This is a genomic window from Reichenbachiella sp. (assembly GCF_039944555.1).
Lineage (GTDB): Bacteria > Bacteroidota > Bacteroidia > Cytophagales > Cyclobacteriaceae > Reichenbachiella.
In genome coordinates this window covers 749,728-807,398 of sequence record NZ_JBDUYN010000006.1, presented here as the reverse complement: position 1 = coordinate 807,398, position 57,671 = coordinate 749,728, and the positions used below count along the sequence as shown (strand labels likewise).

52 protein-coding genes (2 of these 52 only partly in view) are annotated in these 57,671 nt (G+C 41.4%); 33 read left to right on the top strand and 19 right to left on the bottom strand.

Features of this window, described 5'->3' with window-relative positions:
- From ABJD64_RS08000 to pdxA, 5 genes are all read right to left on the bottom strand, one after another.
- Positions 1-858 carry the 5' portion of a hypothetical protein gene (locus tag ABJD64_RS08000; RefSeq protein WP_348180250.1) on the bottom strand. The gene continues 141 nt to the left of window position 1, outside the view, so 858 of the gene's 999 nt are visible here — the first part of the coding sequence; it begins with the start codon at positions 856-858; the stop codon falls past the left edge of the window.
- A 31-nt stretch (positions 859-889) separates the two neighbouring features.
- Positions 890-1,327 (bottom strand): hypothetical protein, encoded by a 438-nt coding sequence (locus ABJD64_RS07995; RefSeq protein WP_348180249.1) that lies wholly within the window; start codon positions 1,325-1,327, stop codon positions 890-892.
- A gap of 67 nt (positions 1,328-1,394) precedes the next feature.
- A complete protein-coding gene (locus ABJD64_RS07990) occupies positions 1,395-1,979 on the bottom strand; it encodes a redoxin family protein (RefSeq protein WP_348180248.1) in 585 nt (194 codons plus the stop codon).
- 76 nt (positions 1,980-2,055) lie between these two features.
- Positions 2,056-2,661, bottom strand: coding sequence for a 4'-phosphopantetheinyl transferase superfamily protein (locus ABJD64_RS07985; RefSeq protein WP_348180247.1), 606 nt, complete (start codon positions 2,659-2,661; stop codon positions 2,056-2,058).
- Positions 2,662-2,665: 4 nt separating this feature from the next.
- Positions 2,666-3,697, bottom strand: coding sequence for a 4-hydroxythreonine-4-phosphate dehydrogenase PdxA (gene pdxA, locus ABJD64_RS07980; RefSeq protein ID WP_348180246.1), 1,032 nt, complete (start codon positions 3,695-3,697; stop codon positions 2,666-2,668).
- 207 nt (positions 3,698-3,904) lie between these two features.
- Here pdxA and rsmA point away from each other — a divergent pair, with 207 nt between their 5' ends.
- Genes rsmA through ABJD64_RS07960 form a run of 4 tightly spaced genes read left to right on the top strand, consistent with a single transcriptional unit; the run spans position 3,905 to position 7,611 of the window.
- Positions 3,905-4,690: a 16S rRNA (adenine(1518)-N(6)/adenine(1519)-N(6))-dimethyltransferase RsmA gene (gene rsmA / locus ABJD64_RS07975; protein ID WP_348180245.1), complete on the top strand. Its 786-nt coding sequence runs from the start codon at positions 3,905-3,907 to the stop codon at positions 4,688-4,690.
- Positions 4,683-6,047, top strand: coding sequence for a magnesium transporter (gene mgtE, locus ABJD64_RS07970; protein ID WP_348180243.1), 1,365 nt, complete (start codon positions 4,683-4,685; stop codon positions 6,045-6,047). The genes rsmA and mgtE overlap by 8 nt, the downstream gene beginning before the upstream one ends.
- A gap of 3 nt (positions 6,048-6,050) precedes the next feature.
- Positions 6,051-6,998: an NAD(P)-dependent oxidoreductase gene (locus ABJD64_RS07965; RefSeq protein ID WP_348180242.1), complete on the top strand. Its 948-nt coding sequence runs from the start codon at positions 6,051-6,053 to the stop codon at positions 6,996-6,998.
- Complete coding sequence (locus ABJD64_RS07960; RefSeq protein WP_348180241.1) at positions 6,991-7,611, top strand: hypothetical protein; 621 nt, start codon at positions 6,991-6,993, stop codon at positions 7,609-7,611. Before ABJD64_RS07965 ends, ABJD64_RS07960 begins: the two co-directional genes overlap by 8 nt.
- Before the next feature lie 11 nt (positions 7,612-7,622).
- Here the strand turns inward: ABJD64_RS07960 and ABJD64_RS07955 are convergent, their stop codons facing one another.
- Entirely contained in the window at positions 7,623-7,985 is a 363-nt protein-coding gene (locus tag ABJD64_RS07955; RefSeq protein WP_348180240.1) for a cupin domain-containing protein, read from the bottom strand.
- 64 nt (positions 7,986-8,049) lie between these two features.
- Between ABJD64_RS07955 and ABJD64_RS07950 the strand changes: the two genes are divergently transcribed.
- From ABJD64_RS07950 to ABJD64_RS07885, 14 genes are all read left to right on the top strand, one after another.
- Positions 8,050-9,957, top strand: coding sequence for an ATP-dependent DNA helicase RecQ (locus ABJD64_RS07950; protein WP_348180239.1), 1,908 nt, complete (start codon positions 8,050-8,052; stop codon positions 9,955-9,957).
- Between the two features lie 177 nt (positions 9,958-10,134).
- Positions 10,135-11,919: an HAD-IIIC family phosphatase gene (locus tag ABJD64_RS07945; RefSeq protein ID WP_348180237.1), complete on the top strand. Its 1,785-nt coding sequence runs from the start codon at positions 10,135-10,137 to the stop codon at positions 11,917-11,919.
- A gap of 333 nt (positions 11,920-12,252) precedes the next feature.
- Positions 12,253-12,870 carry a TylF/MycF/NovP-related O-methyltransferase gene (locus tag ABJD64_RS07940; protein ID WP_348180235.1) on the top strand — a complete coding sequence of 206 codons (618 nt, stop codon included), beginning with the start codon at positions 12,253-12,255 and terminating at the stop codon, positions 12,868-12,870.
- The gene (locus ABJD64_RS07935; protein WP_348180233.1) at positions 12,867-13,619 is read left to right on the top strand and encodes a polysaccharide deacetylase family protein; all 753 of its coding nucleotides are present in this window, start codon (positions 12,867-12,869) and stop codon (positions 13,617-13,619) included. The genes ABJD64_RS07940 and ABJD64_RS07935 overlap by 4 nt, the downstream gene beginning before the upstream one ends.
- A gap of 185 nt (positions 13,620-13,804) precedes the next feature.
- Positions 13,805-14,356, top strand: a complete 552-nt coding sequence (locus tag ABJD64_RS07930; protein WP_348180231.1) for a hypothetical protein — start codon at positions 13,805-13,807, stop codon at positions 14,354-14,356.
- Positions 14,357-14,397: 41 nt separating this feature from the next.
- A complete protein-coding gene (locus ABJD64_RS07925) occupies positions 14,398-15,570 on the top strand; it encodes a DUF4249 family protein (RefSeq protein ID WP_348180229.1) in 1,173 nt (390 codons plus the stop codon).
- A gap of 464 nt (positions 15,571-16,034) precedes the next feature.
- Positions 16,035-17,153: a DUF4249 family protein gene (locus ABJD64_RS07920; RefSeq protein ID WP_348180227.1), complete on the top strand. Its 1,119-nt coding sequence runs from the start codon at positions 16,035-16,037 to the stop codon at positions 17,151-17,153.
- A gap of 193 nt (positions 17,154-17,346) precedes the next feature.
- On the top strand, positions 17,347-19,014 hold the full coding sequence (locus ABJD64_RS07915; protein WP_348180225.1) for a hypothetical protein: 1,668 nt from the start codon (positions 17,347-17,349) through the stop codon (positions 19,012-19,014).
- Positions 19,014-19,586 carry a GNAT family N-acetyltransferase gene (locus ABJD64_RS07910; RefSeq protein ID WP_348180223.1) on the top strand — a complete coding sequence of 191 codons (573 nt, stop codon included), beginning with the start codon at positions 19,014-19,016 and terminating at the stop codon, positions 19,584-19,586. The genes ABJD64_RS07915 and ABJD64_RS07910 overlap by 1 nt, the downstream gene beginning before the upstream one ends.
- Positions 19,564-20,205, top strand: a complete 642-nt coding sequence (locus tag ABJD64_RS07905; protein ID WP_348180221.1) for a DinB family protein — start codon at positions 19,564-19,566, stop codon at positions 20,203-20,205. Before ABJD64_RS07910 ends, ABJD64_RS07905 begins: the two co-directional genes overlap by 23 nt.
- A 182-nt stretch (positions 20,206-20,387) precedes the next feature.
- Positions 20,388-21,491, top strand: coding sequence for a hypothetical protein (locus ABJD64_RS07900; RefSeq protein WP_348180219.1), 1,104 nt, complete (start codon positions 20,388-20,390; stop codon positions 21,489-21,491).
- Between the two features lie 4 nt (positions 21,492-21,495).
- Positions 21,496-22,587 (top strand): DUF2911 domain-containing protein, encoded by a 1,092-nt coding sequence (locus ABJD64_RS07895; protein WP_348180218.1) that lies wholly within the window; start codon positions 21,496-21,498, stop codon positions 22,585-22,587.
- A 99-nt stretch (positions 22,588-22,686) separates the two neighbouring features.
- Complete coding sequence (locus ABJD64_RS07890; RefSeq protein WP_348180216.1) at positions 22,687-23,436, top strand: MerR family transcriptional regulator; 750 nt, start codon at positions 22,687-22,689, stop codon at positions 23,434-23,436.
- A 9-nt stretch (positions 23,437-23,445) separates the two neighbouring features.
- A complete protein-coding gene (locus ABJD64_RS07885; protein WP_348180214.1) occupies positions 23,446-23,784 on the top strand; it encodes a hypothetical protein in 339 nt (112 codons plus the stop codon).
- A 56-nt stretch (positions 23,785-23,840) separates the two neighbouring features.
- On the opposite strand, the gene ABJD64_RS07880 is transcribed toward ABJD64_RS07885, so the two are convergent.
- The gene (locus ABJD64_RS07880) at positions 23,841-24,815 is read right to left on the bottom strand and encodes a polyprenyl synthetase family protein (protein WP_348180212.1); all 975 of its coding nucleotides are present in this window, start codon (positions 24,813-24,815) and stop codon (positions 23,841-23,843) included.
- Between the two features lie 119 nt (positions 24,816-24,934).
- On the opposite strand from ABJD64_RS07880, the gene ABJD64_RS07875 reads away from it, so the two are divergent.
- The 3 genes from ABJD64_RS07875 to ABJD64_RS07865 are packed head-to-tail and all read left to right on the top strand — an operon-like array spanning position 24,935 to position 26,892.
- Entirely contained in the window at positions 24,935-25,783 is an 849-nt protein-coding gene (locus ABJD64_RS07875; RefSeq protein ID WP_348180211.1) for an alpha/beta hydrolase, read from the top strand.
- 53 nt (positions 25,784-25,836) lie between these two features.
- Complete coding sequence (locus ABJD64_RS07870) at positions 25,837-26,538, top strand: DUF952 domain-containing protein (protein ID WP_348180209.1); 702 nt, start codon at positions 25,837-25,839, stop codon at positions 26,536-26,538.
- Between the two features lie 21 nt (positions 26,539-26,559).
- Positions 26,560-26,892, top strand: a complete 333-nt coding sequence (locus ABJD64_RS07865) for a metalloregulator ArsR/SmtB family transcription factor (protein ID WP_348180208.1) — start codon at positions 26,560-26,562, stop codon at positions 26,890-26,892.
- 1 nt (position 26,893) lies between these two features.
- Here ABJD64_RS07865 and ABJD64_RS07860 read toward each other — a convergent pair whose 3' ends face one another.
- The 3 genes from ABJD64_RS07860 to ABJD64_RS07850 are packed head-to-tail and all read right to left on the bottom strand — an operon-like array spanning position 26,894 to position 30,307.
- A complete protein-coding gene (locus ABJD64_RS07860; RefSeq protein ID WP_348180206.1) occupies positions 26,894-28,396 on the bottom strand; it encodes a hypothetical protein in 1,503 nt (500 codons plus the stop codon).
- Between the two features lie 31 nt (positions 28,397-28,427).
- Positions 28,428-29,207 (bottom strand): C4-type zinc ribbon domain-containing protein, encoded by a 780-nt coding sequence (locus ABJD64_RS07855; RefSeq protein ID WP_348180205.1) that lies wholly within the window; start codon positions 29,205-29,207, stop codon positions 28,428-28,430.
- Between the two features lie 5 nt (positions 29,208-29,212).
- On the bottom strand, positions 29,213-30,307 hold the full coding sequence (locus ABJD64_RS07850) for a Nif3-like dinuclear metal center hexameric protein (RefSeq protein WP_348180204.1): 1,095 nt from the start codon (positions 30,305-30,307) through the stop codon (positions 29,213-29,215).
- Positions 30,308-30,483: 176 nt separating this feature from the next.
- On the opposite strand from ABJD64_RS07850, the gene ABJD64_RS07845 reads away from it, so the two are divergent.
- The 7 genes from ABJD64_RS07845 (at position 30,484) to ABJD64_RS07815 (ending at position 38,762) form a co-directional block, all read left to right on the top strand.
- Entirely contained in the window at positions 30,484-31,212 is a 729-nt protein-coding gene (locus ABJD64_RS07845; RefSeq protein WP_348180202.1) for a hypothetical protein, read from the top strand.
- Positions 31,205-33,031, top strand: a complete 1,827-nt coding sequence (locus tag ABJD64_RS07840; protein WP_348180201.1) for a putative porin — start codon at positions 31,205-31,207, stop codon at positions 33,029-33,031. The genes ABJD64_RS07845 and ABJD64_RS07840 overlap by 8 nt, the downstream gene beginning before the upstream one ends.
- A 5-nt stretch (positions 33,032-33,036) precedes the next feature.
- A complete protein-coding gene (locus ABJD64_RS07835; protein ID WP_348180200.1) occupies positions 33,037-33,636 on the top strand; it encodes a tRNA-(ms[2]io[6]A)-hydroxylase in 600 nt (199 codons plus the stop codon).
- Between the two features lie 123 nt (positions 33,637-33,759).
- The gene (locus tag ABJD64_RS07830; RefSeq protein ID WP_348180199.1) at positions 33,760-34,899 is read left to right on the top strand and encodes a hypothetical protein; all 1,140 of its coding nucleotides are present in this window, start codon (positions 33,760-33,762) and stop codon (positions 34,897-34,899) included.
- 295 nt (positions 34,900-35,194) lie between these two features.
- Positions 35,195-36,481 (top strand): DUF4270 family protein, encoded by a 1,287-nt coding sequence (locus tag ABJD64_RS07825; protein WP_348180197.1) that lies wholly within the window; start codon positions 35,195-35,197, stop codon positions 36,479-36,481.
- Positions 36,482-36,483: 2 nt separating this feature from the next.
- Positions 36,484-37,473, top strand: a complete 990-nt coding sequence (locus ABJD64_RS07820; protein WP_348180195.1) for a kelch repeat-containing protein — start codon at positions 36,484-36,486, stop codon at positions 37,471-37,473.
- An 11-nt stretch (positions 37,474-37,484) separates the two neighbouring features.
- Positions 37,485-38,762: a hypothetical protein gene (locus ABJD64_RS07815; RefSeq protein WP_348180193.1), complete on the top strand. Its 1,278-nt coding sequence runs from the start codon at positions 37,485-37,487 to the stop codon at positions 38,760-38,762.
- A 62-nt stretch (positions 38,763-38,824) separates the two neighbouring features.
- On the opposite strand, the gene bglX is transcribed toward ABJD64_RS07815, so the two are convergent.
- Positions 38,825-41,116, bottom strand: a complete 2,292-nt coding sequence (bglX, locus tag ABJD64_RS07810) for a beta-glucosidase BglX (RefSeq protein ID WP_348180192.1) — start codon at positions 41,114-41,116, stop codon at positions 38,825-38,827.
- Between the two features lie 156 nt (positions 41,117-41,272).
- Between bglX and ABJD64_RS07805 the strand changes: the two genes are divergently transcribed.
- Positions 41,273-41,857, top strand: coding sequence for a YdeI/OmpD-associated family protein (locus ABJD64_RS07805; protein WP_348180190.1), 585 nt, complete (start codon positions 41,273-41,275; stop codon positions 41,855-41,857).
- A gap of 16 nt (positions 41,858-41,873) precedes the next feature.
- The gene (locus tag ABJD64_RS07800; RefSeq protein WP_348180188.1) at positions 41,874-42,494 is read left to right on the top strand and encodes a copper homeostasis protein CutC; all 621 of its coding nucleotides are present in this window, start codon (positions 41,874-41,876) and stop codon (positions 42,492-42,494) included.
- Positions 42,495-42,563: 69 nt separating this feature from the next.
- Here ABJD64_RS07800 and ABJD64_RS07795 read toward each other — a convergent pair whose 3' ends face one another.
- Positions 42,564-44,360 (bottom strand): acyl-CoA dehydrogenase family protein, encoded by a 1,797-nt coding sequence (locus tag ABJD64_RS07795; protein ID WP_348180401.1) that lies wholly within the window; start codon positions 44,358-44,360, stop codon positions 42,564-42,566.
- Between the two features lie 263 nt (positions 44,361-44,623).
- On the opposite strand from ABJD64_RS07795, the gene ABJD64_RS07790 reads away from it, so the two are divergent.
- Positions 44,624-47,065, top strand: coding sequence for an ABC transporter permease (locus ABJD64_RS07790; protein WP_348180186.1), 2,442 nt, complete (start codon positions 44,624-44,626; stop codon positions 47,063-47,065).
- Between the two features lie 136 nt (positions 47,066-47,201).
- A complete protein-coding gene (locus ABJD64_RS07785) occupies positions 47,202-47,918 on the top strand; it encodes a hypothetical protein (RefSeq protein ID WP_348180184.1) in 717 nt (238 codons plus the stop codon).
- A gap of 81 nt (positions 47,919-47,999) precedes the next feature.
- Here ABJD64_RS07785 and msrA read toward each other — a convergent pair whose 3' ends face one another.
- From msrA to ABJD64_RS07750, 7 genes are all read right to left on the bottom strand, one after another.
- Positions 48,000-48,530 (bottom strand): peptide-methionine (S)-S-oxide reductase MsrA, encoded by a 531-nt coding sequence (gene msrA / locus ABJD64_RS07780; protein ID WP_348180182.1) that lies wholly within the window; start codon positions 48,528-48,530, stop codon positions 48,000-48,002.
- A 320-nt stretch (positions 48,531-48,850) separates the two neighbouring features.
- Positions 48,851-49,606 (bottom strand): LytTR family DNA-binding domain-containing protein, encoded by a 756-nt coding sequence (locus ABJD64_RS07775; RefSeq protein WP_348180180.1) that lies wholly within the window; start codon positions 49,604-49,606, stop codon positions 48,851-48,853.
- Positions 49,603-50,676, bottom strand: coding sequence for a histidine kinase (locus ABJD64_RS07770; RefSeq protein ID WP_348180178.1), 1,074 nt, complete (start codon positions 50,674-50,676; stop codon positions 49,603-49,605). Before ABJD64_RS07770 ends, ABJD64_RS07775 begins: the two co-directional genes overlap by 4 nt.
- Positions 50,677-50,737: 61 nt before the next feature.
- The gene (locus ABJD64_RS07765; protein WP_348180177.1) at positions 50,738-51,406 is read right to left on the bottom strand and encodes a hypothetical protein; all 669 of its coding nucleotides are present in this window, start codon (positions 51,404-51,406) and stop codon (positions 50,738-50,740) included.
- A 23-nt stretch (positions 51,407-51,429) separates the two neighbouring features.
- Positions 51,430-51,852, bottom strand: coding sequence for a DUF2141 domain-containing protein (locus ABJD64_RS07760; protein WP_348180175.1), 423 nt, complete (start codon positions 51,850-51,852; stop codon positions 51,430-51,432).
- A gap of 25 nt (positions 51,853-51,877) precedes the next feature.
- Complete coding sequence (locus tag ABJD64_RS07755; protein ID WP_348180173.1) at positions 51,878-54,031, bottom strand: TonB-dependent receptor; 2,154 nt, start codon at positions 54,029-54,031, stop codon at positions 51,878-51,880.
- Positions 54,032-54,343: 312 nt separating this feature from the next.
- Positions 54,344-55,708 carry an MFS transporter gene (locus ABJD64_RS07750; RefSeq protein WP_348180172.1) on the bottom strand — a complete coding sequence of 455 codons (1,365 nt, stop codon included), beginning with the start codon at positions 55,706-55,708 and terminating at the stop codon, positions 54,344-54,346.
- A 421-nt stretch (positions 55,709-56,129) separates the two neighbouring features.
- Here ABJD64_RS07750 and ABJD64_RS07745 point away from each other — a divergent pair, with 421 nt between their 5' ends.
- Positions 56,130-57,671, top strand: partial view of a tetratricopeptide repeat protein gene (locus ABJD64_RS07745; protein WP_348180170.1) — the 5' portion only. Its footprint extends 1,035 nt past the window's final position; 1,542 of the gene's 2,577 nt are visible here — the first part of the coding sequence; the start codon lies at positions 56,130-56,132; its stop codon lies beyond the right edge, outside the window.

Below are 57,671 nucleotides of genomic sequence, written 5' to 3'. Positions count from 1 at the left end.
GGTGACTGGGTAATCTATACCCTCGGCATTTAATAGGTTTTTTGCAATCTGTCCGGTGAAGTAAAATAAATAGGCATGCCAGAGTTGGCGAGGCGGTTTGATGTTTTTAGACTCTGCATAATCATTTATGGTACCACCTACGAAATAGGAGCCGGGTAAGATCAGGTGATGGGCGGATTCGTGAAAGAGAAGTTCTATCCAATTACCTTGGACTTTGTTTTCACCTACGGCATTCATGACCACATGTGTGGGAAATAAGGAGGTATAAGGTCGGTTCCGTAGATTCCATTTGGAAGCTTTGGCAACATACGTCAGATCCACTCGGATTTTGGTGAATTCCCAAAATTGACGAGTCAAGGTAGTGATTTGATCCACATAATCAGATTCTACTTTGCGAAGCAGGCTTATGTTGTCTGCAATCACTGATTGACAGACACTTTGATGTTCAGGCCAAAAGTACTTTTGATAGACTGGGTGCACTGACTGAAGCATGGCCACATGGGATTGGAAAGTTTCCGGAATATTATCATCAAGGGATTCGTCTTGTGTAATGATCCATTCCTTGAAGTTGCTCATATAATCACTCGAACGAAGATCTTCTTGTACCAGGTTTTTTTTGTAATAATTTAGCGTTTCGATCCAAATTTTCAGATCCTTTTTTTGTAGCCTGTGAGTTACCAGAGTACTGTCTTTCTCTACATTCATGAACGCTTCAAGCCATAGAAAATGATGAGCGTTGATCCAATAGTTGATATGGAATTCATAATACTTAGAGGTGTCTGATGGCGCAGGGCTTTGCGCGGAAAGTATTGATGAAAGCAGTAAAAGGTTGAAGAGAGTCAGGGAGATGGATTTCATAGTATGTTCTAGTATATCATTGCCTTTAAATTTAATTTATTCCGGTGATTATTGGGGCTGAGGAAAAATCCTCACCTAAAATCGGATTTCCATTCAATCTACTTAACATAGAAATTTGCCCTATGTGGGTCAATAGGTCGGAAAGAGGTCCTTGAATCAATCTTTTAGCATAGTTGACCTCAATTTCTTCGCCGGCAATCACATGGTCGAACTTTTTGATTTCACTATTAAACCTTTCTATTTCTGAGGTTAAATCAAGTTTTTCAGGCTGCCGCTTATCGTATTTTTCTTCAATTATGAAAATGCGTGTCGCGTTTAGTACATGATACATATGGTTGATGATTTCCCTGGGCGTTCTACTTTCCTTGCCTGCGCAAAAATCACCAAAACCTGATCCTACTTTCTCTACTGCTTTTTTAAATCTATAGGAGATGGTTGATAGCGTATGTCTTAGTAACTCGTTTTTCATTTTGTAACCTGTGTAGTTGTTCAACCAAATCAATGCGATTGTCGAACGAAGTTATAAGAAAAATCGCTTATCGAATCCTACATCCCACCGGACGTTGATAGGGGGTAGTTATGGCTTGATTCGCCAGTAGGTTATTCAGAGTCATTCGTACATAGTTCTTGCGTGCAAGAGATTCTGACTGTGGGCTGTCATCAATTGCACCTTGATACACTTTTCTGTAGCCTTTAGAGGATGGCGTTAAGATAATCACCTCAGGGTTTTTCTCAACATTCATGGATTTTCTAACTACCTGGTTTTGATCAGCGAAGTAGAGTACATTATCATTAATGGTATTGGCCTCAGCTTTCATATGAACCAGAGTTTCCTTGTTTGCTGGATCAGAAGCATTTGCATTTACCAAAACAAAGCGCACATTTTGATCTTCATACTGCTTGGATAAGGCAGTGACTCTATTCTTGTAGAGTTTGGCGTAAGGGCAGTGAATACTTGTGAAAACCAGTACCACTGCAGTATGAGATTTGAAAGTATCCATAGATATTTCACTCTCAGTCAGCACATTGTATAAGGGAAGGTCTTTGCTGATAAAGGATTGACCAACACAATAAGAACGAGCCACCAGGGCTAGCAGAGTCAGAGATAGTTTGGGATTCATAACAGGTGTTTGGTGTTTTGAGGCTGCCACTTTAAAGATAGAAACTTTATTTAGTTTTCATCAGGAAGCGCAAATATCAAACGTTATAAACGATGAAATATTCTAAATAATACTCATAATTAAGTATATAATTCTCAACGGCACGATCTGCAGTTACTTGTGCTTTTATTTCTTCCCCGCCAATTGCTAGTACGGCGAGTTGTTCAGCAAAAATCAGGCGCTTACGACCATAAATTTTGTAAAGAGCTTCTTTAGTAGACCAATGGAGGCAAAGCTTGTTCAAGTCTTCACCACAAAACTCTAATTCTTCTTTATTTAAAAATTTATGTTTGATTTTTAAAAGCTGCGATCGCGCTGATTCTATGTCGATACCGCAGGGTGTGTTGGGGTGCAGAGCACATGCCACCATGGGATAACTGTGCGATATAGATATGTGGTAAGCAGAATCGATCAAATAAGGTTTTCCGAATTCATCCTTGTGAATGCCATGAAAGGCAATGTTCATTTGCTCGCACATCTCTCTTATAAGTTGTCGTGAGGCGAGAAACTCCATTTTTTTCTTTGGATGAAGGTGTTTCAGGTCAGAGCCGTGCTGATTGATAAGATCCTGATCCTCAAGTTCAACTTCAGCCAGTCCGGTGCATATAGAGCCTGGTTTGGATTTGATCCAATGAATACGCATTTATCTAGTCCTCCTTATTTTCTGATCTACAGTTGGCAATGTCTAGTGCAGCAAAAATTGCCGTGCGCATGGAGCCTTCGTCTGCCTGATCTTTGCCTGCAATGGCATAGGCTGTGCCGTGATCCGGTGAAGTTCGTACAAAAGGAAGACCTGCTGTGAAATTTACACCGGTCGAAAAAGTTAGGCTTTTGAACGGGATCAGGCCTTGGTCGTGGTACATGGCCAGTACCGCGTCGAACTTGCGATGTTCGCCCGACCCAAAAAAGCCATCGGAAGGATACGGTCCCATCACAATCTGACCTTTAGATTTGCATTCTTCGATAGCCGGCCGGATGATGTCGATTTCTTCCTTTCCCAGCAACCCATCTTCACCAGCATGTGGGTTGAGTCCCAGAACAGCTATTTTGGGTTTGTTGATGCCAAAATCCTGCTTGAGAGACTTGGCCATCAGCTTAATTTTTTTGATAATAGACTCTTTGGTAATTGCCGCAGCAACCTCTTGTAGAGGTATATGTCCTGTGAGAACACCAACGCGCATGGAGTCGGACACCATAAACATCAAACTCTCTTTAGAGCCAGCTTTTTCGGCCAGATATTCTGTATGTCCAGCGAACTTAAAATCCTCACTCTGGATATTGAGTTTATTGATTGGAGCAGTAACTAATGCATTAATTTTTCCTTCTGCCAAGTCCTTTGTGGCAGCCTCTAAAGATTTGAAAGCATATTTACCTCCAATAGCATTGTCTTGGCCAGGTGTGATATCTACCATCTCCTGCCAACAATTGATCACGTTTACCTTTCTGTGATATGGCTTGGACAAATCATTGATAGGTGAGAAATTAAAATTATCCCGATTCAGTTGCTTTCTATAAAACGAAAGTACTTTTGCCGAACCATAAATAATTGGTGTAAGGTGCTGGGTGATTTTGCCATTTTCTAATGCTTTAATGATCACCTCTGGTCCGATGCCATTGATGTCTCCCATGGTGATGCCAATAAGTGGTTTTTGTTTTTGGCCTTTAGATTCTTTATCCATGTCTGATGTCAAAATTTTATAATCAAATTCCGTTATTTTGGAATCGAGATCATCTACATTTAGGTATGTATTGAATTAAAAACTGATTGCAATTTACTCGGAATACATGATATACTCACATAAAAAACCGGACAACCGTTTTGCCTAATAAATTAAAGAATTTAGCCCAAATATAGTTCCTGTTAAGATCAAATTATTGAATGCACTATGGCCGGAGTAAAACCCAAAAAACAATTAGGACAACACTTTCTGAAAGATCAGAACATTGCCAACAATATCGTTAAAGGGTTGTTTGACGTGACCGATCCTGACTGCGTACTGGAAGTTGGGCCTGGTACCGGCGTACTCTCTGACCTAATGGTAGACAAATCTGATTTGAAAAAACTGGTACTCATGGATTTGGATAGAGAGTCTATCGACTACCTCAAAAACAGATACATAGGCAGTGAGGTTGATATTCAACATGCCGATTTTCTAAAGTGTGATTTTAATGCCATGTTCGGTGATCATTCGCTTAGCATCATTGGAAATTTCCCATATAACATTTCGTCTCAAATATTCTTCAAAGTTTTGGACAACAGAAACCGCGTAGATTATGTGGTTGGTATGATTCAAAAGGAAGTAGCAGATCGGATAGCCTCTAAAGAAGGAAATAAGACCTATGGTATACTAAGTGTGTTACTTCAGGCATATTACGATATTGAATATTTGTTTACCGTACCTCCCCATGTCTTCAACCCTCCTCCGAAGGTAAACTCCGGCGTTATTCGCTTGAAAAGGAATAACGTAGCTCGTTTGGAATGTGATGAAGTTCTCTTTAAACGGGTGGTTAAGGAAGGATTTCAAAAGCGACGTAAAACCTTGCGCAACGCCTTAAAAGGGCTAAATTTGCCCGAATCCGTCGTTCAGCTTGATGTGCTCAACAAGCGGGCGGAACAGCTATCTGTAGCCGATTTTGTTGATTTGACTAAACTGATAGAGGGTCATGATTGAGTATATGGAATTTGAATTGTCCAAAGAATATCTGGACCGTTTTACCCAGGCGGTAGAAACGGAGGAGGTGGACTTTATCAAATCCACCCTCGAAGGAGTCAACCCGGCAGATATATCGGAGTTGATCCGAGAGCTCAATGCTGAACACACCAAGTTTGTCATTGATCAGCTTGATGTAGAAATTGGAGCAGAGATCATTGTGGATTTAGAGGAGGACCGTAAGGCTAAATTCCTTGAAAACTTCACAGCTGATGAATTGGCCGGATTTGTAGATCAGATGGACTCCGATGATGGAGTGGACGTGATCAATGAGTTGCCAATTGAAAAACGTGAAGGTGTACTTGCCTCTGTAGAAAATCAAGAAAAGGCTGGATACATCCTGGATTTGCTTCGATATGAAGAGGATGTAGCCGGAGGGTTGATGGCCAAGGAAATGATTCGGGCCAATCTAAATTGGACGATTCAGCAGTGCATCGAAGAAATAAGAAAACAAGCAGAGAACGTAGAGAAGATCTATTCGGTCTATGTGGTTGATAATGAGGAAAAGCTACTTGGAAGAGTTTCCTTAAAGAAAATTATTCTCTCGGAACCAGATGTTCTGGTAGCTGATATCTATGATGCAGACATCGTATCCGTGGGTACTAATGCCGAAGAAGAGGAGGTTGCTCTCACCATGCAGAAGTACGACCTTGAGGCTCTGCCGGTAGTTAATGTCAAAGGCAAACTGGTTGGGCGAATTACCATTGACGATGCCATAGATGTCATGACAGAGCAGGCTGAGGAAGAACGTCAGATGATGGCCGGTATATCCGGAGACGTAGAGGAGGATGATACCGTTTGGGTATTGTCAAAAGCCAGGTTACCATGGCTAGTAATAGGCTTGGTAGGAGGATTGTTGGGAGCTAAATTCATAAGCCTTTTCGAAAGAGATATAGCGCTCATTCCAGCCATGGCCTTCTTTATTCCTCTGATTACGGCGACCGGCGGAAACGTCGGCATTCAATCCTCATCCATCGTAGTACAGGGTTTAGCGAGTTACAATGCCTTCGAGGATTCATTGTTTCAGAAGATGGTGAAAGTGCTTTTTGTGGCCGTGGTCAACGGCATTATTCTCGCCCTAATCGTATTTGGGATCGTTATTTTTTCCACTTCGGATCAAGCCATGGCCGGAACTGTAGCTATCGCACTCTTTAGTGTGGTGCTTTTGGCTTCTTTTATGGGTACAATCACTCCACTGGTATTGGATAAAATTGGTATAAATCCAGCAATGGCATCAGGCCCTTTCATAACCACCGCCAATGACCTACTTGGTTTAACAGTTTATTTCCTTGTTGCACATTTTCTATACGGTTTTTGATCTATGTCTAATAGGCGCATCCTGATTATCGATGAAATGCACAAAAGCATTTCCCCACTTTTGAAACAAGTAGGTTTTGTACCGTCTTATTCACCTCATATTACTCGAGAGGAGATTATTCGGCTTAAAGAGCAATATGTAGGTTTTGTGGTAAGAAGTAAAACAACGATAGATAAGGCATTGCTCGATGGGCAAAAGCAGCTGAAGTTCATTGCTCGGGCCGGGGCTGGGATAGACCAATTAGATGTTTCGTACCTGGAGAATAGAGGTATTGAAATTCTAAATGCACCTGAAGGCAACAGAGACGCTTTGGGAGAACATGTGCTTGGGATGTTGCTTTGTCTGGCCAACCATCTGCGACATGCAGATATGGAAGTTCGAAACAAAGTATGGGATCGTGAGGGCAATCGAGGCTTTGAAATTGGGGGCAAGACCATTGGACTACTTGGGTATGGTCATATGGGTACCGCAGTAGCTGAGAAGCTGGCAGGATTTGGCTGTCGTGTAATAGCTTACGACAAATACAAGAAGAACTATGGAGATTTGTATGCAGAGCAGGTGGCCATGGAAGATATCTATGAGCAAGCGGACATTTTTAGTTTGCATGTACCTTTGACAGACGAAACCAGAAACCTCGTAGATCTGAAATATTTGAAGCAATTCAAAAAGCCCATTGTATTCATTAATGCTGCCCGTGGAGAGGTGGTTCCACTCCAGGATTTACTGCAAGCCATGAATGAGGGTATTATTCGCCTGGCTGCATTGGATGTCTTGGAAAATGAAAAGCTCAGCTTCCTTACTGATCAACAGGCGGTCAATTTCAATAAGCTCATCAAAGATGATCGTGTATTGTTGTCCCCGCATGTAGGCGGCTGGTCTTTTGAGTCATATCAGAAGATTAATGAAGTGTTAGTGGATAAAATCAAAAACATAAACTTCAGTGATGGATAAAAAGAAGAAACCATGGATTGGGAAATTACTGATGGAATTTGCTTCCGTTGTTTTTGCCGTCTTGTTGGCATTGGGGTTGAATCATTGGCGTGAAGCCGAGGCTGAACGAAAGGTTGCTGAGAAGGCTTTGATTAATGTTTTTTTAGAAGTTCATATTAATCAAAAGGACGTAGCGAATGAGATTACTACCTATAGCGAACGGATTGAAGAGGTTCGGGTCATCAAGGATTTGTTTGACAACCGAGAGGGAGAGGACATAAGCTATTCGCTGGGTTTTAATCTCCCCTTGTTGAGCAACTCTGCGTGGAATGTCGCCAATAACACTGGGGCAATCAAAGATTTCGAGTTAGAGCTTCTAATGGAGCTCTCAGATATTTATGCTTTTCAAGAGATGTATCAACGTAATGGCATGGACTATTTGCAAAAAATGAATAGCGTGGAATACAAGAAAGAAGCGAATGCAGCTGCCATTTTGGATTCCAACTATGGTCAATTGAATGCCTATAGGAGTTGGAGCGAGCAGCTTTCAGACATGTATCTTGAGTTTTTGAAAAGCTATGGTAATAAATATCGGGACCTGCTGCCGGATAGTATACTCACCAATCAGCAATAGATGCCGACCTCCTAAATCCGATCCAGCTCATCCCTGGTCAATTCAGACTCTTTATTTTCACCCGTATTTACAGTAGACGCCGGCTCAAACATGAGCACCCAGGCTTCTTGATCAGCACTTGGCTTGTGCATGACACCATGTGGCACAACTATCATGTCACCTTCATTAAGGGTTTCAGTTCGATCTTCAAACTCAATTTGAATCGCACCTTTGATAACCTGAAAGAGTTCGTCTTCACGATCGTGCTTGTGCATTTCAAATTCACCTTTGAACTTGGCAATTTTAACCAGTTGGCCGTTTAATTCTCCGATAATTCTCGGATTCCAGTAGTCATCGAATAGTTCGAACTTTTCTTTTATGTTTATGCTAGTCATGAGTCTGTTGTTTGTAGGAATTAATCGAGTTATTCGTTTATTTGTTGCATACAATTTAAGCTAATTGGAGCCGGCCAAAAACATACTGAAAAAATATTGGGGTTATGACACCTTCCGACCAATGCAGGACGAGATTATTCAATCCGTATTGGATGGAAATGACACACTTGCGTTGTTACCTACTGGTGGAGGCAAGTCCATTTGTTTTCAGGTACCCGGTTTGATGCTGGACGGTATTTGTCTGGTGATCTCTCCGTTGATAGCGTTGATGACCGATCAGGTGCAACAGCTAAAAAAGAGAGGTGTTTCGGCTGCGGCCGTCACTTCAGGTATGCCTAAACGCGAGATTGATATACTTTTGGACAACTGCGTGTTTGGAAAGGTAAAGTTTCTTTATGTTTCACCTGAGCGACTCAAATCTGATCTTTTCATCGAGCGTCTAAAAAAAATGAATGTTGGTTTATTGGCTGTAGATGAAGCTCATTGTATTTCCCAATGGGGCTATGATTTTCGCCCTTCTTATATCGAAATTTCCACTATTTATACCTGGCTGCCCAATACAAAGAAAATAGCACTTACTGCCACAGCCACCGCAGATGTTACCAAAGACATTTGTGAAAAACTGGAATTCAATGAGCCGGCCGTCTTTCAAAAGAGTTTTGCAAGAGCAAACTTATCATATTCTGCTTTTGAGCTGGAAAACAAAGGCCCCAAGCTGCTTGAAATCCTGAATAATGTAAAAGGGTCTGCCATTGTATATGTAAAAAGCAGGTTAGAAACACAAAATATTGCAAAGTACCTGTATCAGCACGGTGTGTCATCAGACTTTTATCATGCCGGGCTCGATCCGGCGACCAGAAATAAGAAACAAGAAGAGTGGATCAAGAATATCCGTCGTGTGATGGTAGCCACCAACGCCTTTGGAATGGGTATAGATAAGTCAGATGTTCGCGTAGTTGCACATTTGGATGTGCCTGATTCTTTGGAAGCTTATTATCAGGAGGCTGGTCGGGCAGGACGTGATGAAAAGAATGCCTTTGCCGTTTTGCTTTACAATTCCTCTGATCTTTTTCGCTTAAGCGAAAGTGAGAAGCACAGAAACCCATCACTAGAATATGTGCAGCGAGTGTATCAGGCAATTGCTAACTATTTCAAACTAGCTACAGGCAGCAGCCAATGGCAGAGCTATGACTTTGATCTCAAACAGTTTGCTGCTACCTATCAGCTCAACGCTCGCGAAGCACATTTCTGCATTCAGAAGTTGGAAGAAATGGGATTGATTTTATTGAGCGAAAGTTTGAACAAATCCAGCACAGTCAAGTTCGCACTTGATAGTGCCGAGGTCTATAAATTCACCATTTCTAATAGTGGTTATCAGTCACTCATTAAATCTTTGTTGCGTCTATACGGTGGGGGGTTGTACACCGAATTTATGAACATCTCTGAATTTGAGGTAGCTAAGCTTAGCAAATTGGCCAAAGGAGAGGTGATCAAAAAACTGCAACTGCTGGAGCAACAAGGTGTGGTGGTCTATGATCCGATGAAAACCTTGCCCCAGCTTACTTATCTTACGCCACGACTTGAAGTATCCTCACTTAAAAAATACTACAAGGAAGTGGCTCCAAGGCATAAAGTCATTAAGGCAAAAGTAGAAGCAATCCAGGCTTATGCTAAAAACATTGAAGGCTGTCGAACACGCATATTTCAAGAATACTTCAACGAAAAAGCCTACCTCAATTGCGGCGTATGTGATATATGTATCAAGGCCAAAAAACAGGAAAAGCTTATTGCAGCTTTGGACGAAACCAAAAAAGAAATCCTTTCCTTGGTGTCATCGGGCATGGTCTATATCGACGAGCTCAAAGATGCTACAGAGGTAAAAAGTGACTTTGTTTTCACTGAAGCCATTCGCATTTTGGTTGACGAAGGTAAAGTCAAGATGGAAGGGTACGATCGGTTGGTGGTTGACTAATAGTTTCACAAATAAGAAATCCATGGATAAAAAACGGCTGCAAATCAATTGGTAGTAGTGAACTCCTTTACGGCCATATTGGTTAATTGGCATTTTAGCTTTTCATTTTAAATTGGAAGGTAAATAACGATAACTTTGTGATCGTTATTCAATAGTTATCTCCATTGCGGAATAAACATGTACGAAACGGAAGTATACATTAAATCGGTTAAAGAAAATTTGCCCCAAGAAGTTTGGGATGGTTTTTTGAATACCAGTAAGAGAATTGAGCGGAGAAGTATTCTTCATTGGACTGAGCACTGCACAGAATGTTCAATGCCCGAATGTTTTAAAACATGTGATTTGTATTCTGCCAGAATCGACGGGAAGTGCCAGCGCTTTGTAAATGGGATAGAACGAATAGTACAAACTCATGATTCTGATACAATTCAAATATTGAAGATCCAGTTTAAAAAATGGGGAGTACTGTCTACTCAAGGAAATAATGAGCTATATGATTATAAAGAAATTCAACAGAGAGAAAGCCGAGATTTGAAACTGGCTCATGCCATACATATCGCTCAGCCAAAAATTGTAAGAAAAAAATTAAGCCAAAAAAGATATAGTGTAAAAAAGAAAAGAATTATTTACGAACAAAATACTGGAACCGCAATACCAGATGCTTTCCTACTTGAAATTTTTAACCCCTCGGATGGCTTAATCCCCATAGGATTGACTATCCGAAATGACGATGAAAAATATAGTAAAATCCCCTTTCAATACCGTATCGAACTAAAACCTGGATATAACAAAGAAATTATTCCATTTGATGAGATTGCGAAAAGAATTAAGACCGAGTTACAATACCGAATCGATATTACGCCCGAAGATATCAATAGTGAAACCCCACTCTATTTTGGTGTAACAGAATTTGTTCAGTTAAAGGATTACAAAACAGCAGATAACAAGGCCAGAAAAGTTAAATGTGTTGTTTGGGATTTAGACAATACAATTTGGGATGGTATTCTCGTAGAAGACGGAGTTGAAAACCTTGAACTTAAAAAAGGGATCAAAGAAATTTTAATGCAAATCGAGAATAAGGGTATTGTAAATTCAATAGCTAGTAAAAACAATGTTGATCATGCAATGGCAGCTCTAAAACATTTTGGTATTGATGATTTTTTTCTATTTCCAAAAATTTCATGGCTTCCTAAAAGTAAAAGCATCAGGGAAATAGCCTTAGATCTCAATATTAATATTAATACATTTCTCTTTGTTGACGATTCTGTATTTGAAAGAAAGGAAGTGGAAGCGGCTCTCCCGCAGGTCAAAGTAATGGATGCGATACATTACCAGACTATACTGAACTTGGAAGAATTTCAAATTCCGATAACTGATGAGAGCAGGAAGAGAAAGCAGTTTTATGCCACAGAGGCGAATAGAACCAAGTATTCAGACAACTATGAGGGTGAATATTTAGAGTTTCTTCGAGCCTGTAAGATTGAATTAGAAATTAAGCCCTTGGGAAAAGAGCATTTTGAAAGAGTGTATGAGCTCACTCAGCGTACGAACCAGATGAATTTCTCAGGTAATAGATATGCAAAGGAGGACATATTTAAAATCCAGGAGAATATAAACTTGGAAGCTTACATTTTAAAATGTAGAGATCAATTTGGAGAGTATGGAATAATTGGATTTGGCGTTATTGATAAAACTGAAAATCGACTCATTGATCTGATGTTTAGTTGCCGTATTCAGAGCAAAAGGGTCGAACACGCTTTTCTAAATTACATACTAGAACATTATCTTGAAAGGGGCGATTTTTTGGTTACCTACAATCATACCGAGAAGAATAAATTTTCTGCACAAGTCTTTAACGACTTTGGATTTGAAGTAATTTCACAAGAGGAAAATCTTCGTAAACTTAGATTTGAAAAGGGTAAAGAAATTCTTAACGACAACATAATCAAAACAATTGCCTAACACGATAAGAGGTCTCATTGACCAACCGAAATGGAATGGGTCATGACGGAGTTTTAAGAAATAATACGCGACGACCTTCCACGTAAATCATGATAAATTTGAAGTAAAAAAATTACCATTAACTCTCTTATTGTCCAACGCGTCATTTGAAAAATAGGAAGAAGGTTTTCCGACCGCAAAACTAATTTCAATCAAAAGACACTTGACTAGCCTTAAAACTATTATGCATTATAAAAAAGAAATCATATGCCCTTCCATCCTTTTTTAACCAAAACAAAACTGTACGGCCCTTTGAGAAGAATAACTAAACCTTTTCATAGTGTTTTTAAATACATGAATTTCTTAGCTTTTGTGAAAGAAAATAGAGGTTTGGGTGAAATAAACGATTACTATAATAAGTCAGCCACTTACAGCAACAGATTTCAACTTCATGACAAATTGCTCGCAGAGCTTAAAGACAAGACTATTTTTTATTATGAATTTGGTGTAGCTGGTGGAGATATGATCAGGCATTGGTCTTCCACCAACCAGGCGGAGGCATCAAAGTTCGTGGGATTCGATTCATTTGAAGGGCTACCGGAAAGTTGGGAAGGAAAGGGTAAGGGGCATTTTGATCAGAAAGGAAATTTTCCTGATATAAGTGACAATAGAGTCAAGTTTGTCAAAGGCTGGTTTCAGGATACTGTTTACAAGGAATTGTTAAATTGTCAATTCCACGAACAATGCGTATTTCATCTTGATGCAGATTTGTTTTCATCCACACTATATGTATTGTTTCAACTTCACCCCAAACTTAAAAAAGGTGATATTTTGATATTCGATGAGTTTTCTAGTCATGAACATGAATTTGAAGCATTGGAAATATTCAAGCAATGCAGTAATGATGAATGGGAATTCAGGTTTTTAGGAGCCGTAAATAATTATAGACAAGTAGCCTTTATTTTGGAATGAAAACACTGTTGAACTTAGTAAGAAAGAAGATTTCAGATGCTTCATGTTACCATAAGGCTAATATCCCCCCGAAAACAAAGGCTATCAGTTTTACTTTTGATGACGCTCCGAAAAGTGCATTTGTGAATGCGCAAAACATACTTAACGACAACAACAAGAAAGGCACTTATTACATCGCTCTTTCATTCTTAGAATCCAAACCGGAAAACGAAGATTACTTCAACGTTGAAGATTTAAAGAAGTGTGTTACAAATGGACATGAGCTTGGTTGTCATACGTATAGCCATATTCATCTTTACAGTACAAAAGGTAAAGGTATAGTTGAGGCAGAATTGTCAAAGAATAGAAAAGCGCTCCATGAAATTGGCGTTAAAGATGATTTCTTGAATTTTTCATACCCTTTTGGAGAACAGACGAGACAGGCCAAAAAAGTGCTATCCAAACGATTTCTTACATGCCGTGGGATAGACCATGGTATCAATAGAGACCGTGTAGACGCTAATAATCTTAAAGCGATCAAATTGTACGAAAACACTCATTCTTTAATGAAAATATATTCTCTACTGGAAGAGTTTTCGGATAAAGGGGGATGGCTTGTTTTTTACACACATGATGTTGAAACTAATTATTCAAGATTTGGCTGTTCACCAGAATATTTTGAAGCCGTCGTAAAGAAATGTGTAGAATTAGACATTGAAATAAAAACCGTAAAGGAAATGACTCAAGAACTGGGGATAACCAAAAACTGAAGCAATTTAAGTTTTTGCAAGAACGACCTACCACGAACCCTATCTTCTGAGAAGTAATACGCATTTTCAGTCATACAATGTTGAATCATGATTGTGAATTAGCTTGCTAAAACATCAGCCAACCGGTGATTTCATGTCCAAATAATACCTTGGTTTCAGGTCACTACTGATTTTCTCCCAACTCGATGCTCAGTTCCAACCATATAAAGGCAGCCTGTGTCTTAGAAGAAACCTTTAGTATCGACATGATAAAAATTCTTATACTTTTAATGACTCTGCCCTTTATAATTTCTTGCAGTCAGGACGATTCGGATAGCCTTGGAGGCAATCAAAACAAAATTGATGAATTATTGATCAAGTCGTCCAATCAAATAAACGTAGACGATCATATCCTGGAATTACACGCTGCAATTTGGCGCGACTTCATGCCAGTCAGTCCACCCGATGGTAAAAATTTGATTTCTGTCAACTGGCTTGTGAATACAGATTCTACCAACATGCCTTCCGACATCGCCCTTGTAAAGCAGTTTGTTATTCACGAAGACGATATTTGGATCGCTGATTATAGCAGTGAATCCAGTGAAACTGCTGATTATCTTGTAGAGCGAATTTCTCGAAACGGACCCAAATGGGGACCAGATGTTGCAGTTACCGTCATTGCTGAAGTAAAATGTCTTAAGGACGACACTTTCTACTATGTGAGGTTGGATAATCAAAACATTGAGCGAACAGACTAACTCAAACGCTGGAAATCTTTATAATTTTATTGGGCGGTCTGGTGAAGGGTAAAACTGAAAGCCAGCTCTATTTATTAACCCTCGAGATAGACCCAATGAACAACAGCCCTCTGAGAAAGTGCACAATTGCATTTGCTCTGATTTTTCTTTCTTCATGTATTGAACGCTTTGAGTTTAATAGCGAAAGTGAGCCTCCGGTGGTTATTGTAGAAGGTTTCATATCAGACATATCATCTGACGACTATTTGGACTTGTTTGGTGAGCCACGGTTATTTTTTGTGAAGCTAAAGTACGCTGGTGCTGTAAAGAATTTCATTGATGAAACAATTTCCGGAGCAGAAGTACAGCTGATAAGCGATCAAAACGAGCATTGGGACTACACAGAAGATGCTAATGAACCAGGAACTTATTATTTGTACTATTCGTCTTTCCGAAGCGAGCCAAATATTAAATACAAAGTCAATGTTAAGCTTGAAAACGGCGAGGAGTATGAGTCGGACTTTGATCAAATGCCAAGTCAGGATGTTCGTGGAGAAATTAACATAAATGAGACATCAAAATTACAAAAAGTTGTTGTAAGTCAGGAACATGTGATCAGAAGCTTTGTAGGTGTGGATGTCAATATACAAATGCCAGCCTCATCAGAAGATAGTTTTAGGTATTTCCGCTGGGATTTCCATACTACCTGGATGGTAGTAGCTGAATTGGCTTCCCGAAGCGGCCCGTTTGGCGTGTGCTGGATGAGCGAAACATATAATTTGGATGAAAATGTAATCGTCAGAAAAAAGGGTTTGCCTTCAAATATCAACCTGTTTTTTGTTAGAACGACTAGGAACCCGGAAACGAAGTTTGGGTTTGCTGTTGTAATAAAACAACAGGAAATGTCTGAAGAATATTACCAGTTTTGGACTGATTTGCATAATCAGGAGAGCCAAGCTGAATTGTTCGCTCCACCACCATACAATATCCATACTAATATCAATGCCATAGGGCATGAAAGGGGAACCTATGGATACTTTGGAGTGGTCAACGAGGAATATTACATCTGGCATCTGGATAAGAAAGCCCTGTCATATGTCCCTTACTATTTCGATCAGTGCCATGTAGAACCTCCGCTTTCACCAGCTGAATGGTGTAGAAATTGCTTGGGATATGACGGTATAAATAAGGGGGCCGAAATTACCAACATCAAACCAGATTGGTGGACATTCTAATAGAACTCTTTAGCTTTTACAAGGCGACAATTTTAAAATTCTTGTACGGTACCTTCTAAGTGCATGATGAGGTATGCATCTTCAAATTGGTTATGTCCAGATAATAACTATTCCAAAGATGCGCTGATGAAGAAACTCCTGTATCTGGTTAACAAAGCATATGTCATAAATGGAAACGCTATTTGGATCACCGATTATAGCAGTGAACCTGGTGAAACTGCTGACTATCTTGTTGAGTGAATTTCTCGAAACGGACCCAAATGGGGGCCAGATGTTGCCGTTATCGTCATTGCTGAAGCAAAATGTCTTAAGGACGACACTTTCTACTATGTGAGGTTGGATAATCAAAACATTGAGCGAACATACTAACTCAAACGCTGGAAATCTTTATAATTTTATTGGGTGGTCTGGTGAAGGGTAAAACTGAAAGCCAGCTCTAATTATTAACCCTCGAGATGGACCTGATGAACAACAATCCCCTGAGAAAGTGCACAATTGCATTTGCTCTGATTTTTCTTTCTTCATGCATTGAGCGCTTTGAGTTTGAAAGCGAAGGTGAGCCTCCGGTGGTTATTGTAGAAGGTTTCATATCAGACATATCATCTGACGACTATTTGGACTTGTTTGGTGAGCCACGGTTATTTTTTGTGAAGCTAAAGTACGCCGGTGCTGTAAAGAACTTCATCGATGAAGAAATTTCGGGAGCAGAGGTAGTACTCAGTAACGATCAAAATGAGCATTGGGATTATACAGAGGATGTAAATCAGCCTGGAGTTTATTATTTGTACTATCCGATGTTCAAAAGCGAACCAAATTTGAAGTATAAAGTCAATATTAAGCTTGAAAATGGTGAAGAATACGAGTCGAACTATGATCAAATGCCGAATGAGGATTATCGTGGTGAAATCAATGTAGAAGAAACTTCAAAATTTGAAAAGGTCTCGGCAAGTCAAGATTTTGTAATCAAAAGCTTCAAAGGTTTAGATGTCAATATACAATTACCAGTTGCATCTGGTGATGCTTTCAACTATTTTAGATGGGATTTCCATACTACCTGGATGGTCGTCGCTGAGCTAATTCCTAGAAGCCATCCGTTCGGTGTGTGCTGGATGAGCGAAACGTACTATCTGGATGAGAACAAATTGGCTAAACAAAAAGGTACACCCCCAAATATCAATTTATTTTTCCTCAAGACCTCAGGAAATCAAAGCACCAAATTTGGGCTTTCCGCCAGGATAAGACAGCAGGGAATTTCACGCGAACATCACCAATTTTGGGCCGATGTTCACAATCAGGAAGCCCAGGCTGATTTATTTGCGCCTCCGCCTTACAATATTTATTCAAACATAAATTCTGCTAACCCTGAAAAACAAGCGTATGGTTTTTTTGGAGTAGTGAATGAAGAATATTATACCTGGTATTTTGATAAAAGGGCCCTATCATATGTCCCATTATATATTGAAGAGTGCTTTGTCGTATTTCCTACTGAACCGGCTGAATGGTGTCGCAATTGCCTGGGATATGACGGTATAAATAAGGGCGCTGAAATCACTAACATCAAACCCGATTGGTGGACTTTTTAATGAATGTCCCTCACTGTCAGAGAATTCAGCTGGTGGAGAGATTCTTAATTTAGGATAATCATCTAGCACCGAGACAGATATTTGACAAAGGCTTTGACGTACATTCCTCTGCCGAATGACAGCTAAGCATACTAAGTATCTTCTCCCATTTCAAAATCAGTTATATTAGTTCTAGTAACTCCAAAAATGACCCATGAAGAAATTATTTTCTACAATCCCGATGGCTTGTGTTTGCTTTATTATGCTAAACTGCCAATCCGAGGCTACTCAAAAAAGCGGTCAATTGACCATCGAGTCAGAGTACCAGGACCTGGTAGAGCTTTTCAAAGAATGGCGGGCTTTCGAAACACCACCCATGCGAGAAGGTGCTCCGGATTATACAGCTGCCACTTTTGAAAAGCGTTGGCCAGAATTCAAACTATTACAAGAAAGATTACAGGCCATGGATACCACCGGCTGGTATGTTGAAGAAAGGGTCGACTGGTTCATTGCCTGGGCCGAAATGAATGGATATGATTTCAATCATCGCATTTTAAAGCCATGGGCTAGAGATCCGGCATTTTACTTTTCGATATGGAACGCACGCAGCGATGTGCCTGCCCATGAAGGCCCGACGCATCATCGGACCACTGAGGTTTGGACTTACACTTTTCCGCTGAGTCCGGAGGAACGAAGTCTTTTTTTGGGTGACCTCAAGGTTATCCCTCCGTTGAACAGCCAAGCCAAACTAAACCTGACAGGAAATGCCAAAGAACTATGGTTGGCTGGTATTGGTGTGATTCAATACCAGAGCATGCTACTGGAAGACCTTCTGGATAAAGAAGGGATAAAGGAGGATGCCGAATTGACCAGTACCATTCAGGTGGCCATTAAATCAACAGATGAACTAGTCACCTGGCTGAATTCCGAGGCAAATTCGAAAACAGGACCATCTGGCATAGGCAAAGAAAACTATACCTGGTATCTCCAAAATGTGCACCTCGTTCCGTTGACCTGGGAAGACGAAGTCATGCTTCTCAAGAGAGAGTTAGCTCGTGCATGGTCTTCACTAAAATTGGAAGAGCACAGAAATCGTAGCTTGCCACAACTAACTGATGCAGACTCACCCGAAAGCTTTGATCGACTGGCTGATGCCGGTGCAAAAAGTCTGATGCGCTTTTTGGAAGAGCAAGACATTGTTACAGTTAAGGATTACTTCGAGCCGGCTTTGAGAGAGCATTTGGGCGAATATGTACCCAAAGAGAAACGTAATTTCTTTGTGATCGGAGAGCATTATGACCCAAGGCCACTTTACTCTCATTTCTACCACTGGTTTGAATTGGCCCGAATGGATACAGAATCACACACCAGCGAAATCCGAAAGGGACCTTTATTATACAACATCTTCGATTCTAGAAACGAAGGTACGGCTACGGCTGTTGAGGAGATGTTTATGCAAGCCGGACTGTACGACGATGCGCCCAGAGTGAAAGAGATTGTCTACATTATGATTGCGCAGCGAGCAGCCAGGGGCCTAGGGTCCCTTTACGCGCATGCAAACGAACTGACCATGGAGGAAGCAGGAATGGTTCATTCAGAATATACCCCTCGCGGTTGGATGAAAACGGAAAAGGAACTGTTACTATTTGAACAGCATCTATATCTACGTCAACCAGGATATGGAACCAGCTACATAACGGGTAAGTATCTTCTTGAGAATGCCATGGCAGACTTTGCGAAGATGAAAGAATCAGACGCTAATCCATTTAAAGTCAAAGACTTTTTTGATCAGCTAAATAGCATTGGGAATATTCCAATTGCCCTTGGTCACTGGCAAATGACCGGAAATAATGAACCGATAAGGAATCTGAATAAATATTAATGACCACGCCTGAAATCAATAGAGCTTCAATCGACGATTTGGAAACCATCCATCTTTTAGGTAGGCGAACATTTTTGGAAGCTTTTGCCAAAGACAATAAAGAAGAGGATATTCATCAATATGTGAATGAGGCATTTGGGAAAGAACAGTTGACAAAAGAACTTACAAACCCTGAGTCTGAATTTTATTTGACTAGTTTGGACGATCAATCCATCGGTTATTTGAAGGTCAATTATGGTCAGGCACAAACAGAAAAGCATGATTTACATGCAGTAGAAATAGAAAGAATTTATGTATCTGAGGCCTACTATGGAAAAAGTGTAGGGAAATTCTTATTCAAAAAGGCCTTCGAAATAGCACAATCCAGAAAAGCCAGTTATATCTGGTTAGGTGTCTGGGAGAAAAACCTTAGGGCCATTCAATTCTATTACAAACATGGCTTTATTGCTTTTGGTAAACATAGTTTCCTGCTTGGAAAAGACTTGCAAACAGATATATTGATGCAGTTGGAAGTGACACCATCGTCATCTATTGCTAAACCAATAAAAAATGAAAAACGCGATCAAACCTAACAGAAGAATATTCCTTAAAGGTTCTGCTATACTGACTGCAGGATTGGCGAGTGCACCGATTATGAGTTGGGCTGAGGAACCTTTACAGCAACAGGACGGCCTGTATTTGGTAGGTCCACAAAAGGGCTACTCACCGCATGTAGGAGCATTACTCTCTACTATGACGGTCATGCGTACCTGGGTGATAGATACAGTTAAAGACTTGACTGTTGAGCAGTTGGACTTTCAAATTGATGATCAATCGAATTCTATAGGTGCCATGCTCATGCATCTAGCCGCTACGGAAAGGTACTATCAGCTGAACACCTTTGAAGAAATGGAATGGGGATCCTGGAGCGACGAGATCAAAAAAGAGTGGGATGTGCCTATGACGTTGGGTAAAGAAGCGAAGGAACAGATTTTGGGAAATAGAATCGACTATTACCTCGATCAGTTGGAAAAAGTAAGAGAAGTAACGAAACAGGAGTTTGCCAAAAGGGACGACGAGTGGATCATGAAATCAGAGCCATTTTTTGGCAATCAACCCACCAATAACTACTGCAAATGGTTCCACGTTTGTGAGCACGAATCAAACCACAGAGGACAGATGAAGTTTGTGATCAAAAGACTACCTGCTTGACAAATTGAAATTCAAATCAACTAAGCCAATGCAAGTTTGCCGCCATGACAAGGTTTAGTTGTGCACTCTAATTCCTGGTCATACTCGACCTTGAATCATATTGAACCGTATTGAACAGGATTTTCCGCTGTTTTTTCTCATGCAATCACATCTTTACGACAAGGTCAAAAACTAAAAGTAAAATGATACGATTTGCAACAGCATTAGTGCTTGGGTTGTTTTTTACATCAACGGCAGTAGCACAAGAAATTATCCCAATTGACACTTCTCACTGGAAGGTCCAGGCCAGGTCTTACCTTCTTGAGAATTACAAAGGCAAGCAGGCTATATATCTTCAGGGAGGGTCGATAAAGCTCAAGGATTCCAAATTTTTGAATGGAACCATAGAATTCGATATTTATCTCAAAAAAGAACAAGCATTCCCAGGCGTAGTTTTCAGGGCAGTTGGTGGAGATACAGAACAATTTTTTCTCAGACCTCACCTATCAGGAAAGCCAGATGCCAATCAGGCAGCGCCAGCCGTAAAGGGAATTACACCCTGGCAACTCTACTTTGGTTCAAGATACTCTTTTCCTTATGAGTACAAGTATGACGATTGGACACACGTAAAAGTGGTGGTCAACAATAATCAGGCGCAGGTATACATGGATTATGCCGAAATACCGAATTTGTCATGGGAGCTTACGAACCCTGTTCGCGAAGGAGAGTTGTTTCTTCGTGGAGGTGGCGCATCAGGCATGCATCTGGCAGATGTTATGGTTGATGAAAACAACTTCGAAATGGTTGATTTTAAGCCAATAGAGAGGAAGCCAATAGAAGGTCTGATACCTGAATGGGAAATTTCAGACATGTTCGAGGCCAAACTTTTGGAAAATCCAAACAATGTGAGTGCTGTGATTGAAGCCAGGACATGGGGCAGAAAGGTTCAGGTAGAAGAAGGTACAGCGGCCAATATATCAAGAGTGCAAACTTTGTATAATGGTAAGCCTGGTGAGACTGTCTTTGCCAAAGTAACCATACGGTCGGATAGAGATCAAATCAAATTGCTAGAGTTTGGCTATAGCGATCGTGTAATAGCTATTCTAAATGAGAAACTGATATACAAAGGCATGAACATGTGGCGTTCCAGGGATTATCGCTATTTAGGCACCGTCGGTCTGTTTGATGCTATCTATTTAGATCTTAAAAAGGGAGATAACACTTTATTAATGGCGGTATCTGAGAGTTTTGGCGGGTGGCTTATCACGGGTAAAATACAGGATAACCAAGGAATCAAAATGAAGTAACATTATGAAAAAAGTTGTTTTAATGACCCTTATGCTGTCAATAGGCAGTTTATTGGTAAACGCTCAGGACGTCCAGAATTCGAGAAGAATAAGTCAGTCAACGAGCATTGCCAGAACAGTTGGTACTACAGAAATAACCATAGTGTACCACAGTCCGACGGCACAGGGGCGTAAGATTTTCGGCGGAATTGTACCTTTTGATTTTGTGGTTGACGGAAAAGAATATGCATGGAGAGCGGGATCCAATCAGCGTACTACAATAGAATTTCAACATGATGTCAAAATCAATGGACAGAAAATCTCGGCGGGAAAATATGGCTTAGTCGTTTTAGTAAATGAACTTGAATGGACTTTTGTGTTTTCCAGCAATACTTCCTGGGGAGCCTTTCAATATACACCTGAAAATGATGTATTGAGAGTGCCAGTTGAGACTGAGAAAAAACCGCATCAGGAATGGCTGTCTTATAGGTTTGTGGATCCTCAAATAGAGGCGGCAAATATTGAATTAAGGTGGGCAGATACGAGTGCCAAATTTACCGTTGAGGTGGATGTCACGTCCAACATCATTTCCGATCTGAACAAAAACGAAAGCAAGTCAACCAGTGATTTTCGTATTCTAGCCATAGAAAACTTAAGGAAAGACCCAGAGGCTGTTGAAATGGCATTAGACTATCTGGATAGTGCTATGGCGAAAATTGATTCTGTGGAGGAACGGTTGCAGCCTTATGAGAAATTTTCGACAAACATTTTGAAGGCCGATCTGCTCATTCAAAAAGGAGAAGTCAGGGAAGGAGAGAACCTCAAGAAGCTGACTATTGAAAATTCCCAGGGCTTCGCCATGTATTATTATGGGTTAAATACCCTAATAGTAAAAGGAGACAAGAAGGAAGCTTATCGACTTCTTTCTAATAATATCAAATCCAATCCAGACCAGTGGCAGGGATATTTGTCCATGGGAGAATACTATCTAAAGGACGGCAATCAGAAAAAAGTGGTGGAGAACTTCAAAAAATCCTTCGAACTGGCTCCTGATAACTGGAAAAATTATGCCCGATATCTATACCTTCAAAATAAATTGGTTTTGGAGCGAATGTAGTTGCTGTCAGGGAGTGTTGGCTATTATTCAAAAAAATCTCAAAAAACATTTGTTTCTAACGTAACGTCATACTCTACATTTGAAAAAAATTGTTGAGTAATGACTAAATATTCTGTTAAGGAGCTGTCTGAATTGGCTAAAGTCAGTGTAAGAACTTTACACTACTACGATCAGATAGATCTGTTAAAACCTTCTTTCAGGAGCGGCAAGGGCTATCGATTTTATGAACGTAAGCAGCTGCTCATGCTTCAGCAAATCCTATTCTATAAAGAATTAGGCTTTTCGCTGCAGGATATCCATTCAGTCATCAGCGATCCCACCTTTGATTTGATCGATGCCCTTGAATCCCACAAAAAGGAATTGCTCAAACAATCGCGGAATTTGCAACAACTCATGCACACCGTTAAAAAAACATTGAGTGAATTAAAAAACAAAAAAATGATGAAAGACAGCGAAATTTATCAAGGCTTTACAGCCAATGAAGTGAATTCCATGAGACAGGAGGTCACTGATCGATGGGGAGCAGAACAACTCAAGGAAACAGAAGACCGGATTCGGGCCATGGGCAAGGCAGGCTGGGAAGATACACAGCAAAAAGGTGAAGAAATTAACCAGCTTTTGGCTGACTTGATGGATTTGTCTCCTGAGGATCTGAACGTACAGGAAGCGATTACACTTCACTATCGACACATGAATCTTTTCTATGAGGTTTCTAAAGAGAGGTATCTCGGCTTGGGAAACATGTACGTAGAAGATGAGCGTTTCCGTGCTTACTATGAAAAATATCGTACAGGGCTTGCTCATTTTATCAAACAAGCCATCGAAATCTATTGTGAAAAAAGTCTATAAAATTGAAGCATGAAACAATTTCTTATTTTGTTCTATGGCAGTAAAACGGACCTTAGACTAACCGGGGAGGAAAAGCTTGAAAACTACAAGACCTGGGGTGCATACCTCTCCAGATTTAGTGATGATGCGAATTTTATAGGCGGAAGTCCAATAGATTCAGAAGCCCGTCTACTTACATCGAATAAACTTGAGCATATGAATCAAACCGACAAAGTATTGAAAGGTTATATGGTTTTGGCAGCGTCTGATGAGAGTGAATTATTTATTCAACTCAGAGATAATCCCTTGTTGATAAGAAGAGATTCAAAAATACAAATACATGAATTGAATCCACAAGCTCAAATTTAACATTGTCAAAAAAGTAAATACGATATTTTTTGCTTGAATAAGCTTAATAGTAACTATTACTTTGTCCGCTCAATGGTAAACTGCACCAGCTGTTCCAAAGATTGACGGGCAGGTGAATCAGGAAAGGTTTTGAGCATATTGATAGCATCACCGTGGTATTGATTCATCACATCTGTGGCGTAAGCGAGTCCTTGCTTCTCTTTGACAAAGTCAATCACCTCGTTTACCTTTTTGGTGTTCTCACTATGCTTTTTGATGATGCGTTTGATGTCTTTTTTGTCCGAATTAGTGGCTTGATTGAGTGCATAAATCAGCGGTAAAGTCATTTTCTTTTCTCGAATGTCAATTCCCAAAGGTTTGCCAATCTCCTGGGTGCCGTAGTCAAATAGGTCATCTTTGATCTGAAAGGCCATGCCCACTTTTTCGCCAAATTCTCCCATCGTTTGAACAGTGATCGGATCCGCTCCGGTTGAGGCCGCACCTACTGCACAACACGCCTTGATCAGACTGGCCGTTTTTTGTCTGATCACCTCATAGTATATCTCCTCGGTGATGTCTAGTTTCTTGGCCTTTTCCATCTGGAGCAGCTCTCCCTCGCTCATTTCCCGGATGGCTTCTGATACCAATTTCAGCAAATCAAAATCTTCGTTATCAATGGATAGCAGCATACCCCTGGAGAGAAGAAAGTCACCGACCAGAACCGCAATTTTGTTTTTCCACAAGGCATTGACTGAAAAGAAGCCCCTCCGATAAGTTGAGTCATCGACGACATCGTCATGAACAAGAGTAGCCGTATGCAAAAGTTCTATCAATGATGCTCCGCGGTAGGAAGCTTCGGTCACTTGACCGGTAGTAGCAGCACTTAAAAAGACAAATAACGGGCGCATTTGTTTTCCTTTTCGCTTAACGATGTAAGCCATGATTTTATCCAGTAGCATCACGTTGCTTTTCATTGACTGTCTGAACTTTTTTTCAAATTCAGCCATTTCATTAGCTACTGGAGATTGGATGTCTTTTATTCTGAGCGTCATTATTTGGGCGCAAATTAATACAATGAGGGATTAGACAGAAAATAAATGCAAGGTTCTTGTCAATTATTTCAATAATGAGTTCAGGATGCTGATATTTGATTTTATGCCGACCAAAGTTTATGATTAAAAAAGAAATAATACTTCATTCAAAACACAATCAAAGGCCGTTCAGTGCGGATTTTAGATTTATGGCCAACGGACAATCGAAACCAGTTATCTTATTTATTCATGGTTTCAAGGGTTTCAAGGATGCCATGCATTTTAATGCAATGGCTGATCAAATCGCCGAAGCTGGTTTTGTTTATGTGAAAATGAATTTATCCCATAATGGAGTGACCCCGGATTATCCACTGGACTTTGTAGACCTGGAGGCCTTTGCCAACAATAACTTTACTATTGAATTGGATGATATAGAGGTGATGATTGATCATATCAGTAATGATATGTTGGCTATTGCCAAAAAGGAAGTGGATACTTCTGCGATTTATTTGATCGGTCATAGCAGAGGAGGAGCAGTAGCTGTATTAAAGGCATGCGAAGATTCCAGAGTGCGCAGACTGGTAACTTGGGCAGCCGTGCCAGATCTTGAGGCATTTTGGTCGGATAGCTTTGTGGAAACATGGAAAGAGAAAGGTGTGCAATACATCAAAAATGCCCGCACCATGCAGGAAATGCCAATGAACTACCAAATTGTCGAAGACTTTGAAAACAACTCCGCACGATTTACAATTGGCAGCCAGTTGACCAAATTTAAAATACCATTTTTGGCTATTCACGGAACCGAAGATGAAACGGTCCCAGTCGAATCCCTATTGATGTTCAAAAGCTTTTATCCGGATGTAATCAGGAAGAAAATTGAAGGTGGCGGCCATACCTTTGGAGGGAAACATCCCTGGACCGAAACCGTTCTGCCTGAACATTCTGAACAATTGGTGAAAGAGACAATTTCATTTCTGAAGGCCCACTGATGCAGCCGATTCTCTTAAAATGTTATTTGGGCCAGAGTGGCGATTCTAAAAATATGTTGGTACTTTATGACAAGGTACTCGTAGTTATTTTTAAGGACAAACGAACTGATTTTGCGCTCAGCAATATCAAGGGACTTACGATCAATCGTAAGAAATTGATCATACCGTTGGTAATTGGAGGAATCGGTACCTGCTTTTCCTGGTTAGCACTTTCGTTGGGTTGGTACCACTATCAGACCAACTTGCTATTGGTATTCCTCTTTTTTGGATGGATGTATTATGGTTTTTTGGGAAAGGATGGATTGGAATTGATGGAAGGCAAACATCATCATGTTTATCTGATAAAAGCCAATCAATTTGTGCTCAATACTTTTCTGAAGTTTGTGAAGGAGAGAATGTTCATGTCTCCCGTGTTACCAGAGTCCCTAAGTTTTCACCTGGCTACAAAGAAGGATTGGGAGTCTCAGGACCAAAGCACGCTTTATGCGCATGCATCACTTGAAAGTGAGGGCTTTATTCATACATCTTACTTTTCAGAGCTTAAAACATCTTACGAGCGGTATTTCAGCCCGACCGACGAACTGGTTCTTATAGGAATTGATCTTAGCAAGGTGGAAGCAGAAGTGGATATGGCGCAGGTGAGCTCGCGCAATGCAGTTTTCCCTCATATACATGGAAAGTTGAATAAGTCTGCGATTGTGTTTCTACGTCCCGTTCGAACGTCTACAGACCTCGATCTTAAAACTATTAACTAACTTTGTCGTAATATTACGATTATGGGATTATCTAAGACTGAAAAATTCACTGCACATCAAAATGAATTGGCCGTAATGTCGAAAGCGCTAGGGCATCCAGCCAGGATAGCGATATTGGATTATTTACTAAAAGCCAATAGTTGTATTTGTGGGGACATTGTCGGAGAGCTAGGGCTGGCTCAGGCTACGGTTTCTCAGCATCTCAAGGAGTTAAAAAACCTAGGTATCATTAAAGGAAACATCGAAGGTACCAGTACTTGCTATTGTATCGATGAAGTGAAATGGGAAGCCATCTCCACGACTTTCTCTAAATTTTTTGCACAGCGGGCGGCATGCGCAGATGGCTGTTGTTGAATCAGTCTTCTGTCGGCAACTTATCTTCGAGTAGTTCGAGGGCAGCGTGAGCTTTGTTGTCGATTCCTGCCTTGTAAGAGTGTTTCTTATAGGACATTGCCTTTTCGTAGTAGAACTCGGCCTTTTTATAATCCTTTCTGAATTCGTAGATATATCCGGTATACAAACAGGCTGATGGAGCAAAGTACCAATTCTCTTTTCCTGCCTTTTTTATGGCGTTCAGATAATTAAAAATGGCATCCTGGTCTCTTTCCATTTTGTCGTAAAGACGTCCATACCTGTAGAAGTACTCAGATTCTTCCTTTTTATCAGCTAATGAACCTTGTTGGATATCATTCAAGGCTTTATCAGCCAGTTCAAAATATCCACCGTCAGTGGCCAGACGGGCCTTCATCAACAACGAATTTGGATAATGGTCTTCATCCAAAATGCTCTTCGCGTTCCTATCTGCCGATGCGAAAGTATCTCCGGATTCTTTGGCTTTATTCCAATGGATTTCTGCCATTTTTTCGTTGCCTTCGAGCCAATAGCTTAAGAATATTTTGAACCAGGTGTCCTTGACGTAATTCTTGCCTTTGTGCTGATTGAGAAATTTAGATAAATGATACCTAGCTAAAGGGTATTGTTGCTTTTGCATATATACATCACCGAGTTTGTAGTAAACATTTACGATTTGGTGATAGTCCTCACTGGCAAAAAGCAGTTTACGTAAATTCGGTAGTGCCTGCTCACTCTTCGCATACTTGATCAGCGCAGTGTTGTATAGATAGTTTACAACTAAATTATCCTTGTGGTCTTCGCGAAGCTCATCCAAGAGCTCAAGAGTCTGCTGTTCTTTATTTAGAATGTTGATGGCAATCAGCGATTTGATCAAACCCGTTTCTAACCAATAAGGATTATCGGGCTGAATTCTATTTAACTCATCCCAGCCTAAAATGGAATTGCCTTTGATTCCGAATAACCGTAGAATCCAATGATAGCTTTCTGGAACCACGGCGAATAATACGTGCAAAGAACCGTACGATTTGTAATTAGCTTCAAAATCTGGGTGCTTCTCTATATTTCTCTCAGTATAGTTATAGGCTGTTTTTAGTGATAGTCCAGCTTTCATGTCCTCATCAAACATGATTTTAATGATCGCCCACTGTATTTTGATTTCAGCATTGTAAAATCTTCTATGCGGATCGTTTTCATCCATCTCTCTGAGGCCGTCTAGGTTGTCCTCTTCACTGTCTTCATATTTTTTATAAAGCGCAGGGTCTTCAGTGATTAAAATCTCGATCACATCGGCCAGACTTTTTACGTAATGATAGTGGCCTAGCTGTGCCTGGTTAGGTATTACCTGGTTTAACTTAGCTCTTCCGGATTCTAGTTTGAGTTTGAGTACATCGTGATAAGCGGCGTATATTTCCGGATGATCTTTGATGCTTTGAGCACTGGTTAGTCCAAATTGAAACAAAGCGAATAACAAAAAAAGGTGAGACATGCCCACCTTTATATTCACTATATGTTTTTGAATTGCCTTCAATTCATTCCTATTTTTTTGGAGCGGCCTTTCTTCTTGTTCTTGTTGGCTTTTTCTCCTCTTCAATTACTTCCTCTACGTCTGCCAATACTCTACCACAATGTTCGCAAACGATCAATTTCTTCTTCTCTCTGATTTCAGCTTGCTTCTGTGGAGGAACAATATTAAAACAGCCCCCACAAGCATCTCTTTTCACAGGTACAACGGCCAATCCGTTTCGGACATTGCCTCTGATTTTGTTATAGGACAAGAGCAAACGCTCTTCTATAATTTTGGAAGCCTTCTCTCTACCTTTCAGTAACTTATCTTCTTCGTCTTTGCTTTCGGTGGTAATGTTGTCCAATTCACCTTTTTTGCTGTCAAGATCTTTCTTTCTTTCTTCCAGAGCATTCTTGGTGTCTGCTATCTCTTCATTTTTAGATTCAATGTTAGCATAAGCTTCTTTGATTCTTTTTTCGAGAATCTGAATCTCTAATTGTTGAAGTTCTACTTCCTTTGTGATCGCATCATATTCCCTGTTATTTCTAACATTCATCTGCTGCTCTTCATACTTTTGGATCAACTTCTCCGAATCCTTGATAGCGGTCTTATTGTTGGAAATTCCCAACTCCAACTCTTCGATTTGGCTATTGTGATTGTTTACTCTGGTCTCATATCCCGCGATCTCATCCTCGAGATCCATCACTTCCTCAGGTAAAGCCCCTCTGACTTTTATTAGTTCATCTAATTGCGAATCTATTGACTGTAATTTTGTTAGAGCTTCGAGCTTTTGCGCTACCGTACTTTCCATGTATTTTAAAAGTATTTTATAGGATTTGTATCCACCTCGGATAAATTGAGTGCAATATTAGCGAATTTTTCTTTTAAAAAATTGCAAATCAATTCTTTTGTAAATACCTCACTTTCATAATGTCCTATATCTGCGATGATTATTTTTTTCTCAGCGTCAAAAAACTCGTGGTACTTAAAATCTGCAGTAATGAAAACGTCGGCACCTGCACCTTTGGCATGGCTCAGGAGGAAGCTTCCGGCACCGCCGCAAACGGCTACTCTTCTGATCTGAGTTTTATGAAACTCCGTATGTCTGATGACTGACAGGTTAAACTTAGTTTTGAGCAGTTTGAGGAATTCCTCAGTCGCTATGGGAGCGTCTAGTTCTCCAATCATTCCTGATCCTACTTCTTGATTTTCATTCTCGAGTGCCGTCAGGTAATAAGCAACCTCTTCGTAAGGGTGGGCTTTTTTTAGTGCAGCAATGACCTTGCCTTTGCGATGAGTAGGGAATATACCTTCTATCCGCAATTCTTCAACGGATTCGCGCTGATTGACTTGACCAATAGCGGGATTGGCCTGGTCGTTTGGTTTGAATGTTCCCGTACCCTTTGTTTGAAAGCTGCACTCATCGTAGTTGCCTATCTGACCCAAGCCGGCCTGGTACAAATGATCTAAAACCACATCTGCCTGAGCAGCAGGCACAAAAGTGACTAATTTGGTTAAAGTACTCGACTTGGGGGCCAATATTTGGCAATGATTCAGGCCTATACGATCGCAGATCATACGGTTCACTCCTGTGTTAACATTATCTAGGTTGGTATGAATACTGAAAATAGCAATGTCATGTTTGATCGCTTTAATTACCGTGCGCTCTACATAATTTTTTCCGGTAAATGACTTTAGGCCTTTGAATACGATTGGATGATGAGCCACGATCAAGTTCGCTTTTCTATCAATCGCTTCTTGTACAACCTCTTCGGTGCAATCCAGACTGATTATAATACCAGTCAAATCCTGATCGGGGTGGCCAGTGATCAATCGGGCGTTGTCGTAAGACTCCTGATAGGCTGGAGGAGCCCATTGATTGAGTGCACCTATAACTTCGTTTACTTTCATCTGTTTAGTTTTGTCTTACAACAATATTTTGTTTCGCACAAAAGACGTACGCCTCCGTGCTTTTAATTTGCTCCGGCCATGCCGGCATAAATATAAGGAATGTCAATGACCCTACTGGCTAAATTAATACGCTTCTGAACACCTGATAACCCTGTCACCTTTTTAATATTGCATCAATGATTTCAACTTGGAAGTATGTATTATGGCCATTGGCCTTGCTGAATAGATTCAAACTTGGTCTACGGGCCCGCCTATTTGATTTGGGTATCTGGAAATCTGTTGAATTCGAAATGCCTGTGGTATTTGTGGGTTCATTGACGCGAACTCATACTTTGGGCATTTCACTTTATATCCAAAATCTACTGAAGGCCGCTCTGCATATCAAAAGGGATATTATTACATCGCATGCGCTAACACCGGAAACGAAAGAGCCATACCTTTATTTGCATGCTTACGCGCCATTAGTTTTCAGTACGAGCCACAAAGTGCTAGGTCTGTCCGAATGGCTTCAACACCATACAGATTCATCAGCCATTGTGATGAACAATGAATTTGTTCAAAATGAGATTAGGCCGCAGTTGAAGATTTTGGTGTCTGATTTTGAGTTTCCATTTTATCATGACGCCCTGTGGCCGGTAGGTAATTTGCAGGGTACAAAGACAGATATTAGAACTTCGGATCTAATTTTGATTTGCGCCACGCCTGAAAATGCTGATTTAAATAAAATCAAAGACAATCTTCAATCATATTCCGGCATCGTGACACCTGTTTATTTTATAAAAAACTCAGTTGCTTCTCTAAACACATTTAATTCATCCGATAAAATAGAATTTATTCAGGATCGTGATAACTTTGAGCGCTTGATTTTAAATGTCTTGCAAAACGCAAATCCTGATAGTGAATAAATTACTCATATTTGTTTTTGTCTTCGTCTCAGTGAAGGGGTGGTCCCAGTTATTGGATGACTCAACCAAGCTAGTCTATGGGCCTACTACATCCAGGTATATGTACGAGGGTGATTTGATGCACAGCGATACGCTTTACCATACCATTGATACTGCCATTCATAACCTGGAGTATTTTGAGTTTAAAAACACGGCAGATAGGGTCTATCAGGATTTGGGTAACAATGGAACTGCTTTGCATCCCGTTTATTATTCTTCTCCGAGACAAGTGGGTCGATCCAGTGGGTTTGAAGCCTACACGCCATATGTAAAAAAGGCAGAAGACTTTAAATACTATGATACCAAATCGCCCTTTATGGAACTGAACATTGGGTTTGGAGGAAAAGGAAGGAATCTTGTTGATTTTGCCTTTTCAAGAAATGTAAATGCCCAGTGGAATGTAGGGTTTAATGTACAGAAAATTGTGTCAAACAAACTGATAGGCTCTTCTTCCTTGCGGGAAACTCAAATTTCTGGTACCACGGTAGATTTCTACACCTTCCATAGCTCAAAGAATTCTAAGTATCATTTGATGTTTCATGCTCTCAAGTTTGAACATAAGGCTACCGAAACCGGAGGTATAAAAGTGGCAGATAACGCTCAAGATAGGGACTTCTTTCAATATCAGGACTCAGACATATTTCTCCGAAATGCGGTTAGTTATGATACCCGGACAAGACTCCATTTGTATCAGGAATATTCTGTTGCCGAATTTTTCGAGATTTTTGCAACCATTGAACGAAACAATGTTGAAAACAAATACGAAGATTTTCCTTTGTCCTCTACCACAGATTATTACCAACAATTTCTGATTCGAACCGATTCTACGCTAGATGCTTCACTTTTCAACGAGTGGAAGGTCAAAGTGGGACTCAAAGGGCGCGCAGGCAAGCGAATATTTTATTCAGGATATGTGAAGCGCAGAGATATTGATTACAACTACAGGTATTTGGATTATTTTGGCCATACTACTGAAAACTATCTCGGCGGAGACATCAAGTTATACATTACGCAGTCTAACGCGTTGAGTGGTAGAGTTGAAATCATGGACGGTGGACAATACTTCTTCTCAGGTAAATACGAAAACAACTTTCTCAGAGCGTCATACACTACGACTAAGTACCTGCCATCATTTATGTCTGAAAGATATTTTGGCAATCATTATGAGTGGACCAATAGCTTTAGCGATGTAGTGTCTAACACCATTTCAGGATCGGTTTTTTATGCATTTCCTTTTGTGAGGCTGGAGCCCAAAGTTGAAATCTCATCTGTTGACAATTATGTGTATTTTGGAACCGACAAATTGCCTGCTCAGAATTCCGCTGTCGCCTTGGTCAACAATTATTCTCTTCAAGCAGATTTTAACGTTAAGAAGCATTTTAAATTTGAGAATAAGATCATATTCAACAATGTCTCAGGCGATGGTGCCGATGCCATCAGGTCTCCCGATTGGCATTTCTTTGGCAAATGGTATTATCATAACATTGTGTTCAACAATTACATGGAGATGCAACTCGGACTAAATGTGAGGTGGCAATCTGCCTACTTTGCCAATGGCTATGACCCGATTACACAGCAGTTTTATATACAAAATGATTTTGAGATTCCATCATTTATGACCAGTGATTTGTTCTTTGTGATGAAGGCCAAAAAATTGAGTTTATGGATAAAACTCAAATATCTCAATCAGAAAAAAGAACAAGGCTATTTCGATACTCCTTTGTATCCTGCCACAAGACGCATGATTGACGTGGGTTTGAGATGGCACTTTTATGACTAATGGCAATGGATAAGAATAAAACTACACTAGGACTAAACCTACCTACGGACCCGCGATGGGCAAACGTTGCCGAAAAATCTATCGCCGAAATTTTGATCGACCATGCGTACTGCGAACAAAAGGCAGCATCTTCTGGTATTTCTCTTATCGTGCAATATCCAGAAAAAGCCGAACTGGTTGAGATGCTGACAGACCTTGTAGCCGAGGAATGGAGCCATTTTGAGCGAGTTCTTGAAATGATGAAAAAGCGTGGAATCAAGCTGGACCGGAAGCGAAAGGATGACTATGTGGTGGCCATTACCGAGATTGTCAGACGAGGAGGAAGCAGAGACGAGCAATTGGTTGAACGCTTACTGTTGAACGCCTTAATAGAGGCCCGGAGCTGTGAACGATTCAAAATACTTCACCAGAATATTCAGGACGAGGAACTGAGTAAATTTTATTTCGAGCTCATGGTGTCCGAGGCAGGGCATTACCACAGCTTTTTGGATATGGCGAAGCGCTTTATGCCGGAAGAAAAGGTCATGAAACGTTGGGCTGATTTTCTGGAAGCTGAAGCCGAAATCCTCAAAACTTTAGAGGTTCGCCCTGATAGGATGCATTGATGGACTATTGTCATTGTTGACATTCTAGACTTTACTTTATTAAATAGAAAAACCATTAGCAAATACAAACTAATCGAAATTCACCTTGCAAAGGTTCGAAAAGTAAATTGGTGATTAAATATTATGAGAAAGACGACAATTAAATTGTGCATAGGAGCTCTTGCATGGGTAATATCAAATTCTGCGGAAGCGCAAGATCAAATGCAACCAGTTGAACTGGTACTAAATAACAGCGATACACTGAAAGGTTACATTGATTACGAAGCGTGGGAATTGGATTCAAAGGTGGTTTGGTTCAGTGAAACTAATGAGAAAAAAAACGTCACGGCGTATGAGCCAAACGTAGTGAAAGCTATGTTTCTGGGAGAAAAACAATACAAGGGAGCAGGTGTTGATGTAGAAGTTAGTTCCAGAAGCTCTATTTCCTTGTCCAAAAGCAAAGAATTGAATATTGAACGAAGAGTTGTATTCTTACAGGTGTTAGTTGATGGAGATAAGCAGCTATTATATTACAAGGATCGCCTGGGGAAAGATCATTTCTATTTTTTCGTCGATAATGAAATAAAATTGCTGATCTATAGACAGTATTTGAAATTGATGACCAATACAAGCTCTTCGGCCGAAAGATTCACAAAGGCAGAAAATAATAAGTTTAGGGGGCAATTGGCCTATTACTTCAACGATTGTTCACAGGCCCTGGGAATTGAATCCGCACAATATAATGTGTCTAGTATGACTAACTTATATAGACAATATTATAGATGTCGAAAATCTAAACTGGGGAGCTCAAAAGTTGACAATAATAGCAAAGAACCAACTTTCTACTCTTCTACAGATGAAAAGGCCGGTAAATTTGGGATTGTGGCAGGGTTGACTTTCCCTAAGGAGGCTACCGGGGCTGGTTTTACTTTGGGCTTCACTCACTCAATTCTTATTCCAACAGAAGCCGCAAATCTTACGTTTCACAATGAGTTATTGCATTATTCGTATTCAACCGAGCAAGAAAATAGAAGTGTAAGTGGTTACCAACGGGTAATTACTAAGGTTAACCAAAAAGAGAGCGGCCTTAGATTTGGAACTAATATGAGAATTGCCTTGTCTAAAGGTGGTGGTTCGCAACCCTTCTTAGGAGTTGGGGCTGCGATTGGCGATGGATTTAGAGCCAATGTTTCTGGTGGATTGCAGGGCAAAAAGTTATTTGCAGAGATGAAGCTTGATCTGGGACAAGGACAGTTATTCACCCTAATTGGCTTTAGGTTTTAAGGGCTGACACTGTTATAAGTGGTTGAAAAGAAAGTATCTATAAAAAGAGGAGCCAGCCGTTCCTCTTTTTTCTGCCCTATTTTTCACGTTACAGAAGATGGGACGGACTTTCACTCGATTAATCCATTCAATAATCAGAAACAGCTAAGCCATTCATAGATAAAGTTTAAACACTCGATGAAGAAAATTGCCAGTTAGTTGAAAACTTAATAGCTGGACACAACTTCTTTGCTATGCCTTACATTCTTTTAATAGCTCATGATAAGGGTGAGTATTAAAACAATTCAAAGGCAAAATGAACAGGTTAGTACCAGCAATAATTTCAATTTTTGGGTTTGCTTGCATGCAGGAAGACCCGGAGATAGGTTCCGATTTTTTTAACGAGGTGTCGTTTGAGATAGTGTCATGGGATACACTAACGGTCGACATGTACACCATCCACATCGATAGTGTAGAGACCAATAGTCCAGCAAGACTTTTAGCAGGAGAGGTTGAACACAATGAATTGGGACTTATCGAAGCCGAAGCTTATTTTCAGTTAAGCCCGGATTTGGAGTACAGCGTGGACGATCTGAAAGATGGAGAATTCCAGGATGCCTTCCTTACTCTCTATTACGATCGATATTACTACGGAGACACAACTGCTCTGATGCAACTGGAAGTCTATGAGCTAGCTGAGGAGATGGAATTAGATGATGAGTTGAAGCTCTATAATCACTCCACTTTCGAAATAAAAAGCGACTTAACGAATCAGGCCATCTCATTAGGTTCCTACACTTTTAGTCCTAGACCCTACGCTCAGGATTCTGTAGAAATTCCTTTAGAAGATACCTTTGCCAAGGCACTTTTTGAGGTTCTCAAAGAGGATCAGATTGCCACAGGTGATTTTTTAGATTTGCTGCACGGATTAAAAATTCGATCCTTAACTACGGGCGCGATCATTGGTTTTCAACCCGACCTTGCGCTAAAACTCAACTACCTCGACAAATCTGAATCTGTTTCGGTAGAACGTACGCTCTATCTCACATCAAGCACCACCGCTATACAATTCAATCACATCGAAGCAGAGGGAATTGATGGTGTGTTTCCGGATAGTGAAGAGGAGAAATTATCCTCAGAGCTGACCAATAATCTGGCTTACGTGCAATCCGGACTTGGACTGGCTATTCGAGTTGAAATGCCATACTTAAAACATCTGTTGTCTGCCGACGAAACTCCCCTTATCGATGAAGTCAAACTCGAATTGGTCTTTGAAAATGAGATACCGGAAGAGGTTTATATGCTGACGTCGGGGCTTACCCTAAGGAAGGTGGATCACAACAACCAGGTGATATTCGAATATGATGAAGTCGCGGAGTTGGTATTAGATATTGAATACGATGAAGAAAGGAAGTTTGTATTGGATGTCTCCGAGTTCGTAATTGAGCAATTATCGATCGGTACTCAGGATAATCATGATGCTCTTTTAATTCAATTTCCAGAGGAATATGCGCTCAGCACTCTCAATCATTTGATAGTGTCAGACCAGGAAAAGAGCAATGAAAGCAGTAAAATCATTTTAAACGTGTTAAACATAAAATAGTAATGAAAGAAATAAGAATAATTGTTTTGCCCATTTTGGTATTGCTGACCCTTTGTACGTCATGTACGGACGATGAAGAAGACGTAGTAGAGGATGGCAACTGGATCAGAAGGTCTTCATTTGAAGGAGTAGGACGGTCTGGTGCAGTGGCTTTTGTATCAGGTAGCACTGCGTTTGTTGGCTTGGGATTTGACGGAGATGACTACATTACAGATTTCTGGGCCTACAACCCGGAGAATAACTATTGGGTCCGTGTCAGTGATTTTCCGGGTGCAGGACGGACGGGAGCCGTGGCATTTGCGATTGAAGGCAAAGGCTATGTCGGTACGGGCTACGATGGAGACGACGAGTTACAAGACTTTTGGGAATACAATGTGGAGGCCGATTCCTGGACACAATTAGCCGATTTTACTGGGTCAGCGAGATATCAGGCACTTGGTTTTGCTCTTGACAATATGGGCTATCTGGGTACCGGTTATGATGGAAATTATCTTAAGGATTTCTGGGAGTTTGACCCCTCTTCTGGACAGTGGGAGCAAATTGTAAGCCTAAAAGGAGAAAAAAGAAGAAATGCGGTGTCCTTTGTTATAGATGGGTCTTCGTATGTAGGAACGGGGTCAAACAACGGACTTTATGAAACTGATTTCTGGGAATTTGATGCCGCAATCACCGATTGGTATCAAATGATAGACCTGAATGACGAAGACGAAGAATATGAGATAACCAGAGAAGGTGCCGTTGGATTTGAGCTCAATGGCAAGGGTTATATCACTATAGGGTCATATGGAGCAAACACCAATACCACATGGGAATACAATCCATCTACAGGTTATTGGAAAGAAAAGACGTCATTTGAAGGGGCTGGAAGAACCGGAGCCGTTTCATTTACCGTCAATGGCAGATCTTTTGTAGCATTGGGTCAGAGTGGTTCCAATAGGTTTGATGATGTTTGGGAATTTGAACCAGATCATGTTCTGGACGAGGACGACTGATAGCACCGCTCATGTCAATATTAAGAATTAAAACCAACGGTTTCTGGTGCGCGGTAATACTGTTCCTGCTGTTGAGCGGAACGGTGGAGGCGCAAAACGGGGCAGGCTCGGTATATTCCATTTTCGGAATTGGGGAAATGTCCAGAACCTCATCGACTGCCTCCCAGGGAATGGGGTATACGGCGATTGGTTGGTCGAGTCCTTATAGTGTTAATATTGTGAATCCAGCTGCAAACGACCAGACGGGCAGCTACTTCAATCATGTATTTGATGTTGGATTTTACTATGCCAACACCACCTATGAATCTCAAGGATCGAAGGAAAATGGCAGCTATGGAGGCCTGTCCAACTTCAGCTTTTGGTTCAAGTATAATGATAAATGGAATGGTCTGATCGGTTTGTCTAACTACAGCAATGTGGGCTATAATATTTATAAAAATAATGTCAACTCTTTTCAGACAGGGGACTTTGATATTGCTTATGAAGGAAGTGGCGGACTAAATGAAATCTATTTTTCGAATGGCTATTCACTTTTCAAAAATCTCTCAGTCGGACTGAAGTTGGCATTTATTTTTGGAAATATATCCAGGACTGAAGACATTACTGGTGGACAGTCGCTTAAGGCGTATATGGCAGAGGATAGAACCGTTATCGCCAATTTCGACTTGGAGTACAGTCTGAATTATCGGTTGGAACGGCCCAAGTATTTTATGAATTTCGGACTGATATACAAAAATCCGACTAATCTGAAAGGTACTACTACAGCGTCTATTTCAGAGTGGGACTACAGCAATGGTGTGGACGTGGATGAAAATGTTCTGTATGACGAAACAGAATCTGCGTCGGAGTATGCCTTACCGCGCCGCATTGGTTTTGGTCTGTCATACAATACCAATAAGCTTGTTTTGGCTAGTGACGTTGAATTTAACCAGTGGAGTCAGGCCGAAATAGAAGGATACACCGACGACCTGAAAGACACCTGGAGGTATGCCTTCGGTCTGGAGTATACCCCGGATAGATTTGGACAAGATGCACTGGGACGAGTGAGTTATCGTGTAGGCGGATACTTTGAGAACTCATACATCAAGGTGAATGAAATAACCTCTAATACCTATGGAATTACCGCAGGGTTAGGTGTGCCGCTCAAAAGAGGCAGCGCTATGAATGTAGCCTATCACCGCAAGTACAACGGTACGACGGAAAATGACCTGATTTTTGAGAGTACACATGAGGTTACCTTGAATTTTAGTATTAGGCAGCGATGGTTCCAACGTCAAAAGTATGATTAATAAAAAAGAGGAGCCTCTCAGCTCCTCTCCACTTACCCAAAACTAATTTTGCTAAAAATCTATTAATCAACCAATCTAAAATCAGTCGTTAACGTCTTTTGGGAATTGCCACCTATCATCACAGCAAACTTCCCCGGCTCAGAGCCAAAAGAGAGATCCGCGCGATAGTAGGAGAGTGTCTCATTTGAGATGGTAAATTTGACCACTCTTTCTTCCCCTGGTTCAAGCTGTACTTTCTCAAACCCTTTCAATTCTTTCACCGGGCGGGTCACGCTACCTACATAATCTCTGATGTACAGTTGTATAGTTTCTTGTCCTGTTTTGTCACCTGTGTTTTTGACCTTCACACTAGCTGTAAGCCGATCACTGGTGCCCATTTCAGTAGTTGAAATGGAGAGATCAGAATATTCAAAAGACGTATAGCTCAATCCGTATCCAAATGGATATAAAGGAGAATTAGGGGAATCCGTATAGTGAGACCAGAATACCATACCGGCATCATGAGGATTGGTGACGGGTCGGCCTCCGTTCTTATGATTATAGTAAATCGGGCATTGACCTACATTTCTGGGAAAGCTTACCGGTAACTTGCCCGATGGGTTGTAGTCTCCAAAAAGCACATCTGCTATGGCGTTTCCCGCTTCAGATCCCAGATGCCAAACTTCCAGTATGGCCGGAATATTTTCATCCAGCTCCGGAATAGCCAACGATCGGCCATTCATTAAGGTGACGACTATATTTTTGTTGACCTTAAGCAATTCGTACATCAGGTCCATTTGATCGCCCTTCAGACCGATATCTGTTTGACTACGTCCTTCACCCGATTGCCAGCAGTCTTCCCCTAAAGCCATAACAACCACGTCAGATTTTTTGGCCAATTCTATTGCATTGGAAAAATCTGATTGATCCCCCTCTACAATATTCAGTTCACGAATAAACTCTCTGTTACCCTGAGTCAGGTTGTATCCATTGGTAAAAGTGACCTGAGTTTTTTTGTCAACTGCGTTTTGAATGCCCTCAACCAAGGATACCGCACTATTGGTAATGGCCTGAGCTCTCCAACTACCCAATGGCACATCTTTACTGCCTGCCAAGGATCCAATAACAGCAATGGTTTGTCCTTTTTTGCTCAGTGGAAGCAGGTTATTTTCATTTTTGAGTAGTACAATAGATTTTCTCGCTGCCTCTCGAGCAATTCTTAAATTCTCTTTAGAAAGCAACTCTTTTTTCTCTCTGTCAGCATCACAGTATCGGTAGGGATCTTCAAATAAACCGAGGTCGTATTTGATCGTCAATACTCTTCGCACAGCATCGTCTAATACACTCATGTCAATTTTTCCCGAGGTCACTAATGCTTCCAGCGAATTTTCATAAACTCTTGCCTCCATATCCATATCGCTCCCGGCAGTTAAAGCCTTATAACCTGCTTCCAGTGTGTCAGCCGCATAGCCATGTGTTATCATTTCACCTATAGATCCCCAATCCGAGACGACAAAACCTTGATAGCTCCATTCTCCTTTCAGTAACTTTCTTTGAAGCAATTTGCTACCATTCGCAGGCACACCACCTATTTCGTTGAATGAATTCATGAATGAAGCTACTCCTGCATCACTAGCCGTCTTAAATGGAGGCAAAACCATATTGTACAGCGTTTGCATGCTGATGTCTACCGTATTATAGTCTCTGCCCGCCTCAGCAAAACCGTAGGCGGCAAAATGCTTGGCACAAGCCGCAATAGTTTCGGGATTAGATAAATCACCTCCCTGAAATCCTTCAACCCATGCCTTAGACATATAAGAAGCCAGATACGGGTCTTCACCAGGACTTTCCATCATTCTACCCCAGCGCGCATCACGTACGATATCCATCATTGGAGCAAATGTCCAATTGACACCTGACGCAGAAGCTTCACGGGCAGCTACCTGTGCGCCTTGTCTGGCAACCTCTGCCTCCCAACTCGCCGCCTGTCCCAAAGGAATGGGCATCATGGTTTGATAACCGTGAATCACATCATAACCAATGAGTAATGGGATTCCTAGTCTCGAATTTTCGACCGCTAGTTTTTGAGCTTCTCTGGTACCATCAGCCGTTAATACATTCAGCATGGCACCCACGCCACCACTTTTGATCATTTCGTACTTCTGCTGATTGTTGGCATCGGCTGGTACAGGGCCGGTAAATTCCCAGCCTCCAGCATAGAGATTGAGCTGGCCAATTTTTTCAGCCAGTGTCATCTTAGACAGCAGGCTATCTACCTTTTCTGCTGTGCGTCCGTTTTTGATTTCTGCCCCTATACCGTTCATATACCCCGTAAGGATCAGCACCAATAGTACTAGTGATCTTTTACTTTTCATACCGTTCCGTTTCTTCTTATTAATGAATTCGTAAATAAAGAGAAAAACCGATTTGCGGGACAATGGCATATGTATCATAAGACAGCGGGATATTTGTCATTGGCTCATGCTATATTTGAATGACCTTCTTTTTTGCTAACAAAACCACTTTAAATAATGGAGGAACCACTATTTTTTTCTTCCGCCGGGGAATTTAACGACTGGCTTCTGGCCAATCATGAAAAGTCAAACGAACAATGGATTGGTTTCTATAAGGTGAAATCCGGTAGACCATCTATGACCTGGTCGGAGTCTGTAGATCAGGCATTATGTTATGGCTGGATCGATGGGTTACGAAAGTCGATTGATGAGGTCAGTTACAAAATTCGATTTACCCCACGTAAACCGAAAAGTCATTGGAGTGCAATCAATTTGGCGAAAATGAAGGTGTTGTTAGCCGAAAACCTGGTGAGTCCTGCCGGGATAGCTATTTATGAAAAGAGGGACAAGAAAAATGTGAACGGGGCGTCCTTTGAACAGAAGAACATTAAGCTAAAAAAAGAATACGAGGAGTCAATCAAACGCAATGCAGTTGCATGGGCATTTTTCAACAATCTTCCACCTTCAGCCAAGAAGCCTTCAATCTGGTGGGTCATGAGTGCCAAGCAGGAAACCACCCGTCAACGAAGGCTCGGTATTCTTATTTCCAGCTCTGAAAGAGGAGAGCGGATACCTATGCTAATAGCAGGTAAAAAGAAGTAATAACAAATTAAGATTTATGATAAAAGAAGCGTGTGTCGAAAATCTGCAAGAAGCAAAAAAAGCCGAAGAGCAAGGGGCAGATCAGGTTGAACTGTGTGGACGATTGGATTTGGATGGACTCACACCTGATTTCAAATTGGTAAAAGATGCTTTGTTAGAATTGAAATTGCATGTAAAGGTGATGGTGCGTTCGAGGGGAGGAGACTTCGTTTATACTGAGGAGGAAATCGAGGAAATGATTTCAACAATTGAACAGTTGAAGGCATTGGGAGTGAAAGAGATTGTGCTGGGTGCACTCACAGGAGATAACCAACTCGATATACCGGCAATCACAAAATTGGCAGTCGCAGCCATACCGATGAAGGTCACTTTTCATAAAGCTATCGATGAATTAGATGATCCGGTTGAAGGTGTGAGACAATTACGGGCCATTCCGGGAATTACCGGTGTGCTAACCTCAGGAGGGAAACTCACGGCCAAAGAAGGAGTCTCAGTTATCAATCAGATGCATGCGGCTGCTGAGAGCATACAGATTATCGCGGCTGGGAAAATCACCAATCAAAATCTATTGGAAATGAGACAACGGCTTACCACAGATGCCTATCACGGCAAATTAATCGTTGGTCGGCTAGCATGAAAAAGGCCGCTCTTTACAGAACGGCCTTTCGATACTAAATCAAACAATTGTACTTTTTGGGGTGTTTAATCAAAGAGCGTATTGATTTTTGCTAATCAAATGATCGGCAATTTCTCTTCTTAGTAGTTTGATATTTACAGGATTTATTTTGGTAAACCTTTTCAATCCCATCAACATCACTTTTTGTTCATCACCGACGGTGAAGGAGGCTATGGCATCTTTACCAGCCTTGTTCACTTTCTCCACGGCTTCATACAGATAAACTTTAGCGGCATTGATTTGCATCTTCGTCGCTTCCTCGCCGTTCATGCCAACCAGCTTTTCTGCTCTCAGTAGCGCTGACTCAGCTGCATATATTTCTATCATCATATCTGCCGCATTCATCATGATTTCTTGTTCTTCTTCGAGTTTTGGCCCGAAGGTCTGAGCTGCTTTTCCAGCAACCATAAGCACCGCCTTTTTCAATTTCTTCAGCACATCTTTTTCTTCGGCGAATGGTTTGGAGAGATCAGGAACTTCAAAAGAAGGCACCGAAACCAATTCTTTCGCAACTGCCATGGCAGGCTCCATAATATTCAATTCTCCTTTCATTGCTCGCTTCATGATCATACCGACCATCAACATCCTGTTGATTTCATTGGTGCCTTCATATATTCTCGTGATTCGGGCATCTCTATAAGCTCTCGCCATTGGGGCTTCTTCTGAGAATCCCATACCACCATAGATTTGAACGCCCTGGTCCACTACGTAGTCCAGCATTTCTGAACCGTGGATTTTTATAATCGCACATTCTATTGCGAACTGCTCGAAACTCTTCAGTTTGGCTTCTGCAGGGTCAGTGTCCCTGGCAATCAAATCGTTTATTTTGTCATCGATATTTTGTCCGGCGCGATAAGCGGCCGACTCTGTTACCCAGGTTTTGATGGCCATCTCAGCCAATTTATGCTTAATAGCACCGAAGGTAGAGATTGGGGTATTGAATTGCTTTCGCTCATTGGCGTAGTTAGTGGATTGAGATATTACCTCCTTGCATCCTCCGATGACACCTGCGCCGAGCTTGATCCTGCCAATGTTGAGTATGTTTACAGCTATCTTAAATCCGTTTTCTCTTTCAGACAGCATATTTTCAGCAGGTACTTTGCAGTCATTGAAGAAGATTTGACGGGTAGAAGAACCTTTTATACCCAATTTTACTTCCTCGTCGTTCATTGTGATTCCGCCGTAGGTTTTCTCAACCAGGAAGGCAGTCAGTTTTTTGTCATCGTCAATTTTCGCGAAGACGATGAGAAGGTCGGCAAATCCCCCATTGGAGATCCACATTTTTTGTCCGTTGATTAGATAATGTTTGCCATCATCAGTAAGGACTGCTTTGGTTTTACCTGAGTTGGCATCAGATCCGGCATCAGGTTCTGTGAGACAGTAGCAGGATTTCCACTCACCACTTGCCAACTTTGGCAAGTATGTTTTTTTCTGCTCTTCGTTTCCATAATATAAGATAGGCAAGGTGCCAATCCCGGTATGTGCTCCATAGGCAGTAGAGAAGGAACCTGTTGCGCCGATTTCATCAGCGATCAGCATGGACGTATTAAAACTCATGCCAAGTCCGCCATATGCTTCGGGGATAGATACGCCAAGAAGTCCTAGTTCTCCGGCCTTTTCCATTAAAGAAGGCATTAGACCTTCTTCCTGCTTTTCGATTTTTTCTATGTTTGGGTTGATTTCCTTTTGAATGAAATCCTGAGTGGCCTCAGCCATCATTTTTTGCTCTTCGGAAAACTCTTCTCGGATGAAGATGTCTTCTGCTTGTGATTCTTTGATGAGAAATTCTCCTCCTCGAATCGATCTTTTTTCTGCTGTGGTATCCATATTTCTGGTGTCTTTGTCCTTAAAGTTAGTCATTTTTATTTTGTTATGCATGCATAACAAATTCAAATATATAAAATAATGTTATGCACGCATAACAAATTAAGAATCTTTTTTCCTAATTAAGAAGAAATACGACAGTTTGAGGTTTTGAGCTACCGCCTGTCTCTTGAAAATACCCTTTCTTAAAAAGCCGTCTCAAATTGTAATAAGATTGATTTATATAGTACTAACGAAGTATATGTAACACGCTAAGATAACCCGTCATGCTCAAAAACTACCTCAAAATTGCCGTCCGAAATCTATTCAAACACAAAACTTTCAGCCTGATCAATATTGTTGGTCTGGCCGGAGGGCTCATTTGTTGCCTGCTCATTTTTGTATTTGTTAATGACGAGTTGAGCTATGACAAATTTCAAACGAAGAGAGATCGTATATATAGAATTCAATACTTTGTTCAGGAATTTAATCTCGCCAATGTACCTCCTGTTTTTGCAGCACACATGAGTGACTTTTTTCCAGAGGTGGAAAAGACTACGCGTTTGTTTACCAGAAGTACTAGTGTACAAGTGGATGGAGGGAAGGTCGGGATCAAACGATTTGAGGAGGAAAATATCATATTCACGGATTCGTCGACCTTCGATGTATTTGATTTTCAGGTCCTAGAAGGCTCCCTTTCTGAGGCACTGCATGAGCCATTTACAGCAATTCTTACTCGGGATATTGCGAAAAAATATTTTGGAGACCTTCCGGCTATTGACCAAAACTTTAAAATGGAAGGGAAGACGTTTCGGGTGGTTGCGGTTGTCGAACCCTATCCAAGCCAGTCCCATTTTCATTTTAACATGTTGGTACCCTATACGAATATGTATGATCTTGAACCTGAGCCTTTGGCGAGCGGACTGCGTCAGGGATTTAAGGTCAACTGGGTAGTTTCTCACTCTTATACTTATGTGCTTCTTAGGCAAGGTGCTAGACCTGAGGCTGTCAATGATAGGTTTGCTGATTTTGTAGCAGAAAAAATACCGGATAACCAGCAGTTGAACCAGTCCTTCAAAATACAGCCATTGCTCGATATTCATCTCAACGATGAAGTGCAGGGACAAATGGAACCACCGGGAAGCCTGGTGTTTCTATATGTATTCCTGGCGGTTGGCGCGTTGACACTCCTGATAGCCTGTATCAATTTCGTTAATCTTTCAACGGCACGTTCGCTTCAGCGTACCAAGGAAATCGGTATGCGCAAAGTAATGGGCGCCTGGAGATCTAGTCTTATTGCTCAGTTTTTAGGTGAGTCTTTTGTGACGGCCGGCATTGCTTCACTGATGGCTTTTACAGCTTCTTTTCTTTTGCTGCCAATTCTCAATGATGTGACAGGAAAGGCATTAACCACCTCAGCCTTGTTTCAACCTGAGATCGTTTTAGGCTTTGTGGTCTTGTTTTTTATTACAAGCTTGTTGGCTGGCATATATCCTGCATTCTTTGCCACAAAAATTTCTCCCATATACAGTCTGAAAGGGTTGAGCGGTACTGATGCCCGAGGCGGGCTTTCTTTTAGGAAGGGACTGATTGTGATCCAATTTGCAATTTCTATCCTGTTGATTTCCGGAACTTTGATTGTTTACGATCAACTTTACTATTTGCAAAATAAGCCTCTTGGTCTCAGCAAGGATCACATCATTACCGCGCCTGTTTTGAGTCAGAACTTCAACAATGGTTTTGGGGCAATAAGCCAGGACAAAAGAAAAGCAATGGATGCTTTCGAAGCAGAGTTGGAGGGCATACCAGATGTAGTCGCTAGCACTTTGTCGGCGGGCATACCAGGTAGTGGGGCAGCCTATCAAAAGGTGATTCCTGATGGCTTTACTGCCGAGGATAATCTTTTGGCGCCGGTGCTGTCCGTAGATTACGATTATTTAGAAACATACGACATAGAAGTAATTGCGGGAAGAGGTTTTTCAAAAGAATTCGAAACCGACCCTCAAACAGCTTTTGTTATCAATGAAACGGCTGTTGAAGCTTATAATTTTGGAACTCTTGAAGAGGCCATTGGCAAATCAATAAGTATGGGGAACAAGAATGGGAAGGTAATAGGCGTGACTAAAGATTTCAACTTTATGCCCCTGTCTCAAGAACTTGGTCCGATATTATTAGATATCAGACCTGCTTCCTTTACACATTTTTCCTTTAAGATCAATAACAAGAATATTCCCCAGACACTAAGCACACTGGAACAAACCTGGAACAAGCATTTTCCTACTGAAACTTTCGATGCAAAATTTCTGGATGAGCAGTTGGCGGAGAATTATGGGCAGCAAGAACAATTGGGCAAGTTGATAAGCAATTTCTCCATTCTCGCTATTCTTATTTCTTGTCTGGGCTCATATGGGATGATTATGTTTCTGGCCGCACAAAAAATGAAAGAAGTAGGTATCAGAAAAGTGCTGGGCGCCTCTGTCTCAGGTCTGGTGCTTTTACTCTCACAGCGATTCGTGCTGCTGGCCTTGGTGTCCATGTTTATAGCCATACCTGGTGCCTATTATCTGGCTGATAATTGGCTGGAAGAATTTGCCTACCGCGTCGATATCTCCTATTGGAATTTTGTTATCGCCAGCTTGGCCACTATTGGTCTGGTATTGGGAACGGTCAGCTATCAATCCATAAAGACAGCTATTGCTAATCCTGTAAGCGCTTTGAGGCAGGAGTAGTTTATTTCTTTATGGATATTTAGGTTTGTTTATGAATGAAATTTTATATTGCAAGTCCATAAGGTCTGTTGCAAATTATACTCTCCTTTGTATTCGGCCTTTAAACTAATTTTTCACAAAGCACATACTAAACATTATGAATTTTAAATATTTATTGTCATTAATTTGCCTTGTTGTAGGTTTTTCAGCAACAGCTCAAACATTTTCACCAGCTTTTCAAGGATTTAGTAAAAAGAAAACCACTTATATTACTCTCAAAGATGACAGTGAATTGTCAGTGTTAATAAAAAAACTCTTTTTTAAAAAGGGATTGATTGATGAAGTTAAAGTAGTACAGTCTGCCGATGGAAAGAAGGTGAAAATTAACCCTGAAGATATTTCCCACATGTACGTGGCACCTAGCAACTTTTCTAAGTTGGTCAATGTTATAGACGCAAGTTCGGATTTAACTAAGTTGCAAGACAACGAGTTATCTTCTGAGCACTTGAATGATGGGTACTTGTACATGGAATCTTCTAATGTTCAAATAAAAAAGAAGAAAACGCAATATTGTATGTTACAGGTGATGAACCCAACATTTAGCAATAAAATTAAAATATATAACGATCCATTTTCAAAGGAATCGATGAGCATAGGTGTCGGGGGTATGACTCTTGCGGGAGGGCTTGCTAAGTCTTATTATATCAAAAAAGAAGGTGAGGAAGTTGCAAGACGAATTAAGCGAGCAGAGTACAAAAATGATATAAATGAGTTATTTGCTGAGTGCCCAGCTGTAATTGAAAAGTATGGCGACAATCCAGAATGGTCAAAGTTTGAGGATTTCGTTTATGACTACTCAACTATGTGCGATTAACGCACTTTGCAAGTCCATTTTATGAACTAAATCTAGACTCTCTGGATTTAGTTCATTATTACAATGTTTGGCAGGCAATTTTCACTTCTTCAACTTATCCTTAAACACTTTTCTAAACTTATCAACCTTAGGACGGATTACAAAATTGCAATAAGGCTGTGATCCGTTCTGGTTGAAATATTCCTGGTGATAGTCCTCAGCCGGATAGAAGGTATCGACCGGAGTGATTTCAGTGACAATCGGATTGCTCCAGGCTCCCGAGGTATCCAACTGAGTCATATAGTCAGCCGCTGTCTTTCTCTGTTCTTCGTCATGATAGAATACCACAGACCGGTACTGTGTGCCTCTATCGTTTCCCTGTTGGTTGAGCGTGGTAGGATCATGCGTTTTCCAGAATACTTCAAGTAACTCATCGTATGTGATCTCGGAAGGATCATAAGTGATTTGCAGCACCTCAGCATGACCAGTGGTGCCTGAGCAAACCTCTTTGTAAGTTGGGTCCTTGGTTTTACCACCCATATAGCCTGATACGACTTTTGAGACCCCTTTTAAATCCTGAAAAATGGCTTCTGTACACCAGAAGCAGCCGTTACCAAAAGTTGCAATTTCCATTTTTGTCTTGTGCTGTTATAGAATGAGCAAATATGAATAATTAAATGAAAATGTGAATACGTGAATTCAAACGGTTTGTTTGCGATTCCAATAATTAACAAAAGGGGTGGGGGAATAATTCCGTCGGAGGCTAGGAGGCAAAAAGAATAGTATGCCGTCTTCAAGATCTCGCTTTCTGGTGGGAGAAGTGGTCTCAAGTTTGGGTCGGGAGCTAAATATTGAGATTGCCACGTCCCGCATTCGATTGCCATCGAATTGAGGTACTAGCAATGACGTACTTTTGTTTGGTTCGGGTCGATATGAACCAGGGTTAAAAGGAACTACCTATCCAGCCATTCCTTGAATTGTACCACTTTCTCGCGCGAGACAATCAGGTCATCGGCATTGAAATGATTCAGTTCTAGTTTGAGACGGCTGTTAGAATAGGTAATGATATCCCTGATGCTGTCGACATGAATCAGGTATTTTCGATTGATACGAAAAAAGGATTTTGGATCAACCATATCCTTAATTTGATCGAGTGTGAAGTCGATGATAAATTTTTTCCCCTGTTTGGATAACAGATAGGTGGCTTTATTTTCACTAAAAAACAATTCGACGTCTTCCGTCATTACCGATTTCAGGTGTTCACCCACTTTGATTACGAATCGTTCTTTGTAGGTTTTGTTCTGTTGTTGCAGCATACCCATTAGGGCAGTGGCATCGATAGCCTGATTGGCTTGTTTTTGTCTTTTGAATTTGTCCAGGGCCTTCTCCAGATCATTTTCTACCATGGGTTTGAGCAGGTAGTCAACGCTATTTACTTTGAAGGCTTGTATGGCGTACTGATCGTAGGCTGTGGTAAAAATAATGGGACAATTAATCTCTACCTGTTCAAAGATTTCAAAACTTAATCCGTCTGCCAGTTGAATATCGAAAAACGCCAGATCCGGTACCTGATGATTTTTGAACCATTGTACTACAGATTTCACCGAATCCAGGTGGTCAAGAATCGTGATATCGTCATCAAGTTGATTCAATAGCTGAATCAATCGATCAGCAGCAATACCTTCATCTTCTACTATTAAAACCTTCATGACTGAAAAGAAAGGATGGGGACTACAACTTTAAAGGATGTTTCGGTAGGACTTACTTCTACCTTCTTATCGGACAACATTTCATACCTGGAGATGATATTGCTCAACCCCAAACCATTGGAGTCCTGCTTGGCTACTTTTATTGGATTGATATTGTTTTCCACAATGATGACTTGACCTTCTCTCTCTACAGTAATATGTAAACGATTCTCTTTCGAAATTTCATTGTGTTTGATACAGTTTTCTATCAGCATCTGAAGGGTAACAGGCGGAACACTATCAGCTGAGTTGACGGAATCCAAATTGGTATAAGTAACCTCAAAGTTGTCGCCAAAACGGATTTTGTTGAGATACACATATGACTTGAGGAAGTCCACCTCCGTTTTTAAATCTACTACTTCATCATTTTGATGATCGAGTACGTATCGATAGACCTCCGATAGTTTTTGAATAAACTGAACTGCCTTGCCCTGATCAGCATAAACCAGAGAAGTAAGCGCATTCAGGCTATTAAAAAGAAAATGAGGATTGACCTGGCTTTTAAGGGATTCGAATTTCGATTTCAGGTTTTCATTTTTAAGCCTTTCTACGTCAATGGCCGCCTGTCGCCACTCCATAAAAAAACCTTTCCCATGTTGCCATAGGGATACTACAACCGTGATGCCCATAGGCACTGTGAGCAAACTGAATATGCTCCTGCTTTCGAGGACTTTTTCAAATCTCACATCCAGGACAAATTCCACATAGCCATAGATAATGATGATTGAAGCAATTGGGGTGTAAACCAGCATAGCTGCTATGCCAATAACCGAGCGCTGTATTGGATGCTCCAACCAGGTCCACCGCTGATCGATCCAGTATATAATGATGCTGTTGCCATTGGCCAGCGCACTCCAGAATACGACAGAAACCGACGCACTTTGAAAAAAGGCAACATATTCACCTTCCATCAAATGATGGGAGTCGTGCATCAAAGCAATAACTAGCCCTCCAATAAAGGGGATGGTAAACCAACTATTAATTAGCTCTTTGGGGTCATTTGAAATGCTTGTGCAGGTTGTATTTGCCATGTTGTTCTTGAATGTTGCAAAATAATGGGATCGCCTGTCTTTACAAACGATCCCTGAAATTCTATTCTTTGCTTGCCGTTTTGGTCAATGCCGTTTTGCACTGCTCTTTGTATTGCAAGGCACTTGGTTTTCCCCAGGCCGGTGCAATACTGGATTCCGGCTTTTCAGAATCAAATAAGGCGATAGATTCATCTACCAACGCGCAGGCATCATCCACTCCAGTGCCGAAGAACTGAGCCGTGCCAAATAGCATCTGTCCCATAAACAGGTTAGCACGCGGGTTGTTTGGGTCCAATTGCAGGGCCTTGCCAAAGTCTGCCATGATCTTTGGCGATAAGCTTTGTCCGCGGGTACCCGGATCCACACCAATCTTGATCATGTTGATGAATCCCTGTAAAGCGATGACTTCCGAATTATTTTCCGAAACGGCAGCAGCTTTTGCCAAAGCAGTAAGCGCCTGGTCCAGAGCGGCGTCTTTAGTCGGCAGGTCTTCTATTCTGAAAGCCTTGAATACATAGGACAACGAAGCGTAGTAATAGGGTTCCCATTGGGTGGCTTCAGCCTGACCTATCCGGTCAAATTTGTTGGCAATAGGGTCAAAATCCTCCAGAGTTTCAGCCTGATATATGGAAGGAATGTTGTTTTCCATAGTCTGGACGTATTTCTTATTCTGTGCATGGGCCATTGTAGCAAATACGGCCAGGATGATAAGGATATTTAGAGATTTCATAGTGTAGAGTTGTTAGGATTGAATTATTTGATGTTGATTTCTATTTGCTTGTCTCCGTTCACTTCGAATTTGCTATCCTCGAAATTGGCTGGGCCAAACATGCCTCGGGCGTCGTTAGAAAAGCCATAAGCTTCTGTAGGGATACCGAAAGTGCCGGTGTCTAATTCACTGTTCGCATTTTCGTCGTGAATCACGGCTACTCCATAAGTACCGTTGGGCAGGTTTTCGAAAGTGATAGTTACCGCTTCTTTGCTGTCGATACTCACTTTTTGCTTCTGACCTTCATTGAGCCAGTTGCCTTCAGAGTCGAATAGAGTGACTTCAAGTACACCTTCAGTGCTGTTCATTTGCTTGACTACCACGGTCAGTTTATTCTGTCCGTCTGCCGCAAGAATGGATAGTGTGGCTGCCACAATACCCACGAATGTTAAAATTGACTTTTTCATATCTATTTTGTTAATGGTTATGATCTTATAAATTTTCAAGGTTGTTTTTGTTTTTATCTTTTGTGAGTGTGATGAATACTCCCACGAAATAGAATCTTTTGGAAGGCTGGCCGATCGCTCTGGAATTGTAGACACCATCACTGTCTGGATTGTCCGCAAATTCATACCCGAATACATTGTCTCTCCCTAGCAGATTGCTTGCTGACGCATATAGGATCACATGTGGCCTGAAAAGGTAAGCGAAGTTGAAACTCAGGTCTGAGTAGTGCTTGGTTTTACTTCCGTTAAATCCTTCCTCGTTCGGATTGTTGTAAGGGCGTCCGTTGTTGTAGCTGAAAGAAGCCCCAATCTGCGTCCTGATATCCGGAATAAAATGTTTGTATACCACAGAGAAGTTGTGACCTGCAGCGAAAGAAGGTGTGGCTTGATAAGGATAGTCTCTGAAGTCTCTTTCGGTATCGATGTATGAATAAGAGACCCAGTAGTCGACATTTTTGAACGTCTTACTATCTCTCCAAAATAGATCAATTCCCCTGGCATATCCACCACCTGTGTTTGCAAAAGTGGTTGGATTGAACGGGTCATTGCCATCAAACTTCACCAGGTTGTCGTAGTTTTTGTAATAAACCTCTGAACGGAAAGTTCTCCCGTTGTTGATGGTCTGATAACTCAACATATAGTGGTCCGCTTTTTCGAAGCTCATTTGCTGAGATCTGAGCAATAGGTCACGAGTGGGCAGTTGATGGAATTTTCCATAGGCCCATGACAGCTGTGAGTTTTCTCCCGTTTTCAATGCCATAGACAGACGGGGAGAGAGGGCGCTTTCGCTAAAAATAGAATAGTGAGAATATCTCAGTCCTGCTCTTAGTGTTAGGCTGTTAGTGAGGTAATAATCTGCTTCTGCAAATCCGGCAGACAGGTGATTGGTGTAGTCAGGATCGAACGATTCACCGTTTTCAATGTCAGTGAGCTCTTCGTGCTTGGTACTGATCAGTTCACCGCCCACTTTTATAGATACGTTATTGATGTCAGAAGTGAAATACCCTTTGGTGTGGACACTGTTTTGTGTGTCTTTTATATGCGCCTCATTGAAAATGATGTCGCTGAAGGTCCGGCCATAGGAAGTACCCAGGTAGGCTGTGCTGTTTTCACCAATAGCTCTTCTGTAACTGGTGTTCAGATAGAAATTGTTGTTGCCCAAATCCATATGATCGTCTTCTGGCTGATTCACACTGGGTTGATTGACCACAAAGGCGCTGTGGTCGTAATTGGCGTAGACTTTCAGCATGTCGTTTTTGCTAAGCTTCTGACGAAGCATGAATATGCCGCTTTGCGAGGTATAGCCATCCTCCCAGTCATAGGCCTGCTCGATCAGGTTCATATATGGATCCAGATTGGTGTACTGTACCTGGCCGTAAGCCGACCCATTCTCCCACTTTTGGGTGTGCGATACATCTGTGCCCACGGTCATAAGCGAAATGTCCGTCCGGGTTTCGTCAGCGATGTCGTTTGAGTTGAGCGATAGGACTGAGGATAGTGCCTGACCATATTCTGCGGAATATCCTCCGGTGCTGAAGAAAGTGCCCTTAAAAAGAAAGGGAGAAAATCTGCTTCGAGAAGGTACATTGTTGGGGGCCGGGGTATAAAAGCTGTGTACCAGGATGCCATCTATAAAGGCTTGTGTTTCGAATTCAGTTCCACCGCGTACAAACAGGCGCCCTGTTTCACCATTTGTAGTGGTGCCAGGCAATTTGCTAAGTGCCCCCGGGATATCAGCGAGTGCTCCTGCTGTCATGGCAATATCCAGCGGTTTGAGTACAACCGCTTTCTTTTCGTCGCTGGCTTCGAAGCTGCCCGCGGTGATGGTCACGCCAGATAGTCTGTTGACTTCCTCCTTGAGTGCAATATTGAGTGTCACCGAATTAGAAAGATCTACTTCTGCTTCGTGTTTTTTATAGCCGATAAAACTGGCTACTAAGATCTGATTGCCTTTTTCAAAAGTATCGAACGAATAGTTGCCATTCATGTCAGTGGTGGCTCCATCGTAGGTGTCTTTGATAAATACATTGACTCCGGGCAGGCCTTCACCGGTGTGGTCGGTGATCCTGCCTTTGATTGTGGCGGCTTCTGCAAGGAGGCAGAAGGCTAAAAGTGTTATGGTTAAAATTGACTTGGTCATCTGAGTTTTTATTTTTTGATGATTCAAAGCTCAGCATTGACCAAAAGATTAAGAATAATAAATCGGTAAGTCGGGGTATGAAGTGGATGAACTGCGGAATAAGGAAGATGAGTCGGAGGCGGGATGTGGTAGGTTTGTCGGTGAATGTGGGGTTTGATGGGGGTGGGTTTAAAAAAAAACTAGCTTAGAATCACGTTAATGCCGTCAATTCGAACGTAGTGAGAATTCTCCATCAGACTGCAATGTTGATGGAGATATCTCGCTCCTCTCGATATGACGAGTTTAGTTGGCTTCTGAGCTAATTGTTCAGCCTTACGCCGCCAGTTTCTTCCTGGTCAGCAACTCAAGATTTATTGCTTCCAGCTTCTTCTGTTCTTCCACTGCGGCATCTTCGTCTGCTTGCGAGAACTTGATTCCCAAGCCCAGGAGACTGATAGCCACAACGACAATCCCGAAATACATGAAACTGTTTTCCAACGTAGACCCACTTCTGAGCAAGAACTGAGCATACATCACAGCCCCCACATTGCCACCGGCGCCTACGATACCAGCTACGGCCCCGAGCGATTTTTTATTGATGAAGGGCACCACGGAGTAGGTTGCTCCTTCGGCCATCTGAACGAAAAGGGAAAAGATAACCATAGTAGTGATCGCCAGGCCGAGCATATCCATTCTGGAGAATAGGATCAGAGCCAGGCCTTCAACAAATAGGACCATGACGAGCCATTTGACTCTGCCGCTCAACCCTCCGGTTTTTGAAAAGCGATCGCCTAACCAGCCGCCCATAGATCGGGCGAAGAGGTTCATCAGTCCAAACAAGGCGGCTATCATGCCGGCCGTAGTCTCATTCAGTTCAAATTTGGTTTGGTAGTAAGTAGCGGCACGACCATTCACAAATAGCTCCAGGCCAAAACAGGCACCGTAGATGGCGAACAGTATCCATACTCTTCGATCCTTCACGGCCGACATGAAAAGGCCCGATTCGCCTTTAGCCGTTTGTGGCTTTTCATCAGGCGCTTCGTCAAAGTTACCTTTTGGTGTGTCTTTGGTGTACTTCCAATAAAGGAAGGCCACACCCAACATAATGATGGCAGGTACGAACATGGCTGGTCTCCATTTAGATAGTTCTGATTCGGCGAACCCTAGTGCCAACATGCCCGAAGCAATCAGTGGCATCATAGCCTGAGTAACACCACCACCCAGGTTGCCCCATCCGGCAGTGGTCGCATTGGCAATACCGACCACGTTAGGTGCAAACATTTTGGTCGTGTGGTATTGCGTGATCACGAACGAGGCGCCAATCACACCAATGGCCATTCGGGAGAGGAGGTAAGTCTCCCAGTTGTAAGCAAATGATGATCCGGCTACTACTATCGCGCCAAAAACCAACAGATAAGTATAGCTTTTTCGAGGTCCAATTTTGTCGCAAAGACTTCCTATGATGAGTCGAGCGAAGATGGTGACACCTACAGAAGCAATGAATGCGGTGATCTTTTGTGCTTTGGTCAGGTCCATGTCAGGCCCGATCGTGGAGTTCATGAGTGGGGCATGGGCAAACCAGCCAAAGAAGCAGAGAAAGAAAGCGATCCAGCTGAGGTGGAAGGTTCGCATTTGAACCGACTGAATGTCGAACAGATTGATTTTAGTGGCTTTTTCAAGTGATAAGTTTGTGTGCATGGCAGTGCAAGTGTTTTAGTGATTTTTGATATCAGCAAAACTAGATGGCACACGAATGTTATAATATGGCAGATGCCAAGAGGAGGGGTGTATTTAGGCAACTATAAAGCTGCGAAAAGGCAGGAATAGAGATAAAACCAATAAGGAAAAGATTTAAGTGAGCCGGAGGATATTTATTATAGTTCCAGATGCACAACATGAGCCATATTTGCAGCTGTATTTTATGATTTGACAGTCCAATTGTGTAATATTAAACCACAAGTGCTTCCGACAGCAGTTAGGAGCATTTGACCTTTCACAGCACTATTGAGGAAAACACTAGACGAACTTTAGCTCGTCATAGCTGGTAGTTATACACATTTGTACCATTTGATTATACAGACCTAACCAAATATCTGTATTTCGATTAGACTGAAAAAAGGTGAAAAAAATATTAGTCATTTCTTTGGTCGTACTCCTGGGAGCTGGAGGCTTTTTATATCAGGAATGGCTCTACGACACTTACCTTGATATTCGATATGGACGCACGGTTGTTTATTTTGCAGTAGACTATGAAGGTAATTGGCTTCCTGTTGAAAGCAAGAGCGAATCAGATTTTTACAGAATTTCAAGGGTTGATAAAAACAACCAGCCAATGGGCAAAGTAAAAGCCTATTACTCAGATAGTGATGCTTTATACTGGGTTGGGCATGTGAAATCTGTTGACCCTTTTGTTCCTGATGGAGTTTGTACTACTTTTTTTCAAGATGGTAGCACCAAGGAAGTGGTACGTTTTATACAGGGCCAATTAGATGGTGAGTACTGGGAGTTTTATAATTCAGGGCTGATCAAGTTTGCCGGGCGTTATAGTCAGGGACTGGCTGATAGCACTTGTATCAGTTACTATCCGAATGCTCAAATAATGGACTCGGTCATTTTCAAAAAAGGAAAACTTAACGGTTTTTTTATCGAATATGATTCTCTTGGGGACATCAAATTTTCTGGCCATTACATCGACGATATACCAGACAGTACGCACGTCACCTACTATCCAGGCAATAGAACTGCACAAATAGTTAACTATGAAAAAGGACAGCCAGATGGATACTATGCCGAATTTGACACAGCCGGAAACAACATTATCACAGGGAATTATAAGAACGGACTGTCGCATGGAGTCTTTTTTGTTGAAAATGATGTGGACATTCCGAATGAACTTTTCCTGAATGATACGCTCTATCTGGTTGATGTCAATCTGAGCAAAGTGTGGGCTACTGCCTCGGAGGGTGAGATTAGGTCTCTATCACGAATGGTAGGTCAGGGTGATTCTCTTTTTGACATGGGAGAATATAAGGAGGCACTCAATATCTACGAGAGCGTTTTACAATTATTCCCTGATCTCCACATGGTCATCAGTAAGAGAGGTGAGGCCTACTTCGAGCTGGCCACAACAGAGGATGAAGCTTATTACCGCTTCGCGGTCAAAGACCTATACAAGACGGTCGGTATCGAAGATAATAGAAACTACTGGCGTTACTATATAATCGCCATGTCTGAGTATTATCTAGGTGATTTTGATATGTCATTAAATTGGTTCGAACTAGCCAATCTGACGATACCAGATGATGAAAATGGCCAAGTACTAAAAGGGATTTGCTATAATCAAATGGCCAAGATATACATTGAAAAGCACAATTTTCAGCAAGCATTGAATATGTATAACAACGCCATAGAGATAACCCCAGACCGTTCCGACTACTACCTCGGTCGTGCTTGGACGCATTTCAAGCTTGGTAATAGGATGTCTTCCCTGGAAGATTGTGTGGAGGCTATAAGCATAGGAGCAGAAACCATGGAAGAGCAGGCAGAATCATATGCGCTGATGGCTTTGATAAAATTTGAAGATGGAGAGTTTGGCGAAGCTGAATATTGGGTGTCAAAATCGTTGGAGGTTAATTCGTCTGAACCCTATAGCGTTCATCTG

Coding starts and splice junctions, on each gene's coding strand:
- ABJD64_RS07995 (WP_348180249.1), bottom strand. CDS start 1,327: ATGAAAAACGAGTTACTAAGACATACGCTATCAACCATCTCCTATAGA.
- ABJD64_RS07990 (WP_348180248.1), bottom strand. CDS start 1,979: ATGAATCCCAAACTATCTCTGACTCTGCTAGCCCTGGTGGCTCGTTCT.
- ABJD64_RS07985 (WP_348180247.1), bottom strand. CDS start 2,661: ATGCGTATTCATTGGATCAAATCCAAACCAGGCTCTATATGCACCGGA.
- pdxA (WP_348180246.1), bottom strand. CDS start 3,697: ATGGATAAAGAATCTAAAGGCCAAAAACAAAAACCACTTATTGGCATC.
- rsmA (WP_348180245.1), top strand. CDS start 3,905: ATGGCCGGAGTAAAACCCAAAAAACAATTAGGACAACACTTTCTGAAA.
- mgtE (WP_348180243.1), top strand. CDS start 4,683: ATGATTGAGTATATGGAATTTGAATTGTCCAAAGAATATCTGGACCGT.
- ABJD64_RS07965 (WP_348180242.1), top strand. CDS start 6,051: ATGTCTAATAGGCGCATCCTGATTATCGATGAAATGCACAAAAGCATT.
- ABJD64_RS07960 (WP_348180241.1), top strand. CDS start 6,991: ATGGATAAAAAGAAGAAACCATGGATTGGGAAATTACTGATGGAATTT.
- ABJD64_RS07955 (WP_348180240.1), bottom strand. CDS start 7,985: ATGACTAGCATAAACATAAAAGAAAAGTTCGAACTATTCGATGACTAC.
- ABJD64_RS07945 (WP_348180237.1), top strand. CDS start 10,135: ATGTACGAAACGGAAGTATACATTAAATCGGTTAAAGAAAATTTGCCC.
- ABJD64_RS07940 (WP_348180235.1), top strand. CDS start 12,253: ATGAATTTCTTAGCTTTTGTGAAAGAAAATAGAGGTTTGGGTGAAATA.
- ABJD64_RS07935 (WP_348180233.1), top strand. CDS start 12,867: ATGAAAACACTGTTGAACTTAGTAAGAAAGAAGATTTCAGATGCTTCA.
- ABJD64_RS07930 (WP_348180231.1), top strand. CDS start 13,805: ATGCTCAGTTCCAACCATATAAAGGCAGCCTGTGTCTTAGAAGAAACC.
- ABJD64_RS07920 (WP_348180227.1), top strand. CDS start 16,035: ATGAACAACAATCCCCTGAGAAAGTGCACAATTGCATTTGCTCTGATT.
- ABJD64_RS07915 (WP_348180225.1), top strand. CDS start 17,347: ATGAAGAAATTATTTTCTACAATCCCGATGGCTTGTGTTTGCTTTATT.
- ABJD64_RS07910 (WP_348180223.1), top strand. CDS start 19,014: ATGACCACGCCTGAAATCAATAGAGCTTCAATCGACGATTTGGAAACC.
- ABJD64_RS07905 (WP_348180221.1), top strand. CDS start 19,564: ATGAAAAACGCGATCAAACCTAACAGAAGAATATTCCTTAAAGGTTCT.
- ABJD64_RS07900 (WP_348180219.1), top strand. CDS start 20,388: ATGATACGATTTGCAACAGCATTAGTGCTTGGGTTGTTTTTTACATCA.
- ABJD64_RS07895 (WP_348180218.1), top strand. CDS start 21,496: ATGAAAAAAGTTGTTTTAATGACCCTTATGCTGTCAATAGGCAGTTTA.
- ABJD64_RS07890 (WP_348180216.1), top strand. CDS start 22,687: ATGACTAAATATTCTGTTAAGGAGCTGTCTGAATTGGCTAAAGTCAGT.
- ABJD64_RS07885 (WP_348180214.1), top strand. CDS start 23,446: ATGAAACAATTTCTTATTTTGTTCTATGGCAGTAAAACGGACCTTAGA.
- ABJD64_RS07880 (WP_348180212.1), bottom strand. CDS start 24,815: ATGACGCTCAGAATAAAAGACATCCAATCTCCAGTAGCTAATGAAATG.
- ABJD64_RS07875 (WP_348180211.1), top strand. CDS start 24,935: ATGATTAAAAAAGAAATAATACTTCATTCAAAACACAATCAAAGGCCG.
- ABJD64_RS07870 (WP_348180209.1), top strand. CDS start 25,837: ATGTTGGTACTTTATGACAAGGTACTCGTAGTTATTTTTAAGGACAAA.
- ABJD64_RS07865 (WP_348180208.1), top strand. CDS start 26,560: ATGGGATTATCTAAGACTGAAAAATTCACTGCACATCAAAATGAATTG.
- ABJD64_RS07855 (WP_348180205.1), bottom strand. CDS start 29,207: ATGGAAAGTACGGTAGCGCAAAAGCTCGAAGCTCTAACAAAATTACAG.
- ABJD64_RS07850 (WP_348180204.1), bottom strand. CDS start 30,307: ATGAAAGTAAACGAAGTTATAGGTGCACTCAATCAATGGGCTCCTCCA.
- ABJD64_RS07845 (WP_348180202.1), top strand. CDS start 30,484: ATGATTTCAACTTGGAAGTATGTATTATGGCCATTGGCCTTGCTGAAT.
- ABJD64_RS07835 (WP_348180200.1), top strand. CDS start 33,037: ATGGATAAGAATAAAACTACACTAGGACTAAACCTACCTACGGACCCG.
- ABJD64_RS07830 (WP_348180199.1), top strand. CDS start 33,760: ATGAGAAAGACGACAATTAAATTGTGCATAGGAGCTCTTGCATGGGTA.
- ABJD64_RS07825 (WP_348180197.1), top strand. CDS start 35,195: ATGAACAGGTTAGTACCAGCAATAATTTCAATTTTTGGGTTTGCTTGC.
- ABJD64_RS07820 (WP_348180195.1), top strand. CDS start 36,484: ATGAAAGAAATAAGAATAATTGTTTTGCCCATTTTGGTATTGCTGACC.
- ABJD64_RS07815 (WP_348180193.1), top strand. CDS start 37,485: ATGTCAATATTAAGAATTAAAACCAACGGTTTCTGGTGCGCGGTAATA.
- bglX (WP_348180192.1), bottom strand. CDS start 41,116: ATGAAAAGTAAAAGATCACTAGTACTATTGGTGCTGATCCTTACGGGG.
- ABJD64_RS07805 (WP_348180190.1), top strand. CDS start 41,273: ATGGAGGAACCACTATTTTTTTCTTCCGCCGGGGAATTTAACGACTGG.
- ABJD64_RS07800 (WP_348180188.1), top strand. CDS start 41,874: ATGATAAAAGAAGCGTGTGTCGAAAATCTGCAAGAAGCAAAAAAAGCC.
- ABJD64_RS07795 (WP_348180401.1), bottom strand. CDS start 44,360: ATGGATACCACAGCAGAAAAAAGATCGATTCGAGGAGGAGAATTTCTC.
- ABJD64_RS07790 (WP_348180186.1), top strand. CDS start 44,624: ATGCTCAAAAACTACCTCAAAATTGCCGTCCGAAATCTATTCAAACAC.
- ABJD64_RS07785 (WP_348180184.1), top strand. CDS start 47,202: ATGAATTTTAAATATTTATTGTCATTAATTTGCCTTGTTGTAGGTTTT.
- msrA (WP_348180182.1), bottom strand. CDS start 48,530: ATGGAAATTGCAACTTTTGGTAACGGCTGCTTCTGGTGTACAGAAGCC.
- ABJD64_RS07775 (WP_348180180.1), bottom strand. CDS start 49,606: ATGAAGGTTTTAATAGTAGAAGATGAAGGTATTGCTGCTGATCGATTG.
- ABJD64_RS07770 (WP_348180178.1), bottom strand. CDS start 50,676: ATGGCAAATACAACCTGCACAAGCATTTCAAATGACCCCAAAGAGCTA.
- ABJD64_RS07765 (WP_348180177.1), bottom strand. CDS start 51,406: ATGAAATCTCTAAATATCCTTATCATCCTGGCCGTATTTGCTACAATG.
- ABJD64_RS07760 (WP_348180175.1), bottom strand. CDS start 51,852: ATGAAAAAGTCAATTTTAACATTCGTGGGTATTGTGGCAGCCACACTA.
- ABJD64_RS07755 (WP_348180173.1), bottom strand. CDS start 54,031: ATGACCAAGTCAATTTTAACCATAACACTTTTAGCCTTCTGCCTCCTT.
- ABJD64_RS07750 (WP_348180172.1), bottom strand. CDS start 55,708: ATGCACACAAACTTATCACTTGAAAAAGCCACTAAAATCAATCTGTTC.